The sequence below is a fragment of the Rhizobium sp. P1_C7 genome, from assembly GCF_056406295.1.
The window spans coordinates 113,586-158,246 of the sequence record NZ_JBFUAL010000013.1; the positions used below are offsets into that span (position 1 = coordinate 113,586).

Genomic DNA, 44,661 nt, shown 5'->3' on the forward strand with positions numbered 1-44,661 from the left:
GGACGCGGCTGGCCGAACTTCTCCAGGCACCCGCGTTGGCGCCGAAGCTGTCTGTTCTCATCGACGGCGGCGGAGTTTTCGGTCTGAGCGCGATTAGCGCCGACATCCGTCTTGTGGCCATTGCGCCTTCGATCTGGATGGTAGCGATCGCCGGAGACGGGCACCACTCCCGCCCAATCGCTAAGGGCACAGCGGATCAGGCCGTTGACGCTGTCGGCGACGTTCTGAGATTGCTCATTTCAATGGGACGGCACCGGCGCTGCCGCGATATTGGTGGCGAATGGTGGCCACCCTCCTCTCCAAGCATCGATGTCCTGGCAATGCCAGGCCCGTCGCGTGGAAAAACCGCCCCGACAGGCATTCACGCCGCCCCCGACGGGCAAATCGTTCTCGGACTGAAACCGCGATTTGGACAAATACGCGGAGCGGACATGGTCGGCTTTCTGAACGCGGTCGAGAGCTTCGGCATCCGAGACATCCGGCCCGCTCCGGGGCGCTGTTTCTTTCTGACCGGGCTGACGCCGCAGGGCGCTTCATCGGTTCAGGAGCTCGCTCCGCATCATGGTTTGTCTGCCGACGCCCACGACCCCTCGGATCATATTGCCGCATGCGCCGGATCGGGGGCCTGTGCATCCGGCTCTTATGCCACCAAGACACTGGCGGAAACGATGGCGGCCCGCTGCTGCGAGCTGCTGGACGGAACCTTGACCGTTCATTTGTCGGGCTGTTCCAAGGGGTGCGCGCATCCGCGACAGGCACTCACACTCACTGGTGCAGAGGGCGGGTATAGCCTGATACTCGATGGTCGGGCTTCGGACGCGCCGGATGCACAGATTGCTAGCGGCGACATCGATTCCGCTATAGAGAAGCTCGCTCGCCTCATAAAGAACGAGGGACATGCTGGCGAATCGGCCGCAGCCTGCCTTAGACGGCTCGGCAAAGGCTACGTCACGCGAGCGCTGCGACAGGGATAGGAATGCCAGAATACGATTACATTCACAGCGGTGACGCAATTTACGAACGCTCCTTCGCGATCATCCGCAGCGAGGCTGACCTGTCTCGATTCTCCGTTGAGGAGGCTGATATTGCCGTGCGAATGATCCATGCGTGCGGCCTCGTGGAGGCGGCAGAGCATTTTGTCTTTTCGCCACACTTTGTCAGCGCTGCACGCAACGCGCTGCATGGCGGAGCGCCGATCTTCTGCGATGCGGAAATGGTCGCTCACGGGGTCACACGTACACGATTGCCGGCGAAGAACGAGGTGCTGTGCACGCTGCATGATCCGCGTACAGCCAGTTTGGCAAGGCAGACCGGCAACACGCGCTCGGCGGCCGCGGTTGATCTCTGGCTGGATCGGTTGGCGGGCAGTGTGGTTGCGATCGGCAACGCGCCGACAGCATTGTTTCATCTGTTGGAACTGCTGCGCGATGGTGCGCCCAAACCGGCGGCGATCATCGGCATGCCGGTAGGCTTCGTCGGCGCGGCTGAATCCAAGGATGCGCTGGCGGAAAACTCCTACGGGGTGCCGTTCGCGATTGTGTCTGGCCGCCTCGGCGGCAGCGCGATGACAGCAGCTGCCGTGAACGCCCTTGCGAGGCCGGGCCTATGACCAACACCGGCCGTCTTATCGGGGTCGGCACGGGTCCTGGTGACCCGGAGCTGTTGACCGTCAAGGCCGTCAAGGCAATCGAGACTGCCGATGTCGTTGCCTATTTCGCCAAGCGGGGCAGGGGTGGCAACGGCAAGGCGATCGTCGCGCACCTCCTCACCGGGGATAAGACGCTATTACCCCTCTATTATCCCGTTACGACAGAGATCGAAAAGACCGAAGCCGACTACCGAAGCCAGATTACCGGCTTCTACGACCGGTCGGCCGATGCGGTCGCAACGCATCTGGAGGCTGGCCGGACTGTCGCCGTCCTCAGTGAAGGCGACCCGCTGTTTTACGGCTCCTACATGCATCTGCATGTCCGGCTGGCCCATCGCTACCCGACGCAGGTGATCCCCGGGATCACCGCCATGTCGGGTTGCTGGTCGGTCGCGGGCATCCCGATCGTTCAAGGCGACGACGTCTTGTCCGTGCTTCCCGGCACGATGGCCGAGGCCGAACTGCAACGCCGTCTGGCCGACACGCAGGCAGCCGTCATCATGAAGGTCGGCCGCAATCTGCCGAAAATTCGCCGCGCGCTGGAGGCATCCGGCCGGCTGTTCGAAGCGGTGTATGTCGAACGCGGCACCATGGCGAATGCTGCGATGGTGAAGCTTGCCGACCGCCCCGATGGCGAGGCGCCCTATTTTTCGCTCGTGCTCGTCCCCGGCTGGGAGAGTAGCCGATGACCGGCACGCTGTTCGTGATCGGAACCGGTCCCGGCAATCCGGACCAGATGACGCCGGAAGCCCTGAGCGCTGTCTCGCGGGCCACGGAATTCTATGGCTATGGCCCGTACCTCGACCGACTGAGTTTGAGAAGCGATCAGCAGCGCCAGGCCTCCGACAACAGGGAGGAACTCGACCGGGCCGCCGCCGCCTTGCGGGCTGCATCGGCAGGAGCGGTTGTCTGTGTGGTATCGGGCGGCGATCCGGGTGTGTTTGCCATGGCGGCAGCCGTTTGCGAGGCGATCGACAGCGGCCCCAAGGAATGGCTCGACGTCGATCTGGTCGTCCTGCCTGGCATCACAGCGATGCTGGCGGTGGCCGCGCGCATTGGTGCACCGCTTGGCCACGACTTTTGTGCCATATCCCTATCGGACAATCTAAAACCTTGGGATATAATAGAAAAACGTCTTGAGGCAGCGGCCGACGCCGGATTTGTGATCGCTCTCTACAATCCGATCAGCAAGGCCAGACCATGGCAGCTGGGCAAGGCGTTCGAGTTGCTGCGCGCCCATCTTCCGCAAGCAACGCCCGTCATCTTCGGTCGCGCGGCCGGACGTCCGGACGAGCGCATCACCGTTCAGCCTCTCGCAGAGGCCGACGCAACGATCGCGGACATGGCCACCTGCGTGATCATAGGCTCTACGGAGACAAGGGTCGTGGCGCGCGGTGACAAGGGGGATCTTGTCTACACGCCGCGTTTCATTTCGGGAGGAAACAGGTGATCGATTGCCGCCAGTGCCTCATCGACAGTGGCGACCGTCTGCATGACGGAGGCTGGCGCGCGCGCTATCATCAGCACCTCTATGCCCCGACGCCGCGCCGCTGCGATTTTGGCATAGGTCGCGGCGCCGCCGCTATTCTTCGCAATCACGACGTCGATGCGATGTGCGGCAAGCAGACGGGCCTCACTTTCAATGTCGAAGGGGCCGCGATCGAGGATGAAGCATGCATCAGGCAAAGCGATCGGCAGCTCGACGGGATCGACGCTACGAACAAGATAGAAGTGTTGCGGGGCACCCTGCGCGAAGTGTGCCTCCTGTCGCCCGATCGCCAGAAACACCCGCCGCGAGACGGGGCCGAGCGCCGAGATCGCTTCGGGGACATTGGCAACATGTGTCCATCTGTCACCTTCTTGCTCCGCCCACTTCGCGCGACGCAGGGCCAATACCGGAACGCCGACCCTCGCGGCGGCCTGGCTTGCGTTCTGCGAAATCCTGGCAGCGAAGGGATGCGTCGCGTCGATCAGAAGGTCGAAACCACCGTCACGCAGAAACGTCGCAAGTCCCTCCGCTCCGCCAAAGCCACCTGTCCTCGTTGGAACCGGCTGGGCGGACGGTTTTTCCGTGCGCCCAGCCAACGACATCAAAACGTCGTATCGCTCTCGGCCCGTCAGCGCCTGCGCCATGGCGCGCGCCTCGGTGGTGCCGCCGAGCATCAGAATGCGGATCTTGCCCATGTCTGATATGTCTTGCGCCTCCAACCAACGTTGGCTGACTATTATCGGTATCGGAGAGGATGGTCCAGACGGGCTCGGTGACGAGGCAAAGCGACTGGTCGCCGCCGCGGTGGTGGTGTTTGGTGGCGCCCGCCATCACGCACTGGTCGCCGACCTCATTTCCGGCGAACGTCTCCCTTGGGAAAGCCCTTTTGAAAAGTCGATCGAGGCGATCATGTCTCGCCGAGGCTCGCCCGTTGTCGTGCTCGCGTCGGGCGACCCGTTTCTGTATGGTGTCGGAGCGTCATTGTCCCGACGCGTGAGCCCTGACGAGATGCGTGCCATTCCTGCACCGTCCTCGTTCAGTCTTGCCGCTTCGCGGCTCGGCTGGCCGCTGCAGGACACGACGTGTCTGTCGCTGCACGGGCGACCGCTCGATCTCATCCGTCCGCATCTGCATCATGGCCGCCGCATCATCACTCTGACATCGGATGCCGATACGCCAGGTCAGCTTGCCGCACTCTTGAGCGCCACGGGCTTCGGCCAGTCGCAGTTGTTGGTTCTTGAGGCGCTCGGCGGCGAGCGGGAACGCTTGAGAAAGTGCCGGGCCGATGGCTTTCATCTGACGGGCATCGATCCGCTGAACCTTTGCGCAATAACCGTTGTGGCAGGGCAGGGAGCCAGAACGTTGCCCTTCACCGCCGGTCTGGACGACGCTCTGTTCGAGCACGACGGCCAGATCACCAAGCAGGATATCCGCGCCATTACACTCTCGGCGCTGGAACCCTGCTACGGAGAGCTTCTCTGGGATATTGGCGCGGGATCGGGCTCGGTGGGCATCGAATGGATGTTGCGCGACCCTTCCATGCGCGCCATCGCGATTGAGCAATCGGCTGACAGGGCGCTGCGCATTGCCCGCAACGCAATGGCGTTCGGGGTACCGGGCCTGGCGGTTGTCGAAGGAACGGCGCCCGATGCACTCGATGCACTTCCCGAACCCGACGCGATCTTCATCGGCGGCGGCGGCAGTGAAAAGGGTGTCCTCAGTGCAGCGATCGCACGCCTCAAAGGGGGAGGGCGGCTTGTTGCCAACGCCGTGACCCTGGAGATGGAGGCGAAGCTGATCGCCATTCACGCTGAGCTGGGCGGTTCGCTGAGGCGGATCGAGATAGGGCGGGCGTCCCCTATCGGCGGCATGACCGGCTGGCGGCCGGCGATGCCCGTGACCCAATGGCGCTGGACCAGGAACTGAAGGTGAAGACATGACAGTGCATTTCATAGGAGCCGGCCCGGGCGCTGCCGATCTCATTACGGTGCGCGGCCGCGATCTGATCGGCCGGTGCCGGGTCTGCCTCTATGCCGGCTCGATCGTGTCGCCGGAGCTGTTGAAATATTGCCCGCCAGGTGCCCGCATCGTCGACACGGCGCCGATGTCGCTTGACGAGATAGAGGGGCAATACCTGCAGGCGGAAAAAGCAGGCGAGGATGTCGCACGACTGCATTCGGGGGATCTTTCCGTCTGGAGTGCTGTTGCAGAACAGATCCGCCGCCTGCAAAGGCATGGGATCGACTACACGATGACGCCCGGCGTTCCGGCATTTGCCGCCGCGGCCTCAGCCCTTGGGCGCGAGCTTACGATCCCGGCCATTGCCCAGAGCCTCGTGCTGACACGGGTATCCGGTCGCGCATCGCCGATGCCCAACGGCGAGACGCTGGCAAAGTTCGGCGCGACCGGTTCGACGCTCGCCATCCATCTTGCCATTCATGCCTTGAGACAGGTCGTGGACGAACTCACGCCGCTCTACGGTGCTGACTGCCCTGTCGCGATCGTGGCGAAGGCCTCCTGGCCGGACGAGCGGATCGTGTGGGGAACGCTTGCCGACATCGAGGGGAAGCTTGCCGACGAACCGATCGAGCGCACCGCAATCATCTTCGTCGGACCGTCCCTGGTGACCAGCGACTTCCGCGAAAGCTCGCTCTACGATCCCGCGTATCAGCGACGTTTCAGGGGGAGGGGATAGTCTCCTTCTGTGGGAGGCCATGCCTGGCCTTCCCCACTTGTGGAGGATCGTTCCGAGGATCCTCTCACCCCCGTCAACCGAGTTTCGCGATGGCGCGCAGATTGTCGGCCGTTGTCGTCGGGAATTCGAAGAATTCGAGATAGGCGGGGATCTGTTCGAACAGCATGTCGGTTCCGACCTGAAATGCACAGCCCCGGGCACGGACCGCCTCGAGCAGGGGGGTCATCTCCTTTGTCATCACAACTTCGCCCACGAAGGTCGACGACGAAAGACGGGCTACATCAAACGGTAGCGGGTCATCCCGTCCCATTCCAAGGGGGGTCGCGTTGACGACGATGTCAAAACCTGCGGGATCGGCCGAACCGCTCGCGACTTGCAGGTGCGGATAGTATTTGTTCAGCCGGTCGACCAGCGCCGCCGTTGTCGCCCCGTTGGCGTCGAAGATCGCGAGACGTTCCACACCCGCCTGTGCCAACGAGGCAGCGATCGCCGAGCCGACGCCTCCGGCACCCACGACGAGCGCGTGCGCTCCTGCAACCGGTTTGCCCTTGCGCAGAATGCCGCGAACAAAACCCTCGCCATCAAACATGTCACCGATCAGCCTGCCATCCGGACCGAGGCGAACCGCATTGCATGAGCCCGCGACCTTCGCGTTGGTCGACGCTTCGTCCAGCAGCTCCATGGTCGAGATCTTGTGCGGCATCGTGATAAGAGCGCCGTGGATATTCGACAGCCGGAAGATGAGCTTCAGAAACGCGCGATAGTCTTGCGGCCTGCAGCCCATGGGCACCACAACGGCATCAATCCCGTTCTGCTCGAAATATGGATTGTAAATCAGCGGCGCCTTGAATGCCTCGGTGGGGTAGCCGAGGTGTGCGATGAGTTTGGTGGTCCCGGTGATCATTTTGCTGGACTTTCTGGCGATCGGAAGCGGCGGGATCGGTGACTGCAATCTCCAGCGGCTTCATGGCTGCTCACTTCCGCAGGATTTCTCCGAGGAACTTTCTCGTTCGCTCATGGCGCGGGTTGGTGAAAAACTCGGCCGGTGGCGCTTCCTCGACGATCGCGCCACTCGCCATGAAGATCACGCGATCGGCCACCTGGCGGGCAAACCCCATCTCGTGCGTGACGCAGATCATCGTCATGCCCTCTTCGGCCAGCCCGATCATCGTATCGAGGACCTCCTTGACCATCTCCGGATCGAGCGCCGAGGTCGGCTCGTCGAACAGCATCACCTTCGGCCGCATGCACAGCGCGCGGGCAATCGCCACACGCTGCTGCTGGCCGCCGGAGAGTTGCACCGGGTACTTGTCGGCCTGCTCCAGGATCTTGACCCGCTCAAGAAGCGCGCGCGCCCGCTCCTCGGCTTGCGCCCTGCTGATGCCAAGCGCCCGCATGGGCGCAAGCATGCAGTTCTGCAGCACCGTCAGATGCGGGAACAGATTGAACTGCTGGAAGACCATGCCGACCTCACGCCGGATCGCGTCGATGGTCTTTGCCTGGTTGCCCAAAAGCATGCCGCCGACGTGGATTTCGCCTTTGCTGTAGCTCTCCAGATGATTGATGCATCGTATGAGGGTGGACTTTCCGCTGCCGGACGGCCCGCACAGGACGATCCTTTCGCCCTTGCGGACCGACATGTTGATGTCGCGCAGGGCTTGAAACGCGCCGAACCACTTTTCCACCCGTTCCATGGTGATCATCGTGTCTGCGCCTATCGCAGATGTAAGGTCGGTCATTGGCAGGACTCCAGGTGTCATTGGCAGGCGGTAGAGGTTGGCGCCGTATCAGCGGGCCGACGCGGCAAATCGTCGTTCGAGGCGCGCACCAAGGATGGTCAATGGCAGGCACATCAGGAAATACAGCGCGCCGACGATCCCGAAGACCGTCAGCGGTTCAAAGATCTGATTGGAGATGATGTTGCCGGCCCGCGTCAGTTCGGTAAAACCGACGATCGACGCCAGCGAGGTGCCCTTGATCAGCTGCACGAGGAAACCGACCGTCGCGGGAAGCGAGATGCGCAGCGCCTGCGGCAGGATGACGTCCTTCGTGCGCGAGACATATCTGAGGCTGAGCGCCTTTGCGGCCTCGGTCTGGCCGCGCGGCACCGCCTCGATCGCTCCACGCCAGATCTCGCCGAGATAGGCGCTGGCGTGAAGCGTCAGGCCAATTGCGACGGCAACCCATGCGTCGAGCCTCAGACCCACCAGTGCTAGCCCGTAATAGACGACGAAGAGCTGCATCAGAAGCGGTGTTCCCTGGAAAACCGCAATATAGCCAGCCGTCACACGCTCCAGCAGAGGCACGCCCGAGGTGCGAGCGAGCGCGACGCAAAGGCCGGCGATGCAGCCGCAGACGAAGCCGACCGCAGACAGGACGACGGTCCATTTCAGGCCGATAAGGAGGAAGACGAATTCTTCGCGACCCATGAGACCCTCCTACTTGACGGGATATTTGAAGTAGCGCGCCGAAAAGAGCGCAAAGATGCGCATCATCAGCCAGGAGATCACGAGATAGAACACCGTGACCGTGAAGTAGACTTCGAAGCTCCGGAAGCTTTCGGATTCGATGCGCTGGGAAACGGATGTCAGCTCGTAGGCCGAGATCGCCGAGGCAATGCTTGTGGACAGCGTCAACAGGATGAACTGGCTGGTCAGCGAGGGATAAATCGCGCGCAATGCCGGCTTGAGGATGATCAGTCTGAAGACCTGAGCCTTGTGCAGACCAAGCGCCAGGCCCGCTTCCATCTGTCCTTTCGGGATGGATTGCACGCCGCCGCGAATGATCTCGATTGCGTAGGCGCCGCCATTGATGCCGAGCGCGATAATGGCTGTCGGTGTCGGATCCAGCCGGACGCCGGTGAGGGGAAGCGCAAAGTAGATGAAGAAGATCTGCACCAGAAACGGCGTGTTGCGGATCAGCTCGACGAAGGAGATGACCAGCCATCGCACCGGCTTGAGAGGAGAGTCGCGCAAGGCAACCCCACCGATTCCGATCACGATCGCCAGCAGCATCCCGCAGATCGCCAGCAGGAATGTACCGAGGCAGCCGAGCAGGAGGCTCGGCAGGCCGTCTATCACCGGAGTGAAGTCCAACTTGTAGTTCATCGTGATCTTTCCGGTCGGTCTTCCCTGAAGTTCAGTCCCGCTTGACCATTCCAGCCATTGCCTGGATAGCCAGCTCGTAGCCATCGGCTCCAAAGCCGATCATGATGGCCGTGGCGATGCGCGAAATCAGCGAGTTGTGATAGATGCTCTCGCGCGCATGCACGTTCGAGATGTGCAGTTCGATCTTGGGCGGGTCGAACGTCTTCAGCGCATCGAGAAGAGCGATCGAGGTGAACGTATACGCCGCCGGATTGATGATGATGCCACAAGCATCCGTGCGAGCCTGGTGCACGCTCTCGATCAACTCGCCCTCGAAATTGGTCTGCCGAAAATCGACCTCGAATCCCAGGGCCCTTGCCTTGGCGGTGCATCGTTCGTGAATGTCCGCAAGCGTCGTGGTGCCGTAGATCGCCGGCTCGCGCTGGCCGAGCAGATTGAGGTTCGGCCCGTTGAGCACAAAAATTGGTTTGTTCATGATCGCGCTCCCGGACGCGGATCGAAGCCGCTCTTTCAACATGGTAGTAGCGATGGTGGGCATCGAGGGATGCCCACCATCTGGGTCAAGCTTTCGATCGTTTGAGCCGTCAGTTTGCCGCGAACGGGATGCCGTCGAGGCTTTCCGGGAAATTCGGAACCGGGACCTTCATCCACTTGTCGTAGATTGCCTTCAGCTCGCCGTTTGCCTTGATCTTGTCGATGAAGGTATTGAGCGCCGCGTTTATTTCCTTTTCGCCGAGGCGGGTGCAGGCGCCGTTGTAGAGCTTCTGGAATTCAAGCTTGTTTTCGAATTCGCCCGGACGAGCCTTCTCCACGCGGTCCATGTAGAAGATGTTACCGCCGAGTGTATCGACCTGGCCGGAAACGAGAGCCTGGACGCTCGCCGCATCCCCATCGTAGCGCCGGATGGTGGTGCTTGGCGGTGCATTCTTGGTGACCTGCGTGTCCTGAGCCGCGCCCTTCGCCACACCAACCGTGAACTTCGCCATGTCGGCGTTGGTCTTGATCTCCGCCGATTTCGGCCCGATCAGGACGATGGCATTGGCAACGTAGGGCTTGCTGAACTGCACCGCCTTTGCACGGTCCGGCAGCATGGCCATCGTTGCAAAAAGAACGTCGACGCGGCCGGCGGTCAACGCGGGAATGCGGTTGTTGACTTCAAGCGGCACGAACTCGACCGTAACGCCCAATTCCTTGGCGAACAGCGTTGCGATGTCGGCATCGAGCCCGTCCTGCTTGCCGCCACTGGTCACGAAGCCCCACGGGGGATTGTCGCCCTGAATTCCGACGATGATCTTGCCTTTGGCCTTGATCTCTTCTGGCGTAATTGCGGAAGCCGGCTGCGCCAGAGTTACGGCCGTCACCAGTGCCGCGGCTCCAAGCATGGCATTTCGGCGTGTCAGCATAGACTTGAACATGAAATTTCCTCCTCCTTTGGCGGTCGTTCGACCGGACAGCCACCCTCACCTTTGACTGTGAGAGCAATGATTGCCAGAGACGGCTCGCCAAATCAACCGAGTTTTTCAAAATCATATGAGAATTTATGATATACCAATCTAATTGAAATTCTCACGACATTTGTAATAATAGTAGAGAGCGATTTCGCGGTTGGCGCAATGTCCGTGGCCAACGCCGATTGAATCTCCTCGCACGCACAGCGGAAGGCTTTGAAATGAGGACCTCGATTGCGACAGTCACGATCAGCGGCGAACTCCCGGAGAAGCTCGAGGCGATCGCCCGAGCGGGTTTCGACGGAGTTGAGATCTTCGAGAATGATTTCCTGGCGTTCGACGGAAGTCCGGCCGATGTCGGACGTCTCGTTCGAGACCATGGCCTGGAGATCACCTTGTTTCAGCCGTTTCGCGACTTCGAGGGAATGCCGGAACCGCTCCGAAGCCGCACTTTTGATCGCGCGGAGCGAAAATTCGATGTGATGCAGGAGCTTGGAACGGATCTGGTGCTCGTCTGCTCGAACGTTTCACCGGTATCGATCGGTGGTATCGACCGCGCCGCAGCGGACTTCCGTGAGCTCGGCGAGCGCGCCGCCAGGCGCGGACTGAGAGTGGGTTACGAGGCGCTCGCATGGGGTCGGCATATCAGTGACCACCGCGATGCCTGGGAAATTGTTCGCCGCGCCGATCACCCGAATATCGGTCTCATCCTCGACAGCTTTCACACGCTGTCGCGCAAGATCGACGTCAATTCGATCCGCTCGATTCCCAAGGAGAAGATCTTCATCGTGCAACTCGCCGATGCTCCGTTGATCGACATGGATCTGCTTTACTGGAGCCGCCATTTCCGAAACATGCCGGGTGAGGGCGATCTGCCTGTCACTGCGTTCACCGAGGCCGTCGCTGCAACAGGCTATGATGGCTATTTCTCGCTCGAGATCTTCAACGACCAGTTTCGAGGCGGTTCGTCGCGGGCGATCGCTGCCGATGGCCACCGTTCACTGATCTATCTTGGCGACCAGGTACGCCGCAACCTCGGCGATGGATATCTGACCGGAGCGGCCATGCCCAAAAGGGCGTCCGTCAAAGGTGTCGGCTTCGTGGAGTTTGCCACCGACGAGGAGGACGCCGTCGAGCTGGTTGGATTGTTGCACACTCTCGGATTCCGAAAGACGGCGGTCCACCGCACGAAGAAGGTCTTCCTGTTCGAGCAAGGTGAGATCCGGATCCTCGTCAATGTCGACCAGGCAGGGTTTGCGAACGCGGCCTACGCCGTCCATGGGACCTTTGCATATGCCATCGCACTCGTCGTAGACGATGCCGCAAAGGCGTATGCTCGCGCGCTTGTGCTGGACGCCGAAGCCTTCCTTCAGCCTGTTGCTGAGGGTGAACTGGAGTTGCCCGCCATCCGCGGCGTCGGAGGCGGGGTTGTCTATCTCATTGACGACAAGAGCGCGTTGGGTCGCTTCTCGGAGATTGACTTTAGGCCGGTCGAGGATGAGAGCGACGCGGCGTCAGCCGGCCTTCTGCGTATCGATCACGTCGCCCAGACGGTTGCCTATGATGAAATGCTGACCTGGCTTTTATTTTACACATCGATCTTCGAGACGAGCAAGACACCGATGGTCGATATCATCGATCCGGCCGGGGTGGTGCGCAGTCAGGTTGTCGAAAACGAAACCGGGGAGCTCAGGATTACCATGAACGGCGCCGAGAATCGCCGCACCTTGGCAGGGCATTTCATCGCCGAGAAGTTTGGATCGGGCATACAGCACCTGGCGTTTGCGACAGACGATATCTTTGCCACAGCGCGGGAGTTGCGGGCCTGCGGTTTCAAATCCCTCCACATCTCGCCGAACTACTATGACGACGTCGAAGCGCGCTTCGGCCTTGATCCGGCAATGACGGAACGGTTGAAGACGGAGAACATCCTCTATGATTGCGACGAGCACGGCGAGTATTTCCAGCTCTACAGCGGAACATATGGCGAGGGTTTCTTTTTCGAGATCGTCGAACGCCGCGGTTATCGGGGATACGGCGCGCCGAATGCCATCTTTCGGATCGCGGCACTCAAGAAACAGATGCGTCCGGAAGGAATCCCGAAGGACGCGCTCTGAGATCGCGACTTACAGGATCCGGCCGCTCTTGAGCACATGCTCCACGCCGCTCTGGACGTGCCTTCTGACGACGTCCGTCGCGCCTGCGACGTCACGTCGAATGGAAAGCTCAAAAAGAAGCTTATGGTCATCGACCACAGGTTTTCCGCGAAAGCTTTCGGCCAGCATGTGGTAGCGAAGAAAGCGGTCGAATACGGACGACAATGTCGCCATCAGCGTCGAGGAGTTGCAGGCCGAGACGATCGCCTGATGGAACTCCCAGTCGTATCGCACCCAGTCGACGGTACGCGAGACATCGCCTGCCAGAAGCCTGCGTTCAGCCGCAGCAAGCCTGTGATGCGCGGCGACGATCCTCCCCTCCCATTCGAGATTTCCCGCTGAAAACGCAAGGCCGATCGCATGCGTTTCGAGTACAATCCTGAGGTCGGCAAGTTCGAGGAGTTCCCGCCGAGACGCGGGACTGACTTCGAAGCCGCGCTGCCCCTCGGCGACAACGAGGTTTTCCGTGGTCAGGCGGCTCAGGATTTCGCGCAGCGAGGAAATTCCGATGGAATAGCGCTCCTTGGCCTGCTCCAGCTTGATTTTGGTTCCCGGCGGCAATGTCCCGGAAATGATATCCTGGCGTATCTGCCGAAAAACGACATCGCTTACTGTTTCAGCCGGATCTTGGACTTGCTTGAGCATGGATTTTCCTGGTTTGCCGAAATACCGTCGATGTGCGCCCGCCTAGAGCACGAAGAGAAGTGTGAGGATTATTTCAGCGTTCCTCTCGCCAGCGCATGTTCGACGCCGCCTTGTATGTGCAGGGCAAGCACCCGCTTGGCGGTCTCTCCATCACGCCGCAATGCCGCATCGAGGAGCTGCTGGTGTTCATTGGCTGCGACCTCACCGCGATAGGACAGGGCGATCATCTGATATCTGAGGTATCTGTCGAAGATCACCGAGTGCGCCTCCATGAGCAGCTTCGATCCACAGGCGGCTATCAAGGCCTGGTGGAACTCCCAGTCGTAGCGCTTCCAGTCTTCCGCCCTGCTGGTGTCGCCGGATGCCATCACCTTCTCCATCCGGGCGAGCTTGTAGTGGGCAGAGACCAGGGGAGCCTCCCATTCCACGTCGCCGTACATGAACGACTGCTCCAGTGCATGCGTCTCAAGGAGAAGCCTGAGTGCCGCCGTCTCCTTGAGGTCGGCAACGGACACCGGAGAGACTTCGAAACCCTTTTGCCCCTCGGCAAGAACAAGGCCCTCGGAGGAGAGCCGGTTCAAGACTTCCCGCAATGTGCTGATGCTGGTTTCGTAGGACTCCTTCAAGCTTTCCAGCTTCAATTTCTGTCCGGGAGCCAAGCGCCCAAAAATGATATCGGCCCGGATTCGCCGATAGCTGCTCTCCGCAATGGTCTCGCTCAGGATCTGCTGCGACATTAAAGGGTCTCTGGTATTTCTTATATCATCGGATATATCGCGTTTTGCCAATCTCAATCAAGCAGACATTCCTTGAATGCCACCAACGATTTTCTCATAGGATTGTGTTTGGGCAGAGCCTCGCTTTCGCATGGCGACGACGACTGTCGGATACTGACGTTGGTGAAAGGGCGCGCTGGAGCAGCGTCACGAAATGCAACCACGACTGATACGGTTCTTTTGAGACGATCAGGTTTCTGTCCCGCGTCGGCAATCGCCTTGACCTTCAACGGAGGGGCGAGGACGACATCATCACAATGTCGTCGGCAAGTCGTACATCACCATCCAGTTGCGCGTCGCCTCGACAACCGCATGCGAGTTCTCACGGGCAGCGTTCCAAGGCCCCATCCAGCGACTGTCGATCACTCTTTGCACGGCCAGAGCCGCAGCATCTTCCCGTCCAAATCCTGCACCGATGCCGACATGGCAATCAAAAGGGTCAGTCGGTCATGCTTCGAACTCCCTTGTCGAGATCCTCCAACACTATAAGCCGAAAGGCTGGAAGCGGAGACTGTCCCTCGATCGGCATCTGCATCTCAGTGATCCGTTCTCTCAACGGGCGCGGCCTTTTTCGTGCCACCTCCTTTGATCGAAAACCCGCCCCGATAAAGTGAGTTTCCTTTGCCGTGGCGCAGCGTCGCACCGTGACGGACCGGCGCCCGATCTGTCGTAAAATCCGTCCACCACAATCTCGTAGACCTCGGAGATCGCCTCCATCGTGGCGGCGATCGATGTTTCGTGCGGAATCAGCAGTTTATATGGCTCGATCTCGAGAAACATTCGTTTGACATTCGCTTAATCTTCGTTTTAAGTGTGCTTACTTTCGCAATCGCTCACTATTTTTGCGGTGCGGCATTTTCTGGCTCGGAGGGGGAACGTGGGCCGTCAGATTCACGATCTTTTTGTTATCGGCGGTGGCATCAACGGCTGCGGAATCGCGCGTGACGCTGCTGGTCGCGGTTATTCGGTGGCGCTGGCCGAGATGAACGACTTTGCCTCCGGTACGTCTTCCGGCGCGACGAAGCTCATTCATGGCGGCTTGCGTTATCTCGAGCATTACGAGTTTCGTTTGGTGCGCGAATCATTGATGGAGCGCGAAATCCTCTGGGCGATGGCGCCGCATATCATCTGGCCGATGCGGTTCGTCCTGCCCTATCACAAGGGAGGCATCCGCCCGGCCTGGCTCATCCGCCTCGGGCTTTTCCTCTACGATCATCTTGGCGGTCGCAAGCTGCTGCCGCCGACTGCCGTGCTCGACATGCGCAGGGACGCGGCTGGAAAGCCGTTGAAGGCGCTGTTTAAGAAGGCCTTCGAATACTCGGACGGCTGGGTGGACGACGCTCGCATGGTCGTGCTCAATGCACGCGACGCGGCCGATCGCGGTGCGCAGATCATGCCGCGGACCAAAGTGGTTTCGGCTCATCGCGAGAACGGTCTCTGGTCGATCGATACGGTTGACGCAGGAACAGGGCAGGCTCAGACCTTTCAGGCTCGTATGCTGGTCAATGCGGCGGGACCCTGGGTTGATCATGTCATTCGCGCAGCGTTCGGACAGAACGAGGCGCATCATGTCCGGCTCGTCCAGGGCAGCCATATCGTCGTGAAGAAGAAGTTCGACGATCCCCGGGCCTACTTTTTCCAGAACCCGGACAACCGCATCATTTTCGCCATCCCCTACGAGCAGGACTTCACGCTCATCGGCACGACCGATCGCGACTACACCGCCGATCCGAAGGACGTGAAGATCTCCGAGGAGGAGACGACGTATCTGTGCAATGCCGCAAGCGAATACTTCAAGGAACCGGTACGGCCGGATGACATCGTCTGGACCTACTCGGCCGTGCGGCCGCTCTTCGACGACGGCGCGTCGAAGGCGCAGGAAGCGACCCGCGACTATGTGCTGAAGGTGGAAGGCGAGGGCGGCAGTGCGCCGCTTCTCAACGTCTTCGGCGGCAAATTGACAACCTACCGGCGGCTTTCCGAGCATGCGCTGGAAAAGATCGGCGCAGCAATCGGTACAAAAGGGGCGCCGTGGACGGCAAAGAGCCACCTGCCGGGCGGCGATTTTGCCGCAAGGGGATACGAAGCCGAGGTAGGCAAGCTGAAGGGCCGCTATCCCTTCCTTGCAGACGCGCATGCGCGCCGGCTGGTCCGCCGCTACGGCACAAAGGCTGCGGTTCTTTTGGGGCAGGCGAGCAGCACGGAAAATCTCGGGCGCTGTTTCGGCAGCGACCTCTATGAGGCAGAAATTCGCTATCTGATTGATCACGAATGGGCCAGGCGCGCGGAAGACGTGCTCTGGCGGAGAACTAAGGACGGCCTGCGTCTGACGACGGAACAGGCTGCACTATTGGAGGAGTACATGGCTGCGCTACCGGCTCAGATGGCCGGGTAGGGTGCGCCATGTCGTCCCCGCTGTTGAGGAGGCACGGGAACAGGAATGCTTGAATTGCGGAACGCCGCAAAGATGGTGGGCGGGGACCATCACATCCACGCGACCAATCTTGCGTTTGAACGGGGCACGCTGAACGTGCTGCTGGGGCCGACGCTCTCCGGCAAGACGTCGCTGATGCGACTGATGGCCGGGCTTGACCGTCCGACAAGCGGTTCCGTCCATTTTGACGGCGCCGATGTCACGGGCGTGCCGGTACAGAAGCGCAATGTCGCGATGGTCTACCAGCAGTTCATCAATTATCCGGCCTTTTCGGTCTACGAAAACATTGCTTCGCCGATGCGGATCGCCGGAAAGGATGCCGCGACAATCGATCGCGAGGTGCGAAAGGCCGCAGAGCTGATGCGGCTGACACCCTATCTCGACCGTACGCCTCTCAGTCTTTCAGGCGGCCAGCAGCAGCGCACCGCGCTGGCCCGCGCGCTGGTCAAGAACGCAAGCCTGGTGCTCATGGATGAGCCGCTGGCGAACCTCGACTACAAACTGCGCGAGGAACTCCGCGCGGAACTGCCGAAGATATTTGCGCAATCGGGCGCCATCTTCGTCTATGCGACCACCGAGCCATCCGAGGCGCTGTTGCTTGGCGGCAATACGGCGACGCTGTCGGAAGGTCGCGTGACGCAGTTCGGTTCGACGATCAGCGTCTATCGCAACCCTCTAGATCTCATCACGGCGAAAACCTTCGCCGATCCGCCCCTCAACTTCATTGACGTGGTGAAGACCGGCGGAACGTTCCAGCGGCAGGCAGCCGATATCCTTTCGGTACCCGCCCATCTCGCCACCATGGCCGACGGTCCCGTGACCGTGGCGTTCCACCCGCATCACCTTGCGCTTGCGGCACAGACGCCGAACGCGGCACCGATGCGGGCGAGGACGCAGATCTCGGAGATCACCGGTTCGGAGAGCTTCGTGCACCTGGACTACGACGGGGTGCGCTGGGTCATGCTCGCTCACGGTATTCACGACATCGATCCGGATACGGACGTCGAGGTGTTTCTGGACACCCGCCATCTGATGGCATTCGACACCGACGGCCGCGCGATCGCGACCGGTAAACAGGCGTAAGGGGCAGGGACATGGCACGCATCACGCTCGACCACATCCGCCACGCCTACGGGCCGAACCCGACGTCGGAGAAGGACTACGCGCTTCGCGAAGTCGATCACGAATGGCGGGACGGCGGCGCCTATGCGCTGCTCGGACCGTCCGGCTGCGGCAAGACGACCTTGCTCAACATCATCTCCGGCCTGCTGCAGCCGTCGCATGGCCGCATTCTGTTCGACGGCAACGATGTGACGAACCTTTCGACGCAGGCGCGCAATATCGCGCAGGTTTTCCAGTTCCCCGTGATCTACGACACGATGACGGTCTACGACAATCTCGCCTTTCCACTTCGCAACCGCGGCGTGGCCGAGCCTGAGGTCGATCGTCGCGTCCGCGATATCCTTGAGATGATCGATCTCGCTGCGATGGCGAAGCGCAAGGCCCAGGGCCTGACCGCCGACCAGAAACAGAAAATCTCGCTGGGGCGAGGGCTGGTGCGCAATGACGTCAACGCCATCCTGTTCGATGAGCCATTGACCGTCATCGACCCGCACATGAAGTGGGTGCTGCGCTCGCAGCTGAAGCGCCTGCACAAGCAGTTCGGCTTCACCATGGTCTACGTCACGCACGACCAGACCGAGGCCCTGACGTTTGCCGACAAGGTTGTGGTCATGTACGAGGGCGAGATCGTGCAGATCGGCACACCGGCCGAGCTCTTCGAGCGGCCGAGCCACACCTTCGTCGGCTACTTCATCGGTTCTCCGGGCATGAATGTCATTCCCGCGACGCTGGCAGGACATGTCGTGACGATCGGCAGCGAAACGCTATCGCTCGATTATGCGCCGAAGGTCGCTGCCGGTGCGAAGATGGAGCTCGGCATCCGCCCGGAATTCATCCGGATCGGGCGCGAAGGCATGCCGGTGGCGATCAACAGGGTTGAGGACATCGGCCGCCAGAAGATCGTTCGTGCAAGCTTTGCCGGACAGCCGCTCGCCATCGTCGTGACGGAGGACTGGGACATTCCCGCTGACGCGCGCGTCACCTTCGATCCCGCAGCCATCAATATCTACGCCAATTCCTGGCGCGTCGGCAGGGAGGCTTGAGCCATGCAAAAGACCTGGAACAACAAAGCCTGGTTTTTGGTTCTGCCGGTGCTGCTGCTCGTCGCGTTCTCGGCGGTCATTCCGCTGATGACGGTCGTCAACTATTCGGTGCAGGATACGTTTGGAAACAACGAATTCTTCTGGGCCGGTACAGACTGGTTCGTTCAGACGCTGCATTCCGACCGATTTTGGGCGGCACTTCAGCGCAATCTCGCTTTCTCGCTGATCATCCTGGCGCTGGAGATTCCGCTCGGCATATTCATCGCACTCAACATGCCGAAGAAGGGGCTCGGCGTGCCGGTCTGCCTCGTGCTGATGGCGCTGCCGCTGCTCATTCCATGGAACGTGGTCGGTACGATCTGGCAGGTCTTCGGCCGCGTCGACATCGGCCTGCTCGGCCATACGCTCGAGGCGATCGGGCTCGACTACAACTACGTCCGCGACCCCATTGATGCCTGGATTACCGTCATCGTCATGGATGTCTGGCACTGGACAAGCCTCGTCGTGCTGCTTTGCTATGCCGGCCTGGTCTCGATCCCGGATGCCTACTACCAGGCAGCCAAGATCGATGGCGCCTCGCGCTGGTCGGTCTTCCGCTACATCCAGTTGCCGAAGATGAAGCGCGTGCTGCTCATCGCCGTGCTGTTGCGCTTCATGGACAGCTTCATGATCTACACCGAACCCTTCGTCGTCACCGGCGGCGGCCCCGGCAACTCCACGACGTTCCTTTCGATCGATCTCGTGAAGATGGCGGTCGGCCAATTCGACCTTGGCCCGGCGGCCGCGATGTCGATCATCTACTTCCTGATCGTCCTGCTGCTCTCATGGGTCTTCTACACCGTGATGACCATCGGCGACGAGAACGCGTGAGAAAGGAGAAAACCATGGCTCAGACTATGAAATACAAGCCTGCGGGCAGCTTCTCCTGGCTCGTTTCGACGATCTACATCATCTTCCTGCTGCTGCCGATCTACTGGCTGGTCAACATGAGCTTCAAGGAGAATGCCGAGATCACCGGCACCTTCTCGCTCTGGCCGCTCAACCCGACGCTTCGCAACTATACCGTCATCTTCACCGATCCGTCCTGGTACAACGGCTACATCAACTCGATCACCTATGTCGTCATGAACACGGTGATCTCGGTGCTTGCGGCGCTGCCTGCGGCCTATGCCTTTTCGCGCTACCGTTTCCTCGGCGACAAGCATCTGTTCTTCTGGCTGCTGACGAACCGAATGGCGCCGCCGGCCGTCTTCGCGCTGCCGTTCTTCCAGCTCTACTCGGCATTCGGCCTGATCGATACCCATATTGCCGTCGCGCTCGCCCATTGCCTGTTCAACGTGCCGCTGGCGGTCTGGATCCTGGAAGGCTTCATGTCCGGCGTTCCGAAGGAAATCGACGAGACGGCCTATATCGACGGCTACTCGTTCCCACGCTTCTTCGTGAGGATCTTCATACCGCTGGTCGCTTCCGGCGTCGGTGTGGCTGCCTTTTTCTGCTTCATGTTTTCGTGGGTCGAACTGCTGCTCGCCAGAACACTGACAACGACTGCGGCAAAGCCGATCTCGGCGATCATGACGCGAACGGTCTCCGCCTCGGGCATGGACTGGGGTGTGCTGGCGGCAGCCGGCGTGCTGACCATCATTCCCGGCGCGCTCGTCATCTATTTCGTCCGAAATTACATCGCCAAAGGCTTCGCGCTCGGTCGCGTCTGACAAGGGAGGACCAATCATGAACTTTTCCTGGATGGCGTGGACGTTGCCGACCGCATTGTTTTTTCTGACGATTCTCATGCTGCTGATCGGCATGAGCGTCTGGGAATATTTGGCGCCGGGCGGCTCTCCACGTGTGGGTATCCTCAGGTTCGAGACCACGCGGGGAGACCGGCTTTTCATATCGCTGCTCGGTGCAGCGTACATTCATCTCGCATGGCTGGGCCTTGTCGGGCCCAACCTGTGGTGGGCTCTTGCCCTTGCCGTAGTCTACGCCGTTGGCGTTTTCCGCTACGTCTAAGGGCAGGGAGATACAGATGGCCGGGGGTACTGGCCGCCTGACGTGAAGACTGCAATCGCAAACCCTGGGAGGATATTATGCGAAGGCATTTACTAGCGACAACAGCAGGCATCTTGCTCGCAATGGCGGGCTCCGCTTATGCCGGCATGGACGAAGCGAAGACATTTCTGGACAAGGAAGTAGGCGATCTCTCGACGCTCTCCCGTGCCGACCAGGAAAAGGAAATGCAGTGGTTCGTCGATGCGGCCAAGCCTTTTGCCGGCATGGATATCAAGGTCGTCTCAGAAACGCTGACCACTCATGAATATGAATCGAAGGTGCTGGCACCCGCGTTCACGGCGATCACCGGCATCAAGATCAGCCATGACCTTATCGGCGAAGGCGACGTCGTCGAAAAGCTGCAGACGCAGATGCAGTCCGGTGAGAACATCTACGACGCCTACGTCAACGATAGCGACCTCATCGGCACCCATTGGCGTTACCAGCAGGCCCGCTCGCTGACCGACTGGATGGCGAATGAGGGCAAGGACGTCACCAATCCGGGCCTGGACATCAACGACTTCATCGGCACGAAGTTCACGACTGCGCCTGACAAGAAGCTTTACCAGCTTCCCGACCAGCAGTTCGCGAACCTCTACTGGTTCCGCTACGACTGGTTCAACGACGAAAAGAACAAGGCCGACTTCAAGGCAAAATACGGCTACGATCTTGGCGTTCCGGTCAACTGGTCCGCTTACGAGGACATCGCTGAATTCTTCACCGGTCGCGAAATCGACGGCAAGAAGGTGTACGGCCACATGGACTATGGCAAGAAGGACCCGTCGCTCGGCTGGCGCTTCACCGATGCCTGGCTTTCGATGGCCGGCAACGGCGACAAGGGGCTTCCGAATGGCCTTCCGGTCGACGAGTGGGGCATCAAGGTCGATGAGAACTCCCGTCCGGTCGGCTCGTGCGTCGCGCGCGGCGGCGACACAAACGGCCCGGCGTCTGTCTACTCGATCCAGAAGTATCTCGACTGGCTCAAGGCCTACGCTCCGCCGGAAGCAGGCGGCATGACCTTCTCGGAATCCGGTCCGGTTCCGGCGCAGGGCAACATCGCCCAGCAGATCTTCTGGTACACGGCCTTTACGGCCGATGCAGTCAAGAAGGGCCTGCCGGTCGTCAACGAGGACGGTACGCCGAAGTGGCGCATGGCACCGAGCCCGCACGGCGTCTACTGGAAGGACGGCATGAAGCTCGGGTACCAGGACGTCGGCTCCTGGACGCTGATGAAGTCGACGCCTGATGATCGCGCCAAGGCTGCGTGGCTCTATGCGCAGTTCGTGACGTCGAAGACGGTGGATGTGAAGAAGAGCCATGTCGGCCTCACCTTCATCCGCGAGTCCACCATTCGCGACAAGAGCTTTACCGAGCGTGCTCCGAACCTCGGCGGCCTGATCGAGTTCTATCGATCGCCCGCCCGCGTCCAGTGGTCGCCGACCGGTACCAATGTTCCTGACTATCCGAAGCTCGCTCAGCTTTGGTGGCAGGCAATTGGCGATGCTTCGTCCGGCGCGAAGACGCCGCAGGAAGCAATGGACTCGCTTTGCTCGGAACAGGAAAAGGTCCTGCAGCGCCTGGAGCGCGCCAAGGTTCAGGGCGATATCGGGCCGAAGCTCGCCGAGGAGCATGATCTCGAATACTGGAACAAGGACGCGGTCGCAAAGGGCAACCTTGCTCCCCAGCTGAAGATCGAGAACGAGAAAGAAAAGCCGGTGACCGTCAACTACGACGAACTGGTAAAGAGCTGGCAGTCGAACTGATCGACTGCTTTGGCCGGGGCAAAGTCCCGGCCAATCGCTACGCCGGCGGCGCACAACGCTGCCGCCGGTATCACAACCATTTTCCAGATGCGCATCGCACGACCTGCCGGTTCACCGGCCGGCGGGGGGTACTTTTTCAGTCGAGGCAGGTAATGAGCGGCTATATTCTCGCAATCGATCAGGGTACGACATCGTCGCGCGCGATCATCTTCGATGTCGGAATGGGCATGATTGCTTCGGCGCAGGAGGAGATCAGACAGTCCTATCCTCAGCCGGGTTGGGTCGAGCACGATCCTGGCGAGATATGGGTGAGCGTCGTCAGCACGGCGAGGCAGGCAATCGCGCGTGCCGGCATTTCCCCGGCCGCAATCGCTGCGATCGGTATCACCAATCAGCGCGAAACCACAGTTGTCTGGGATCGCAAGTCGGGTCAACCGTTGCACAAGGCGATCGTCTGGCAGGACAGGCGCACAGCGGAAATCTGCGACAGCCTCAAGGCCGACGGCTATGAAAAGCTGGTTCGAGAAAAGACCGGGCTTTTGCTCGACCCGTATTTCTCGGGAACGAAACTGCGCTGGCTGCTCGACAATGTCGATGGCTTGCGCCAGCGCGCGGAAGCCGGAGACGTATGCTTCGGTACGGTAGACAGCTGGCTGATCTTCAACCTTACCGGCGGCCGGGTTCATGCGACTGATGCGACCAATGCATCCAGAACCATGCTTTACAACATCGCGGAAGGCGACTGGGACGAGGAGCTTCTCGGCGTCTTGCGGATACCACCGTCAGTCCTCCCCCGGATCAAGGACTGTTCCCACGATTTCGGAACGACAGACGCCGGAATATTTGGAGTGGCAATCCCGATCCTCGGCGTTGCCGGCGACCAGCAGGCCGCCGCCATCGGCAACGCCTGCTTTGATCCGGGCATGATAAAATCGACATATGGAACTGGCTGTTTCGCCCTGCTGAATACCGGTCGGGACCGGGTCATGTCATCGAACCGCATGCTGACGACAATCGCCTACCGGCTGGCGGGCGAGACTACCTACGCGCTGGAAGGATCGATTTTCATAGCGGGTGCAGCCGTGCAATGGCTGCGCGACGGGCTCGGCATCATTTCGCATGCGTCCGAAAGCGGCGCGCTGGCGCTGCGGGCCGATCCCGGTCAGCAGGTCTATGTCGTGCCCGCTTTCACCGGCCTCGGCGCGCCATACTGGGATCCCGAAGCGCGAGGCGCGATTTTTGGTCTGACAAGGAACAGCGGCCCGGCCGAATTGGCGCATGCCGTCCTCGAGTCCGTTGCATATCAGACGCTGGACCTTCTCGTTGCAATGAGGAAGGACTGGGGTGACCATCATATTGAAACGGTGTTGCGCGTAGACGGTGGCATGGCGGCTTCCGATTGGACCATGCAACGCCTTGCCGATGTCGTCGCTAATCCGGTCGACCGCTCCGCCGTCCCCGAGACAACGGCGCTGGGTGCTGCCTGGCTGGCAGGATCGAAGGCGGGCGTGTGGCCCGGGCGGCAGCAATTTGCGCAGGCATGGAATTGCAGCCGACGGTTTCTTCCGTCCATGCCCGACGGGGTGCGCCAGAGCAAGATTGCCGGGTGGCGCAACGCGGTGTCGCGCACATTGTCCGGAGCCCAATTCGGCACCCAGACTTTTTGACGCCGTGTCGCCCGCTCACAACTGACTGTTATGCGCCGACAACCGGGGGATTTGCGATCGCCTGTGGTTGGGTCCGCCGGCGTTTACCCGAGAGAACTGCCATTCGTGGCAGTGTACACCGCGTACAATGACCTGGTTGCCGTGATGAAAAGGCGGTTTCCTCTTGGGCCGCCGAAGGTGAGATTGGCAACCGTCTGCGGCACCATTATCTTGCCGAGCAAAGCACCTTGCGGCGAAAAGCAGTGCACGCCGTCTCCAGCGCTTGTCCAGAGATTGCCGCCGACATCCAAGCGAAATCCATCCGGCAGGCCAATGTCGAGAGTGCAGAACACCCGATCGTTTACGAGTCGCCGGCCGTCCACCACGTCGAAGGCGCGGATGTGGCGCGGCGCGGTGACATCATGGCTGGATGACGAATCGGCGACATAGAGGATATTTTCGTCGGGCGAAAAGGCGAGGCCGTTGGGCTGCCCGAAATCCGTGACGAGGGCGTTGAGTTCGCCGGTCGCGGGATCGAGCCTGTAGACATTGCGCGTCGGCTGTTCGGGATCGGCGCGATAGCCTTCATAATTGGACTTGATGCCGTAGGTCGGGTCGGTGAACCAGATGCTGCCGTCGGATTTTACCACGACGTCGTTGGGTGAATTCAGGCGCTTGCCCTGAAAGCTGTCGGCCAGCACGGTGATCGAGCCGTCGATCTCGGTTCTCGTGACACGCCGGCCACCGTGCTCGCAGGAGATCAGCCGGCCCTGGCGGTCGCGGGTATTGCCGTTGGCGAAATTCGACGGCGTGCGAAATGTCGAGACGCCGCCACCGTCGACCCAGCGAAGCATGCGTTGGTTGGGAATGTCACTGAAGACGAGGCAGCCGAGATCGCCGAACCAGACCGGGCCTTCGGCCCAGCGGCAATCGGAATAGAGTTCCTCCAGACCGGAGCTGGGAACGATCAGGTGCCGGAAACGGTCGTCGTGGATCTCGTAGTCGGATGAAGTCTGCGGCATGGTGTTGTGTCCGATTGGCTTGTTTGAAACTGGCGTCTAGCGGCTCGATCGCCGTCCGCCGGCAAGCAGGATGACGGCGATGATGATGACGCCAGTCAGGATGAGGCGGAAACCGGCGCCGAAACCGTAGGTGTTGAGCATCGACACGACCAGGAACATAAAGAGCGAAGCGCCCCAGATGCCCGGGACGTTGGAGTTGCCACCGGCCACCGCGGTTCCGCCGATCACCACGACCGCGATCGACATCAGCAGGTATTCCGATCCCATGTTGAGCGCCGCACCACCGGAAAAGCTGGCGAGAAGGTAACCGCAGACAGAAGCGAGCACGGCACAAAGCATGTAGGTGACGAGCCGTGTTCCATCGACGGGAATGCCCGCCATGCGGGCTGCGAACCGGCTTTGTCCGATCGCCGAGATCCAGCGGCCGTAGATGGATTTTTCCAAAAGCAGCCAGGCGAGGGCGGAAAGAACAAGGGCCACCAGTGCGATGTTGGGAAAACCGAAAAGTCCCGAGGTCGCGAAACTCGCCAGCGTTTCCGGCGGCTTGATGCGCAGGCCGCGATTGCTCCAGATGGCCACAGATTGGACGATGAAGCTCATCGACAGCGTGGCGATGATCGGCGGAATGCGCAGGAGCTTGATCAGGGCGTAGTTGCCGAGCCCGATGACGAGGCCGATGCCGATCGAGGCGAGGAGTCCGACAAGGACCATGCCGTCCTGTACGTCCATCAGCTTCAGCGCCAGCGTGCCAGACAGCGTCATGGTGGCGGGTACGGACAGGTCGATATTGCCGGGACCCAGCGTGATGACGAACATCTGGCCGATACCCACGATGACGGAGAAGGCGGCGAAAGTGAGCGCCGCCTGGGACAGGCCGAACGAACTTGCGCCACCGGTGAAGAGCACGGTGATGATCCAGACGGTGATCGTCGCGGCAAACGACCAGATCCAGGGTTTTGCGACGAGGAACCTTTGCAGGATCATTGTTGTTTCTCCCGCTTCTCCAGCCGGTTCAGGACGAGGCGCAGCGCCAACACAGCAACCAGGATGGCGCCCTGCGCACCGATCTGCCAGTCCGGCGAAATGCGCATGAACGAAAGGAAGGAGCCGGCGAGGGTCAGCGTCAGGGCGCCGATGACAGCGCCGATCGGGGAGACCTTGCCGCCGACGAATTCGCCGCCACCGAGAATGACGCCGGCGATCGACAGAAGCGTATAGCGTAACGCGATGTTGGCGTCGGCCGATGTGGTGAGTCCGACCAGCGCGATGCCGGACAGGATGGCGAAGCAACCCGCCAGCGCATAGGTCGCGGCTCTGATGCCGATCACCGACCAGCCGGCTCGATCGACCGAGCGATCATTGCCGCCGGTACCGCGCATCAGCACGCCGAAGGACGAGCGCATGACGATGTAATGGGTGACGGCGGCGATCAGGATGCTGGCGACGATCGCCATCGGCACGATCGGCGGCTTTGCCGTCATGACCGAGCGCGCCCAGGAAGGTGCGGTGCCGCCGGGGGAGGGGAGCAGGAGCACAGCGAGCCCGCCCCAGACGAAACTCATCCCGAGCGTGACCACGATCGATGGCAGTTCGCGCACATGAACGAGCACGCCGATGCCGGCGTAAGTGGCAATCGCACCGATGAATATCAGTACGCCGAAAAAAGGCGAGGTCTGCAACAGGGTGGCGGCCACGCAGGCGGAAAAGCTGACAAACGTGCCCATCGACAGGTCGAGGTCGTTGACGGACATGATCAGCATCTGGGCGATGGTCGCAAGCGCGATCGGCACGGCCAGGTTGAAGAGGAGGTTCAAGCCCGTATAGCTCATGGCCCGCGGCTGCATGTAAAAGACGGCGGCGAGCAGGAGTCCCAACGAGGCAGCAGGAATGATTAAGCGGATGGTGCCCGATGAGAGCTTCATGCCGCTTCTCCTTCGCTGAAGGAGGCCGATAGCACGTTCTTTTCGCTGATATCGTCGCCCATAAGCTCGGCTACGATCGCGCCTTCGCGGAAGACATAGACCCGGTCGCAGAGACGGATCTCGTCCATTTCCGTTGAATACCAGACGAAGGTGCGGCCCGTGGCCGCTTCCGAGCGGAGGATCTCGTATACTTCCTGCTTGGTGCCGATATCGACGCCGCGCATCGGGTCGTCCATCAGGACGATGCCGGCGGTCGTCGCCAGCGCGCGGGCAAAAAGGACTTTCTGCTGGTTGCCGCCCGAAAGTGACAGGATGCGGTTGTGCATATCCGGCGTTCGGATCTCGATCCGCTTTTTCCAGCTCGCCCCGAGCATATCCTCTTTGCTGTCGTCGACCATCCTGTTGCGAGACAGCTGGCCGAGCGAGGCGATCGATAGGTTCTTCAGGATGCTCCACAATGGAAATGTGCCGTTGAGGCTGCGGTCGCCCGCGACGAAGGCGATATCGCGCTCTTGCCGCGGCCACCAGTTGCCGTTGCGGGCAAGATAGAGGTCGAGAAGTGCGTCGGTCTGGCCGTGGCCGCCCAGACCAGCAAGCCCGATCATCTCGCCGCGATAAGCTTCGAAGGGAAGGCCATGACCGCGCCGCGGCGGCATGGACAGGAGCGGCGCGCCGGCTCTCGCGGTGGCGGCACGCGTCCATTCCCGCTCGCGAACCACGCTGCCCATCGCCTCGACGAGGCTGCGGGTGTTGAATTCCTTCGCAGCGCGATCGGCCACCACCCGACCGTCCTTCATCACCAGGATCCGATCGGAGGTGGACAGGATTTCGCCGAGAATATGCGAGATCAGCAGGACCGAGCCGCCTTGTGCGACGAACGTGCGGATATAGGCCATCAGTTGTGCCGCAAGCCCGGCATCGAGCGAGGAGGTCGGTTCGTCGAGAATGACCAGTTTTGGCCTGTTGCCCAGGCCGCCGAAGCTGATGGCGATTTCCACCATCTGCCGCTCCGCAATCGACAGGTCATCGACTGCGCTCTCGCAGTCGATCGCATGGCCCGGAAAGATCCTTTCCAGCTGGTCCTTTACCAAAGCGGAAGCGCGCCTACGCCAATTCCAGCCCTTGAGTTCCGCGTGCATAATCCTGACGTTCTCATGGACCGTCAGATTGGGGCAGAGCGACAATTCCTGAAAGACGCAGCGTACGCCGCTGGCGCGAGCGGCTGATATGCCGTGGGTTTCGCGGCCGCCGTAGGTCAGCGAGCCTTCATGCGGGGAAAGCCCGCCATTGATGACGTTGACAATGGTCGACTTACCGGCACCATTGTGGCCGACGAGCCCGACACATTCGCCGGCGTGGATGACGAGGTCGGCACCGTCCAGCGCCTTGACGGCGCCAAACTTCACCTTGATGGCCCGGGCGGCCACCACCTCTTCTCGCTTCAGGGTTTCGGTCATGCGATCGCTATCGGTTCGTCTGTCTGGTCGTCATGCCGGGACGGGGCCAGGAGAGCCCGTTTTCGTCCCGGCACTCGGGAGGCGCCGTTACTTGGTGGCGATCGCCTTCTGGGCATCCTCGAGCGAATATTCAACATTCGCCACGCCACCCTTCTGGGTGTTCTTGAGGTTGTCTTCGAGATTGCCCTGATCAATCCTCAGGAACGGTACCACGAGGTCCTTCTTGACCTCCTTGCCGTCGAGGATTTGCTGGGCGACCCAGAAAGCAAGCGTCGAGACGCCCGGCGCGATGGAGACCGACATGGTCTCGTAGCCGCCCTGGTCCTTCTGCTGCTTCCACCAGACGAGTTCGTCCTCACGGTTGCCCATGACGATCGTCGGCGTGGGGCGCTTGGCGGCGGCGAAAGCCTGGGCCGCGCCATATCCGTCGCCGCCCTGGGTCACCACGGCTGCAACCTCCGGCAGGCTCGGCAGGATGCCGGCGACGGCACGCTGGGCAACGTCCTGCGCCCAGTCACCGTTCACCGAACCGACCACCTTGAACTGCGGGTTCTTCTTGACGCCGGCCTCGATGCCGGCATGGATCTCGTCGTCGACGGATACGCCTGCAAGGCCGCGGATTTCCAGCAGATTGCCGCCATTGGGCAGCTTCTTGGCGAGGTAGTCGATCTGGCTTTCGCCCATGGCCTTGAAGTCGACGGCAATGCGCCAGGCGCAGGGCTCGGTGACGATGCCGTCGAAAGAGACGACCGTGATGCCCGCATTGCAGGCTTCCTTGATCGCACCATTCAGCGCCGTCGGCGAGGCTGCGTTGACGACGATTGCATCATAGCCCTGCAGGATCATGTTCTGAATCTGGGCAGCCTGTTCGGTGGCCTGGTTCTCGGCCGTCGTGAACGGATCGGCAGCAGCGACCAAGCCCTTTGCGACGGCTTCCTTGGTGATCTTGTCCCAACTGGTCAGCATCGCCTGACGCCAGGAATTGCCGGCATAGTTGTTGGAAAGTGCGATTTTCTTGGACGACGTGTCGGCCAGTGCCGTGCCGCCAAGGCAAGCGACGGCAACGGATGCCGCAAGCATCATTCTGATGGTCATGTTTTCCTCCCAAAAAGCTCCCTGCTTACCTCCGGGCCGCTCCTCAACGGTTTTCCGGAGATAAATATTGCCCTGAGCCTTCTTGCTCAGTAAATCGAGAATGGAGGAGAATTTTCACCTTGTATAGGCGCATACAAGCACGCCCTTTGCGGGTGCCCGTCAACGATCTGCGGGTTCCCGCAGGACAAGCTTCAAAAGCTGGCGCTAAATGATGACAAGGAACCGGGAGGAGGTCCAAGCATGATCGATCTGGCGCGCAATTCGCTGTTCGAACGCTATCTCGGCATCTCCAGGCTTCTGGCGGGTCAACTCGATTTCAACGCGATCATCAAGGCGGTGGCCGAGGAGGTCAGCCATGTCATTCCGCACGACCATCTCGATGTCTGCATCAAGATGGTCCACGGGAAATATCATATCGCCTATGAAAGCGGTCTCGAAACCGCGTGGAGCAAGCACCCTCCGGCCCTGCTGAGCAGCAGCCCGATCAGGACGCTATTGGCCGGCGAGGTCGATTTCCTGCTGGCCGCGGATGCCTGCAGCGATCCGCGGTTCCATTTTGAGGGTGCCTTCTCCAGCCCGATTATCGCGCTTTCCCTGCATAGCCGTGTCCATGTTCCGCTCAAGGCGCAAGGCGATGTGATCGGGGCGTTGAGCTGCTCGTCGCGGCAGCGCGACCGGTACACGATGGAAGATGTGGAGAAGGCCCGAGCGGTTGCCGATCTTCTGGCTCCCTATTTCTTTGCGCTGAGAGCCGCCGAGCAGGCGAAGCGGTCGGCGGTTATCGAAACGGAGGCGCGTGCCCGCGAGGAAGGATTGCGGCTGGGGGCGCTGAAGCTGACTGAAGCGCTGGAGGGCGAACGCCAGCGGATCGGCATGGACCTGCATGACCAAACCTTGGCCGACCTTACGAGGCTGACCCGCCGCATGGAACGGTTGACTGGTCTTTCCACGGTACAGGGCGATGCGCTGGAACCGTTCTGCCGGGCCTTGCAGCAATGCATGCACGACCTGCGTCAAATCATCGAGGAAGCAAAACCGACGGTCCTCCAGCTTTTTGGGGTCGCCGAAGCGATCGAAAACCATCTCGAACGGTCGGTGCGGGAAAGTGGCCTTCCTGTTCGTTGGCAGGTAATCGACGATGCCGGCGATGATCTCGCCCACCTGGACAGAACGGTGGCAACAGCGCTGTTCCGGATCGTGCAGGAGGCCGTCAACAATGCGATCCGCCACGGACAGCCGGAAAACGTGGTCGTGACACTGCTGTCTGATCACCAGGCATTTTCCATCGAAGTCCGCGATGACGGCGAGGGGCTGGAGTGCGGTCGCGACCTTTCTGGTCACGGCATAGACAACATGAAGACGCGTGCGCGCCTCATCTCTGCAAAGTTTGAAATCGCGAGCAGTGCCGGTGGGCGCGGAACGGCCGTGAAAGTGACGCTGCCGCTGAGGCGGACGCCAAGAGCGGAGGCGGCGGAATGAAGGTTCTGATCGTCGAGGACGATGCACTGCATCGTTCCTACCTCAGCGAGGCGGTGCGGTCGGCGCTTCCCGAATGCGAAGCCGTCATGGAGACGGAAAACGGCAGGCTGGGAGAAATCCAAGCGCGCAACGTGCGCGCCGAATTCGTCGTGATGGACCTGCAGATGAGCGAGCGCAACGGCATCGAGGCCGCCCGCACGATCTGGAGAGAACGGCCGGACACCAAGATCCTGTTCTGGTCGAACTACTCGGACGAGGCATATGTTCGCGGCGTGTCGCGGATCGTTCCCGAGGGAGCGACCTACGGCTACGTGCTGAAATCCACTTCTGACGAGCGCCTGAAGCTTGCGTTGCGCAGCGTCTTTCTGGAATCGCAATGCGTGATCGACCGCGAGGTTCGCGGCATTCAGCAAAAGGGGCTCACCTCCGGCCACGGGCTGACCGATGCCGAATACGAGATCCTGGTGGATGTCGCGCTTGGACTCACAGACAAGACGATCGCAAGCCGGAAAAAGCTGTCGCTGCGCACCGTTCAGAACCGGTTGCAGCAGCTCTATGAAAAGCTCGACGTGTATCAGGAGGTCGGCGACGTCGAGAGCCGCTACAATCTTCGCACGCGCGCCGTGGCCGTGGCGCTTCTGCGCCGTGTCCTGAACGCGAGCGCCGTTGAGCGGGCCGAACGGGATCTTCAGGACGAGCTGAAATGACAGCGACCATCCGAGTTACACGATCGGTAGCTGTGGGTCATGCGGCCCTTATGCCCGCCGCTTCCTGATGGTCGTGCCGACCAATTGTTCCGAACCGTCAAGGCGTCGACAACGTGACATCTCCGTATCCGCAACCCTTGCGGTCCTTGGGTGCCGCAAGACCGAACCGGTGCGGGGTCAATCATGTCCTGCTTTGCAGGACATCTCAGGCAAACTCGGCACTCATGCGCGCCAGATCGTCCCATAGGCTTTCGGCGAAGCCGCGCAAAACGATGATCTCAAACGCGTCTTGACCAACGCGGGTGAGATGGGCGGCAATGTGGCCGATCAACGTGCTTGCCGAGTGTCCGATCGCAAACTCATTCAGCGACAAATCGACGGCGGTTCCCTTGGACAGGACACGTTCAGCCTTCGTGCCCTGGACAAGAATACGAACGCGTCCATGGCTTTGATCTACCCCCGTTGCCCTAGGCTGGAGACCTTCAAGCAAGGCGGCCATTTTCTCATGCGGCGTCGGTTCGTCGCTCACTAGAAGCCATTGGTTAGGTCCCAAGGAGCGAACCGCATTCAGCTTGTCGCCGGCTAGCGTGGACAGAAGCGGCTGCATGTCACCTTCGACCCTACTTGCCAAAACATGAATGACGGTACCCTCGGAAAGGGCCGACAGAGTGACGGATGAGCCGATGATCGCTTGCCTGGCTCCAAGGGCGGAACGGTGAATGGCGCGGAGCTTAGACATGAAGCCTCTCGTTTTCAGGATCGAAGAAAACCGGATTGCATAGACGAGCTGCGGTGAATTCCTTTCGAAGGCCGTTCCAGACGACCACCTCCTCGCCGTGTCGTTCCAGGCCCCGGGTTACGAGAGCCAGGCCGATGGTCGACCCCAGATGCGGAGAAAACGCACTCGATGTTATATAGCCCTGGTCGTTCTCAAGGGTCGCCGCTGCATCCTTACCGAGGATATGCGAGCCTGAACGGAAGCTGTCTCTGGGATCGAGTGGCACGACGCCGACGAGCGCTGGCCGCGCGGACGACATGAGGCCTTCGCGCCCGACCATGGCTCTGCCGATAAAGTCGGGTTTGGACATCGAAACCATCCTGCCAAAGCCAAGGTCAGCCGGGACGACCGTGCCGTTGATTTCGTTGTGGGTGACATGACCTTTCTCGATACGCAGAACACTCAACGCTTCGACGCCGTAGGCTTGAAGTCCGTGTTGCTGCCCAATGTCCATCAATGCGTCAGCAACGCTTTCGGCATAGCCAGCCGGCACCGCTAGCTCGTAAGCGAGTTCGCCGGAGAACGAGATACGGAAGAGTCGTCCGCGGAGTGCTCCTGCAAAGAGCGAGATCTCCCTGGCTGCGAGGAAGGGGAATGCCGCATCGGAAATATCGTCATCGATCGCCTGCTGCAGGATGAGCCGCGCCTTTGGACCGGCAACGGCCATCTGAGCCCATTGATCGGTGACGGAGGCCAGACGAACGTCGAGTTCCGGCCAGAGCGCCTGCGAGCAGAATTCGAGATGGTTCATGACGCCAGCAGCGTAGGCTGTCGTGGTGGTCATGAAGTAACGCTCCTCTTCGAGCCGGCTCGTCGTACCGTCATCGTAGATCATGCCGTCTTCGCGAAGCATCAGCCCGTAACGCGCTTTTCCGACAGGCAGCTTCAGAAACGCGTTGCAATACACCCGATTGAGGAATTCGGCGGCATCCTTGCCGCAGATCTCGATTTTTCCGAGCATCGACACATCGCAAATGCCAGCGTTCGTCCGGACATTGATGACTTCTCGATCAACGCTCTGGCGCCATGTTGTCTCGCCCGCGCGCGGGAACCAGGAGGACCGATACCAGAGTCCTGTCTCGACAAAAATGGCACCGTTCTTGTTGGCCCAGTCATGCAGCGGCGATTTGCGAACGGGCTGGAAATGGTGGCCGCTGTGCATTCCGGTCAGCGCGCCGAACGATACCGGTGTGTAGAAAGGTCGAAAGGTCGTCGTGCCCACCTCGGCGGGTGAGACCCCCCGTGCTTCTGCAAGAAGCCCGATGGCATTGACATTGGAGAGCTTGCCCTGGTCCGTGGCCATGCCGGTTGTCGTGTAGCGCTTTGCAAGCTCAACGTGGTCGTAGCCTTCCTGTACCGCAAGACCCAGATCCTTACGGTGGACGTCGTTCTGAAAGTCGACAAACGCCTTGCTCGTGACGCCAGGTATGCGCCAAACCGGTTTGGCTGCAGGCGAGACAATATCACCCTCGACAGCCCCGAGTTCGGCGGCATGCGCCGAAAAGCCCAGTTCGACAGCAAGTGCTGCGCCGAGGCGCGCACCATCGGCGAGGCAGTTGGCGAGGCCACACGTTGCTGCCGCGGCTCCGGCAATGGCAAGGCCGTGCAGGTTCGCCGGTGCCAGGAACGCGCCGTGTTGCTCGGACCAGGCAGGTTTTCCGCTGCGATGGCATGCGAGATGGATGATGGGATTGAAGCCTCCGGCCATGGCAAGGGCATCGACGCTCAGCTTTTCGATGCGACCGTCCTGCCAGATCTCGATTGCAGACAGTTGCTGACGGCCGCGTGCGTTCGACACCGTCGCTCCCTTGATCAGCCGGGCGCGGCCGGAGTAGGCAACCGATATCTCTGTTCTGCTGTCGATAATTGCAGCAACCTCGGTGCCGGCGGTCTCCAGATCACGGGCAAGCGCGTAGCCGCTGTCGTCGGTGGTAAAGACGGCAGTCGCCTTTCCGGGCGCGACAGCGTAACAATTGAGGTAGGTGCGCATGGCCGTTGCCATCATGACGCCAGGAATGTCGTTGCCGCCAAACACAAGCGGGCGTTCTTCCGCCCCTGTTGCCAGCAACGCACGTTTTGCGACGATACGCCAGAGCCGCTCCAGCGGCACGTTGTCGGCCGGATGCAGGATATGCTTCTGCACTCTCTCGACGGCTCCAAACACGTTGCCGTCGTACCAGCCAAATGCGGTCGTCCTGGTCAGCACCTGGACGTTCGGGAGGGACTGGAGCTCGGAAAGGATGCGATTTGCGAGCTCTGCAGCCGGCCTCCCATCGATCGAAGCGGTCTCCGAGCGAAGTGAACCGCCGACGGAAGAATGCTCGTCGAGGAGGATTACGCGTGCTTTGGAACGCGCGGCCGAAAGTGCTGCTGTCAGACCCGCCGGACCGGCACCGATCACCAGAAGGTCGCAGTGCGCCCAGGTCTTTTCATAGGTGTCCGGGTCAGTCTCGTAACTCGCCTTGCCAAGGCCCGCAGCGCGGCGGATGAAAGGCTCGTATAGCTTCTCCCACAAAGCAGCGGGCCACATGAAGGTCTTGTAGTAGAAGCCGGCGCTGAGGAATGGCGACAGCAGGCTGTTGACCGCGCCAATGTCGAAGGTGAGCGAGGGCCACCGGTTCTGGCTTGTCGCTTCAAGTCCGTCATAGAGCTCCTGCATCGTTGCTCGGGTGTTGGCCTCCCTGCGGCCGCCACGCCCGATAGTCATGAGTGCGTTGGGTTCGGCTGAACCGGCGGTGAGGATGCCGCGTGGCCGGTGATACTTGAAACTCCTCCCGACAAGCTGCCTTCCGTTGGCCAACAGCGCGGATGCCAGACTGTCGCCTTGGAAACCGTGCAAGGCTTTGCCATCGATGGTGAAGGAAAGCGGCGCAATTCTGTCGATCAGGCCGCCTCTGGGCAAACGGTAGGATGTCATGACTGAACGCCCGCCTCTTGTCCGTGCGCCGCATCGCGGCTGGCTTCAATTTCATGGCTGGACGTGTCGCGCGTCACCACCAGCCAGCGCCGGCAGCCGGAGGTATGGTGCCAGTATTCCGCATAGGATCCGCGTGGATTGTCGCGCAGATAGACGTAGTCAATCCAGTTTCCTGGCTCGGCATCCGCGCTCGGGCGCTTCAAGACGGCGCCCTTGATCGTGAACTCTTCTTTCGGTCTTCTTCCGCAGTGCGGGCAGGGGACGAGACTTGCCATCTTCTCTTTTTCCTTGGTCGTGCCTTCAGTGAAGATTGGGCTGCGCGCCCATACCTTTTTCGTCGAGCAGATAGCCGCGTTCGAAGCGATCGAGCCGGAATGCCCTGGCGGTTTCGTGTGGCGCGCCGCGCGCCAAAAGATGTGCGAAGCAATAGCCTGACGCAGGCGTCGCTTTGAACCCGCCGTAACACCAGCCCGCGTTGAGATAGAGATTATCAATCGGTGTCCTGTCGATGATGGGGGAGCCATCCATGGACATGTCCATGATGCCACCCCAGGATCGCAATACCCTCACGCGTGAAAGGCCTGGTATCATCGCCTTGCCCGCTTCGGCGACATGCTCCACGGTCGCGAGATTTCCACGCTGGGCGTAGGAATTGTATCCGTCGATGTCGCCACCGAACACCAGACCGCCCTTGTCTGACTGCGACACGTAAAAGTGGCCAGCACCGAATGTCACAACACCGTCAATGAATGGCTTCAGCCCTTCGGAGACAAAGGCCTGAAGCACGTGGCTTTCCAGCGGGAGTTTCATGTCGGCCATCTCCGCGACACGGGACGAGTTGCCGGCTGCAGCCAGTGCCAGCTTCCCGCAGCCGATAAATCCTTTCGTCGTGTCGACCCCGACCACCCGGCCATTCTCACGCCGGATCCCCGTAACCTCACAGCCCTGAATGATATCGACGCCGCGCATATCTGCCCCGCGCGCATAACCCCAGGCGACTGCGTCATGGCGCACGGTGCCACCACGGCGCTGCAGAAGGCCTCCCTGTATGGGAAAGCGCGCGTTTTCATAGTCGAGGAATGGGAGCATCTTGCGCACGGCAGCGCGATCGAGCAGATCGGCATCGACACCATGCAGGCGCATGGCGTTGCCGCGACGCGTATAGGCGTCACGCTGCGCGTCAGAATGGAAGAGGTTGAGAACCCCGCGCTGCGAGACCATGGCATTGAAGTTGAAGTCCTGCTCCAGTCCCTCCCACAGCTTCATCGAGAGTTCATAGAATGGATTGTTGCCGGCAAGCAGGTAGTTGGAGCGAATGATGGTGGTGTTCCGGCCGACATTGCCCGAGCCGATATAGCTCTTTTCGAGGACGGCTACGTTGGTAACGCCGAATTCCTTCGCGAGATAGTAGGCGGTCGCCAGACCGTGTCCGCCGCCACCGACTATAATGACGTCATAGTGGGGTTTCGGCTGTGGCTGGCGCCAAACAGGCTGCCAACCCTTGTTGGCGCGCAGGCCATTGAGGAATACCGATAGAGCTGAGTAGCGCATGGCTGCTGCGTCCTTGAAAAATGCAGACAACACCTATCATGAGCGTCGCTCTCGTCATTGCGCAAATGAGCCATTTTCAGATAACAGTGAGACATGACCATCTCGGACACCAGAACCCTCCAGCGCATCGGCTTCATCCTGGTCAGGAACTTTGCGCTGATGAGCTACGCATCGGCAATCGAACCGTTGCGCGCTGCAAATCTGCTCGCCGGTCGGCCATTGTACGAGATCTTGCCACTGTCGCCTGGCGCGTCGTCGGTTGCGAGTTCCTCGGGTGTCGAGGTTGCCTGCGACGATTTCGCTGCGCACGGGGACGGCTGCCACACGGTGTTTGTCTGTGCAGGCGGCGGACCGGCCGACTGGACAGGTACCTCGGCCCTTCATCCGGGGCTTCGAAGGCTCGCGCGGCAGGGCGTCAGGATTGGAGGGATCTCCAGCGGGTCATATGTCCTGGCGGAGGCGGGTCTCCTGAACAATCACGACTTCACCATCCACTGGGAACATGCTCCCGTCCTGAAGGAGGCGTTTTCGCATCTCGCTCCGCGCCAGGCGCGCTTCGTGATCGACGGAGGCCGCATAACCTGCGGTGGTGGCGTGGCCCCACTGGATATGATGCACGCCATGATCGCGGAGCGGATGGGGGGTGACTTTGCCAGGAGGGTAAGCGACTGGTATCTGCACACAGCCGTTGCCGAGCCCTCGGCTCCTCAGCGTGGCTCGGCTGCGGAACGTTTCGGCACGAACCACGCCGCGCTGCTCAGCATTCTCGAGGCGATGGAAACCACAATCGAGAAGCCGCTCGACCGGTCCTCGTTGGCGAGACTTGCCGGTATCAGTTCCAGGCATCTCGACCGGCTGTTCAGGGAGCATCGGCAGTCGACATTTTCGGACACATATCGCGATATTCGATTGAGCCATGCCCGTCGCCTGCTGGAGCAGAGCCCGCTATCGATATCCGAAATCGCCTATGCCACGGGCTTCTCGAGTGCGGCCCATTTTTCCAACTGTTTCAAGAAGGTCTTCGGTCAGACGCCCAAAAGCGTCAGGCAATAACACTTTCCTTTGAATTGCGAAATATTTACTGAGAAGATAGAGCGCTGCTTTTACAGGAGATAAAATGCCACCGCAGAAAAACAAGGCCGCCGAGAAAGCCGCCATGAAAACTGCTTTCGAACAGAACCCCCATGCTGTTCGCGAGCCTCGGCAGAACAATCTCGAGATGGCGATCGGTCATGAAGTACGCGAATGCCGTCGCAAGCTTGGCATCACCATTACAGATCTCGCGGCGGCGACCGGCATGTCGATGGGCATGCTTTCCAAGATCGAGAACGGTAACATTTCTCCTTCATTGACAACGCTGCAGGCCGTATCAAAAGCGCTGGGCGTGCCGATAACGGCCTTCTTCAGGGGCTACGAAGAGCCACGGACCGCGACCTTTGTAAAATCGGGGCAGGGTGTCAACATCGAGAGGCGGGGGACGCGTGCCGGCCATCAGTACAGTCTGCTTGGACATATCGAAAACAACAGCAGCGGCGTCGCGGTCGAGCCGTACCTCATCACGCTGACGGCTGAATCGGACGTGTTTCCGACATTTCAACACGACGGAATGGAATTTCTCTACATGCTGGAGGGTGAGGTGGTCTATCGGCACGGCGATCAGCTCTACCATATGCAGCCTGGCGACAGCCTGTTTTTTGACGCCGACGCGCCCCATGGTCCCGAGCAATTGGTGAAACTTCCCTCCCGCTACCTTTCCATAATTTCCTACCCCCACAAGCGCACAAATCGCGATTGATGCAGATTGCCTCACAAGAAAAAAATATTCTTGTAGGTTGATTGCTCAAAATTCATCTGGTAGCACTTTGTTCAGTCACGAACGGAGATGCCCTGCCATGTGCGGTATAGTTGGACTATTTCTCAAAGACCGAAGCCTTGAGCCGAAGCTCGGTGAACTGCTTTCAGACATGTTGATCACGATGACCGACCGTGGACCCGACTCCGCGGGCATCGCGATCTATGGCGCTTCGGCTGCCGGCAGGACGAAGATTACCGTGCAGTCGCCTGAGGGCGAACGCGGGTTTGCCACCCTTGAAAGCGAGTTGCGAAAGGCCGGGATCGAGGCAGACGTGACGATCAAGAGCACCCATGCGGTGATCGATACGAATGCCACCGCCGACGACGTGCGCAGCCTCATTGCGCAAAGCTTTCCAAGCTTGCGAATCATGGGTTCGGGCGACAGCGTGGAGATCTACAAGGAGACGGGTCTCCCCAGGGACGTGGTGGCCCGTTTTGGCGTTCGGGCAATGACCGGTACCCATGGCATTGGCCACACACGCATGGCCACGGAATCCGCAGTCACCACCCTCGGTGCGCACCCGTTTTCCACGGGCGCGGATCAGTGCCTGGTTCACAATGGCTCGCTCTCAAATCACAACAATCTTCGCCGCGAACTCGTTGCCGAAGGCATGACGTTCGAAACCCAGAACGATTCCGAAGTCGCTGCAGCCTATCTCACGTCGCAGATGGCAAAGGGCAAGGACCTCGGTGAGGCACTGACGGGCGCTCTTAACGACCTGGACGGCTTCTTCACGTTTGTGGTCGGTACCAAATCGGGCTTCGGCGTCGTTCGCGATCCCATCGCCTGCAAGCCTGCTGTCATGGCCGAAACCGACCAGTATGTCGCCTTCGGTTCGGAATACCGTGCGCTCGTCAATCTTCCCGGCATCGAGAACGCACGCGTCTGGGAGCCGGAGCCGGCTACTGTCTACTTCTGGGATCACGAAAAGGCGGCCTAACCGTGGATATCAGTTCAAAGCAAGAAAGTATCCGAACTATGCCAGTCTTCGATCTGTCGATCACACCGCTGCGTGAGCTGAACAGCGCTCTGCACAGGATTCCGGCGGGAACCAACGACACCAACTTCGAGGTCGTCAATCCGCGCGGGAGCCATTCCGTGGCTGTCGGAATCGATGCACCGGTGACGGTGGATGTCCGTGGCTCCGTTGGCTACTATTGTGCCGGGATGAACGACGGCGGTACGATCACCGTGCACGGCTCTGCGGGCCCGGGGGTTGCCGAAAACATGATGTCGGGCAAGGTCGTCATCGAAGGTGACGCAAGCCAGTACGCCGGCGCCACCGGGCGCGGCGGTCTGCTTGTCATCAAGGGAAATGCGTCGTCGCGCTGCGGCATTTCGATGAAGGGCATCGACATCGTCGTTCATGGCAACATCGGTCACATGTCTGCCTTCATGGGTCAGTCAGGCCACCTCGTCGTCCTCGGCGATGCCGGCGAAGCGCTGGGTGATTCGCTCTATGAAGCAAAGCTCTTCGTACGCGGAACGGTGAAGAGCCTGGGGTCCGACTGCATCGAAAAGGAGATGCGGCCCGAGCATTTCGCCAAGCTTGCCGAATTGCTGGAAAAGGCTGGTGTCACCGGCGTCAAGCCCGAGGAATTCAAGCGTTACGGCTCGGCACGCAAGCTCTACAACTTCAATATCGACAACGCCGACGCCTACTGAGCGGCGAAAGGGTAAGATATGTCATACCACAATCCTCCGACCCCGCCGCGCAAGTCCGCAACCTTTGACGATTATACGCTGGCCGAGATCAGGCGCGCGGCCGCCACCGGTATCTACGATATTCGCGGCGCCGGCACGAAGCGCAAGGTCCCCCATTTCGACGATCTGCTGTTTCTCGGGGCGTCGATTTCACGCTATCCGCTCGAAGGCTACCGGGAGAAATGCGACACCTCCGTGGTGCTCGGCACGCGGTTCGCAAAGAAGCCAATCCATCTGAAGACTCCCATCACGATCGCGGGCATGAGCTTCGGTGCTCTTTCCGGCAATGCCAAGGAAGCGCTCGGGCGAGGCGCAACCATTGCCGGCACGTCAACGACCACCGGCGACGGCGGCATGACGGACGAAGAGCGCGGCCATTCTCAGACACTTGTCTATCAGTATCTTCCATCGCGCTATGGCATGAATCCAAGGGACCTGCGCCGGGCGGACGCGATCGAGATCGTCGTCGGTCAAGGCGCCAAGCCGGGCGGTGGCGGTATGCTGCTCGGTCAGAAGATTTCCGATCGCGTCGCCGAGATGCGGAATCTTCCAAAGGGGATCGATCAGCGATCGGCATGCCGTCATCCCGATTGGACGGGTCCGGACGACCTCGAGATCAAAATTCTCGAGCTGCGCGAAATAACCGACTGGGAAAAGCCGATCTATGTCAAGGTCGGTGGCGCGCGCCCCTACTATGACACCGCGCTCGCCGTCAAGGCAGGGGCTGATGTCGTGGTGCTTGACGGCATGCAGGGTGGTACCGCTGCAACGCAGGATGTCTTTATCGAAAATGTCGGCATGCCAACACTTGCCTGCATACGCCCAGCCGTTCAGGCGCTGCAGGATCTCGGCATGCATCGGAAGGTTCAGCTGATTATCTCAGGCGGCATCCGATCCGGTGCCGACGTCGCCAAGGCACTTGCCCTTGGTGCGGACGCGGTGGCGATCGGCACCGCCGCCCTTGTCGCGCTCGGCGACAATGATCCCCGCTGGGAGGATGAGTATCAGAAGCTCAACTCGACCGCCGGTGCCTATGACGATTGGCATGAAGGCAAGGACCCGGCCGGGATCACCACCCAGGATCCGCAGTTGGCAATGCGTCTTGACCCCGTGGCTGCCGGCCGCCGGCTCGCCAACTATCTGAAGGTCATGACCCTTGAGGCGCAGACGGTGGCGCGTGCCTGCGGCAAAAACCACCTGCACAATCTCGAGCCGGAAGACCTTTGCGCCCTGACCATGGAAGCAGCGGCAATGGCACAGATCCCTCTGGCAGGGACGAACTGGTACCCAGGCAAGGCAGGTTTCTGATCAATCGCCAAACCGGTGGCCTGTGTTTGGGAGAGCACGGACCACCCTCTTTAAAAGTGTCTGGTATTCATAAAAAGGGGAATAAAGTGACACTGGAACTGTCAAAGTTCGCTGCCGAAAAAGGCATTAAATATTTCATGATCAGCTACACGGATCTGTTTGGTGCACAACGCGCCAAACTGGTTCCGGCTGAAGCGATCGCAGGCATGCAGGAAGACGGGGCAGGGTTTGCCGGATTTGCGACATGGCTCGATCTTTCGCCTGCCCATCCCGACCTGTTTGCCATTCCCGATGCCTCTTCTGTCATCCAGCTTCCCTGGAAGAAAGATGTCGCCTGGGTCGCCGCCGACTGTGTCATGGAAGAGAAACCCGTTGGTCAGGCTCCTCGTGTCGTCTTGAAGCGTCTGGTGGCGGAGGCGGAGAAATTGGGTCTTCGCGTCAAGACCGGTGTAGAACCGGAGTTTTTCCTAATCTCGCCGGACGGCTCCAGGATTTCCGACGAGTTCGATACCGCAGAAAAGCCCTGCTACGACCAGCAAGCGGTCATGCGTCGCTACGATGTCATCGCGGAAATATGCGACTATATGCTCGAGCTCGGCTGGAAGCCCTATCAGAACGATCATGAAGACGCCAATGGTCAGTTCGAGATGAACTGGGAGTACGACGACGCACTGCAGACCGCGGACAAGCACTCCTTCTTCAAGTTCATGGTCAAGTCTGTTGCCGAAAAGCACGGACTGCGTGCCACCTTCATGCCCAAGCCTTTCAAGGGTTTAACCGGAAACGGATGCCACTGCCACATCTCCGTCTGGGATAACGAAGGCAGGACAAACGCCTTTGCCGACAAGACAGCACCGTTCGGTCTATCGGCCAAAGGCAAGACCTTCCTCGGGGGCATCATGAAGCACGCTTCGGCGCTGGCGGCTGTTACAAATCCAACGGTCAATTCCTATAAGCGCATCAACGCGCCCCGAACGATCTCGGGAGCGACATGGGCGCCGAATACCGTCACCTGGACCGGGAATAACCGCACTCACATGGTACGCGTGCCCGGACCTGGGCGGTTTGAGCTTCGTCTTCCCGACGGCGCGGTCAATCCCTACCTTCTACAGGCCATCATCATTGCCGCTGGGTTAAGCGGATTGCGTACCAACGCCGATCCGGGCCCGCACTACGATATCGACATGTACAGGGAAGGTCACACGGTAACGGATGCGCCGAAGCTTCCCCTCAATCTGCTAGATGCACTGCGCGCCTATGAGAAGGACACCGAGCTCCAGCAGGCACTTGGAACCGAGTTCTCTGCGGCGTATCTCAAAATGAAGCACGGCGAGTGGAATACCTATTGCTCCCAGTTCACGCCGTGGGAGCACCAGACAACACTCGATATCTGAGGCCGTTAGAAGCAATCGGATTTCGGAGCGCGGCTTATTCGCGCTCCGATGGACGTCTGCGCTTGTAAACTTGGACCGCTGAACTGCGACCTACGCGCGCCCAACAAGGATCTTCACCGTGAAAAATATCGTTTTGACAGTCACCTGCAAATCAACACGAGGGGTCGTTGCAGCAATCTCGGGCTATCTCGCTGGGAAAGATTGCAACATCGTCGACAGTTCGCAGTTTGACGATTTGGACACCGGCAGGTTCTTCATGAGGATCAGCTTCATCTCCGAGGCTGGCGTGTCCGAAGAAGAGATTGTCAGGGACTTCGGGCCCGTCGCTGCTCCCTTCGCCATGGATTTCGAGTTCCATAACAACGAGAAGCGGATGAAGGTCCTCCTCATGGTCTCTCGCTTCGGCCATTGCCTCAACGATTTGCTCTACCGGTGGAAGATCGGCGCCTTGCCGATCGACATCGTCGGCGTGGTCTCCAATCACTTCGATTATCAGAAGGTTGTCGTGAACCATGACATCCCCTTCCACCACATCAAGGTCACCAAGGAAAACAAGCCGCAGGCTGAAGCCCAGCTGCTCGATCTCGTCAGGCAGAGCAGCACGGAGCTGATCGTGCTGGCGCGGTATATGCAGGTTCTCTCCGACAAGCTCTGCAAAGAGATGTCTGGGAAGATCATCAATATCCACCATTCCTTTTTGCCAAGCTTCAAGGGTGCGAACCCCTACAAGCAAGCCTATGAGCGCGGGGTCAAGCTGATCGGCGCGACCGCGCACTATGTGACGGCAGACCTCGACGAGGGGCCGATCATCGAGCAGGACACAGCGCGGATTACGCATGCACAAAGCGGAGATGATTACGTTTCGATCGGCCGGGATGTTGAAAGCCAAGTGCTTGCGCGGGCAATCCATGCTCATATCCATCATCGCACCTTTATCAACGGCAATCGTACGGTTGTGTTTCCGGCGAGCCCAGGCGGCTACGCGTCGGAGCGGATGGGCTGAACGATGGCCCGGATCATCGACGGCAAACAGGTGGCAGCTTCCGTAATCGAAACGGTCAAGGCCGCAGCATCCGCACTGGATAAGCAAAGCGGCGTCAAGACCGGACTTGCCGTCATCATCGTTGGCGACGATCCTGCGAGCCATGCCTATGTGAATTCCAAGAGCAGGATGGCGAAGGAATGCGGCTTCAAGTCGGTCCAGCGGACGTTGCCGGTGGAAACGAAGCAGGAAGAGCTGGCGGCACTGGTCGCGTCCTTCAACGCCGACCCGTCGATCCACGGCATTCTCGTTCAGCTGCCACTGCCGAAGCACTTGAACCCCGAGCCGATCATCCAATCGATCCTGCCCGAGAAGGATGTGGACGGCCTTCATGTGGTCAACGCCGGCAAACTGGCGACGGGCGATCTGGAGACCGGGCTGGTCTCCTGCACGCCGGCGGGCGCAATGG

44 protein-coding genes (1 of these 44 cut by a window edge) are annotated in these 44,661 nt (G+C 60.3%); 25 read left to right on the top strand and 19 right to left on the bottom strand.

Annotation, left to right across the window (positions count from 1 at the left end; genetic code table 11):
- The 4 genes in view from cobG to AC1D2R_RS20700 are tightly spaced (at most 2 nt apart) and all read left to right on the top strand, a layout consistent with a single transcriptional unit that may run on beyond the window.
- Window positions 1-974, top strand: partial view of a precorrin-3B synthase gene (gene cobG / locus AC1D2R_RS20685; protein ID WP_477969946.1) — the 3' portion only. The gene continues 391 nt to the left of window position 1, outside the view; only the last 974 of its 1,365 coding nucleotides appear in the window; the start codon falls outside the window, past its left edge; the stop codon is at window positions 972-974.
- A 2-nt stretch (window positions 975-976) separates the two neighbouring features.
- Entirely contained in the window at window positions 977-1,609 is a 633-nt protein-coding gene (locus tag AC1D2R_RS20690) for a precorrin-8X methylmutase (protein ID WP_477969948.1), read from the top strand.
- Entirely contained in the window at window positions 1,606-2,337 is a 732-nt protein-coding gene (locus tag AC1D2R_RS20695; RefSeq protein WP_477969950.1) for a precorrin-2 C(20)-methyltransferase, read from the top strand. Before AC1D2R_RS20690 ends, AC1D2R_RS20695 begins: the two co-directional genes overlap by 4 nt.
- Window positions 2,334-3,098, top strand: a complete 765-nt coding sequence (locus AC1D2R_RS20700) for a precorrin-3B C(17)-methyltransferase (protein ID WP_477969952.1) — start codon at window positions 2,334-2,336, stop codon at window positions 3,096-3,098. The genes AC1D2R_RS20695 and AC1D2R_RS20700 overlap by 4 nt, the downstream gene beginning before the upstream one ends.
- On the opposite strand, the gene AC1D2R_RS20705 is transcribed toward AC1D2R_RS20700, so the two are convergent.
- Window positions 3,062-3,832, bottom strand: a complete 771-nt coding sequence (locus AC1D2R_RS20705) for a cobalt-precorrin-6A reductase (protein WP_477969953.1) — start codon at window positions 3,830-3,832, stop codon at window positions 3,062-3,064. The two genes, AC1D2R_RS20700 and AC1D2R_RS20705, sit on opposite strands and share 37 nt — an antisense overlap.
- Here AC1D2R_RS20705 and cbiE point away from each other — a divergent pair.
- The gene (cbiE, locus tag AC1D2R_RS20710; protein WP_477969955.1) at window positions 3,831-5,063 is read left to right on the top strand and encodes a precorrin-6y C5,15-methyltransferase (decarboxylating) subunit CbiE; all 1,233 of its coding nucleotides are present in this window, start codon (window positions 3,831-3,833) and stop codon (window positions 5,061-5,063) included. The two genes, AC1D2R_RS20705 and cbiE, sit on opposite strands and share 2 nt — an antisense overlap.
- 10 nt (window positions 5,064-5,073) lie before the next feature.
- Window positions 5,074-5,832: a precorrin-4 C(11)-methyltransferase gene (gene cobM, locus AC1D2R_RS20715; RefSeq protein ID WP_477969957.1), complete on the top strand. Its 759-nt coding sequence runs from the start codon at window positions 5,074-5,076 to the stop codon at window positions 5,830-5,832.
- Between the two features lie 73 nt (window positions 5,833-5,905).
- Here the strand turns inward: cobM and AC1D2R_RS20720 are convergent, their stop codons facing one another.
- From AC1D2R_RS20720 to AC1D2R_RS20745, 6 genes are all read right to left on the bottom strand, one after another.
- On the bottom strand, window positions 5,906-6,736 hold the full coding sequence (locus AC1D2R_RS20720) for a shikimate dehydrogenase family protein (RefSeq protein ID WP_477970036.1): 831 nt from the start codon (window positions 6,734-6,736) through the stop codon (window positions 5,906-5,908).
- A 70-nt stretch (window positions 6,737-6,806) separates the two neighbouring features.
- Window positions 6,807-7,535 carry an amino acid ABC transporter ATP-binding protein gene (locus tag AC1D2R_RS20725; protein ID WP_477970038.1) on the bottom strand — a complete coding sequence of 243 codons (729 nt, stop codon included), beginning with the start codon at window positions 7,533-7,535 and terminating at the stop codon, window positions 6,807-6,809.
- 84 nt (window positions 7,536-7,619) lie between these two features.
- Complete coding sequence (locus AC1D2R_RS20730) at window positions 7,620-8,261, bottom strand: amino acid ABC transporter permease (protein ID WP_477969959.1); 642 nt, start codon at window positions 8,259-8,261, stop codon at window positions 7,620-7,622.
- A gap of 9 nt (window positions 8,262-8,270) precedes the next feature.
- Window positions 8,271-8,939: an amino acid ABC transporter permease gene (locus tag AC1D2R_RS20735; RefSeq protein WP_477969961.1), complete on the bottom strand. Its 669-nt coding sequence runs from the start codon at window positions 8,937-8,939 to the stop codon at window positions 8,271-8,273.
- Window positions 8,940-8,970: 31 nt separating this feature from the next.
- Complete coding sequence (aroQ, locus tag AC1D2R_RS20740) at window positions 8,971-9,414, bottom strand: type II 3-dehydroquinate dehydratase (RefSeq protein WP_477969963.1); 444 nt, start codon at window positions 9,412-9,414, stop codon at window positions 8,971-8,973.
- Between the two features lie 109 nt (window positions 9,415-9,523).
- Window positions 9,524-10,354, bottom strand: a complete 831-nt coding sequence (locus AC1D2R_RS20745; RefSeq protein ID WP_477969965.1) for a transporter substrate-binding domain-containing protein — start codon at window positions 10,352-10,354, stop codon at window positions 9,524-9,526.
- A 254-nt stretch (window positions 10,355-10,608) separates the two neighbouring features.
- Here AC1D2R_RS20745 and AC1D2R_RS20750 point away from each other — a divergent pair, with 254 nt between their 5' ends.
- On the top strand, window positions 10,609-12,504 hold the full coding sequence (locus AC1D2R_RS20750) for a bifunctional sugar phosphate isomerase/epimerase/4-hydroxyphenylpyruvate dioxygenase family protein (protein WP_477969967.1): 1,896 nt from the start codon (window positions 10,609-10,611) through the stop codon (window positions 12,502-12,504).
- A 9-nt stretch (window positions 12,505-12,513) separates the two neighbouring features.
- On the opposite strand, the gene AC1D2R_RS20755 is transcribed toward AC1D2R_RS20750, so the two are convergent.
- From AC1D2R_RS20755 to AC1D2R_RS20765, 3 genes are all read right to left on the bottom strand, one after another.
- Entirely contained in the window at window positions 12,514-13,188 is a 675-nt protein-coding gene (locus AC1D2R_RS20755) for a GntR family transcriptional regulator (RefSeq protein ID WP_477969969.1), read from the bottom strand.
- 68 nt (window positions 13,189-13,256) lie between these two features.
- On the bottom strand, window positions 13,257-13,925 hold the full coding sequence (locus AC1D2R_RS20760; protein WP_477969971.1) for a GntR family transcriptional regulator: 669 nt from the start codon (window positions 13,923-13,925) through the stop codon (window positions 13,257-13,259).
- A gap of 291 nt (window positions 13,926-14,216) precedes the next feature.
- On the bottom strand, window positions 14,217-14,339 hold the full coding sequence (locus AC1D2R_RS20765) for a hypothetical protein (protein ID WP_477969973.1): 123 nt from the start codon (window positions 14,337-14,339) through the stop codon (window positions 14,217-14,219).
- 502 nt (window positions 14,340-14,841) lie between these two features.
- Here AC1D2R_RS20765 and glpD point away from each other — a divergent pair.
- From glpD to glpK, 8 genes are all read left to right on the top strand, one after another.
- The gene (gene glpD / locus AC1D2R_RS20770) at window positions 14,842-16,359 is read left to right on the top strand and encodes a glycerol-3-phosphate dehydrogenase (protein WP_477969975.1); all 1,518 of its coding nucleotides are present in this window, start codon (window positions 14,842-14,844) and stop codon (window positions 16,357-16,359) included.
- 45 nt (window positions 16,360-16,404) lie between these two features.
- Window positions 16,405-17,481 carry an ABC transporter ATP-binding protein gene (locus tag AC1D2R_RS20775; RefSeq protein WP_477969977.1) on the top strand — a complete coding sequence of 359 codons (1,077 nt, stop codon included), beginning with the start codon at window positions 16,405-16,407 and terminating at the stop codon, window positions 17,479-17,481.
- A gap of 11 nt (window positions 17,482-17,492) precedes the next feature.
- Window positions 17,493-18,563 carry an ABC transporter ATP-binding protein gene (locus AC1D2R_RS20780; protein WP_477969979.1) on the top strand — a complete coding sequence of 357 codons (1,071 nt, stop codon included), beginning with the start codon at window positions 17,493-17,495 and terminating at the stop codon, window positions 18,561-18,563.
- Window positions 18,564-18,566: 3 nt separating this feature from the next.
- Entirely contained in the window at window positions 18,567-19,433 is an 867-nt protein-coding gene (locus AC1D2R_RS20785; protein ID WP_477969981.1) for a carbohydrate ABC transporter permease, read from the top strand.
- 14 nt (window positions 19,434-19,447) lie between these two features.
- On the top strand, window positions 19,448-20,275 hold the full coding sequence (locus AC1D2R_RS20790) for a carbohydrate ABC transporter permease (RefSeq protein WP_477969983.1): 828 nt from the start codon (window positions 19,448-19,450) through the stop codon (window positions 20,273-20,275).
- A 16-nt stretch (window positions 20,276-20,291) separates the two neighbouring features.
- Window positions 20,292-20,573, top strand: coding sequence for a DUF2160 domain-containing protein (locus AC1D2R_RS20795; RefSeq protein ID WP_477969985.1), 282 nt, complete (start codon window positions 20,292-20,294; stop codon window positions 20,571-20,573).
- 77 nt (window positions 20,574-20,650) lie between these two features.
- Complete coding sequence (locus tag AC1D2R_RS20800; RefSeq protein ID WP_477969987.1) at window positions 20,651-22,375, top strand: ABC transporter substrate-binding protein; 1,725 nt, start codon at window positions 20,651-20,653, stop codon at window positions 22,373-22,375.
- A 152-nt stretch (window positions 22,376-22,527) separates the two neighbouring features.
- On the top strand, window positions 22,528-24,042 hold the full coding sequence (glpK, locus tag AC1D2R_RS20805; RefSeq protein ID WP_477969989.1) for a glycerol kinase GlpK: 1,515 nt from the start codon (window positions 22,528-22,530) through the stop codon (window positions 24,040-24,042).
- Window positions 24,043-24,125: 83 nt separating this feature from the next.
- On the opposite strand, the gene AC1D2R_RS20810 is transcribed toward glpK, so the two are convergent.
- From AC1D2R_RS20810 to AC1D2R_RS20830, 5 genes are all read right to left on the bottom strand, one after another.
- Window positions 24,126-25,043 carry an SMP-30/gluconolactonase/LRE family protein gene (locus tag AC1D2R_RS20810; protein ID WP_477969991.1) on the bottom strand — a complete coding sequence of 306 codons (918 nt, stop codon included), beginning with the start codon at window positions 25,041-25,043 and terminating at the stop codon, window positions 24,126-24,128.
- 36 nt (window positions 25,044-25,079) lie between these two features.
- Complete coding sequence (locus AC1D2R_RS20815) at window positions 25,080-26,027, bottom strand: ABC transporter permease (protein WP_477969993.1); 948 nt, start codon at window positions 26,025-26,027, stop codon at window positions 25,080-25,082.
- Window positions 26,024-26,965, bottom strand: a complete 942-nt coding sequence (locus tag AC1D2R_RS20820) for an ABC transporter permease (RefSeq protein ID WP_477969995.1) — start codon at window positions 26,963-26,965, stop codon at window positions 26,024-26,026. Before AC1D2R_RS20820 ends, AC1D2R_RS20815 begins: the two co-directional genes overlap by 4 nt.
- The gene (locus AC1D2R_RS20825) at window positions 26,962-28,422 is read right to left on the bottom strand and encodes an ATP-binding cassette domain-containing protein (RefSeq protein ID WP_477969997.1); all 1,461 of its coding nucleotides are present in this window, start codon (window positions 28,420-28,422) and stop codon (window positions 26,962-26,964) included. Before AC1D2R_RS20825 ends, AC1D2R_RS20820 begins: the two co-directional genes overlap by 4 nt.
- A gap of 87 nt (window positions 28,423-28,509) precedes the next feature.
- Complete coding sequence (locus tag AC1D2R_RS20830; protein WP_477969999.1) at window positions 28,510-29,517, bottom strand: substrate-binding domain-containing protein; 1,008 nt, start codon at window positions 29,515-29,517, stop codon at window positions 28,510-28,512.
- A gap of 240 nt (window positions 29,518-29,757) precedes the next feature.
- On the opposite strand from AC1D2R_RS20830, the gene AC1D2R_RS20835 reads away from it, so the two are divergent.
- Both AC1D2R_RS20835 and AC1D2R_RS20840 read left to right on the top strand, forming a co-directional pair.
- Window positions 29,758-30,996 carry a GAF domain-containing sensor histidine kinase gene (locus AC1D2R_RS20835; protein ID WP_477970001.1) on the top strand — a complete coding sequence of 413 codons (1,239 nt, stop codon included), beginning with the start codon at window positions 29,758-29,760 and terminating at the stop codon, window positions 30,994-30,996.
- The gene (locus AC1D2R_RS20840) at window positions 30,993-31,703 is read left to right on the top strand and encodes a response regulator (RefSeq protein WP_477970003.1); all 711 of its coding nucleotides are present in this window, start codon (window positions 30,993-30,995) and stop codon (window positions 31,701-31,703) included. Before AC1D2R_RS20835 ends, AC1D2R_RS20840 begins: the two co-directional genes overlap by 4 nt.
- Window positions 31,704-31,908: 205 nt before the next feature.
- Here AC1D2R_RS20840 and soxG read toward each other — a convergent pair whose 3' ends face one another.
- From soxG to AC1D2R_RS20860, 4 genes are read right to left on the bottom strand one after another with little or no spacing between them, the layout of a single operon-like run.
- The gene (gene soxG, locus AC1D2R_RS20845) at window positions 31,909-32,442 is read right to left on the bottom strand and encodes a sarcosine oxidase subunit gamma family protein (protein WP_477970005.1); all 534 of its coding nucleotides are present in this window, start codon (window positions 32,440-32,442) and stop codon (window positions 31,909-31,911) included.
- The gene (locus AC1D2R_RS20850; RefSeq protein ID WP_477970007.1) at window positions 32,435-35,398 is read right to left on the bottom strand and encodes a sarcosine oxidase subunit alpha; all 2,964 of its coding nucleotides are present in this window, start codon (window positions 35,396-35,398) and stop codon (window positions 32,435-32,437) included. The genes soxG and AC1D2R_RS20850 overlap by 8 nt, the downstream gene beginning before the upstream one ends.
- Window positions 35,395-35,673: a sarcosine oxidase subunit delta gene (locus AC1D2R_RS20855; RefSeq protein WP_477970009.1), complete on the bottom strand. Its 279-nt coding sequence runs from the start codon at window positions 35,671-35,673 to the stop codon at window positions 35,395-35,397. Before AC1D2R_RS20855 ends, AC1D2R_RS20850 begins: the two co-directional genes overlap by 4 nt.
- Before the next feature lie 25 nt (window positions 35,674-35,698).
- On the bottom strand, window positions 35,699-36,949 hold the full coding sequence (locus AC1D2R_RS20860; protein WP_477970011.1) for a sarcosine oxidase subunit beta family protein: 1,251 nt from the start codon (window positions 36,947-36,949) through the stop codon (window positions 35,699-35,701).
- A gap of 93 nt (window positions 36,950-37,042) precedes the next feature.
- Between AC1D2R_RS20860 and AC1D2R_RS20865 the strand changes: the two genes are divergently transcribed.
- The 8 genes from AC1D2R_RS20865 to AC1D2R_RS20900 all read left to right on the top strand — a co-directional run.
- Entirely contained in the window at window positions 37,043-38,002 is a 960-nt protein-coding gene (locus tag AC1D2R_RS20865; RefSeq protein WP_477970013.1) for a GlxA family transcriptional regulator, read from the top strand.
- Between the two features lie 64 nt (window positions 38,003-38,066).
- Window positions 38,067-38,744, top strand: coding sequence for a helix-turn-helix domain-containing protein (locus AC1D2R_RS20870; protein WP_477970015.1), 678 nt, complete (start codon window positions 38,067-38,069; stop codon window positions 38,742-38,744).
- A gap of 97 nt (window positions 38,745-38,841) precedes the next feature.
- The gene (locus AC1D2R_RS20875) at window positions 38,842-39,744 is read left to right on the top strand and encodes a class II glutamine amidotransferase (RefSeq protein WP_477970017.1); all 903 of its coding nucleotides are present in this window, start codon (window positions 38,842-38,844) and stop codon (window positions 39,742-39,744) included.
- Between the two features lie 38 nt (window positions 39,745-39,782).
- Window positions 39,783-40,469: a GltB/FmdC/FwdC-like GXGXG domain-containing protein gene (locus AC1D2R_RS20880; RefSeq protein ID WP_477970019.1), complete on the top strand. Its 687-nt coding sequence runs from the start codon at window positions 39,783-39,785 to the stop codon at window positions 40,467-40,469.
- 18 nt (window positions 40,470-40,487) lie between these two features.
- Window positions 40,488-41,816 carry an FMN-binding glutamate synthase family protein gene (locus AC1D2R_RS20885; RefSeq protein WP_477970021.1) on the top strand — a complete coding sequence of 443 codons (1,329 nt, stop codon included), beginning with the start codon at window positions 40,488-40,490 and terminating at the stop codon, window positions 41,814-41,816.
- An 86-nt stretch (window positions 41,817-41,902) separates the two neighbouring features.
- The gene (gene glnT / locus AC1D2R_RS20890; RefSeq protein WP_477970023.1) at window positions 41,903-43,210 is read left to right on the top strand and encodes a type III glutamate--ammonia ligase; all 1,308 of its coding nucleotides are present in this window, start codon (window positions 41,903-41,905) and stop codon (window positions 43,208-43,210) included.
- A 118-nt stretch (window positions 43,211-43,328) separates the two neighbouring features.
- A complete protein-coding gene (purU, locus tag AC1D2R_RS20895) occupies window positions 43,329-44,213 on the top strand; it encodes a formyltetrahydrofolate deformylase (RefSeq protein ID WP_477970025.1) in 885 nt (294 codons plus the stop codon).
- 3 nt (window positions 44,214-44,216) lie between these two features.
- On the top strand, window positions 44,217-44,661 hold a 445-nt coding region (locus tag AC1D2R_RS20900), incomplete at its 3' end, for a tetrahydrofolate dehydrogenase/cyclohydrolase catalytic domain-containing protein (protein WP_477970026.1).

What these genes read in the sequence shown, in the direction of transcription:
- AC1D2R_RS20690 (WP_477969948.1), top strand. Translation starts at nt 977, where the DNA reads ATGCCAGAATACGATTACATTCACAGCGGTGACGCAATTTACGAACGC.
- AC1D2R_RS20695 (WP_477969950.1), top strand. Translation starts at nt 1,606, where the DNA reads ATGACCAACACCGGCCGTCTTATCGGGGTCGGCACGGGTCCTGGTGAC.
- AC1D2R_RS20700 (WP_477969952.1), top strand. Translation starts at nt 2,334, where the DNA reads ATGACCGGCACGCTGTTCGTGATCGGAACCGGTCCCGGCAATCCGGAC.
- cbiE (WP_477969955.1), top strand. Translation starts at nt 3,831, where the DNA reads ATGTCTGATATGTCTTGCGCCTCCAACCAACGTTGGCTGACTATTATC.
- AC1D2R_RS20705 (WP_477969953.1), bottom strand. Translation starts at nt 3,832, where the DNA reads ATGGGCAAGATCCGCATTCTGATGCTCGGCGGCACCACCGAGGCGCGC.
- cobM (WP_477969957.1), top strand. Translation starts at nt 5,074, where the DNA reads ATGACAGTGCATTTCATAGGAGCCGGCCCGGGCGCTGCCGATCTCATT.
- AC1D2R_RS20720 (WP_477970036.1), bottom strand. Translation starts at nt 6,736, where the DNA reads ATGATCACCGGGACCACCAAACTCATCGCACACCTCGGCTACCCCACC.
- AC1D2R_RS20725 (WP_477970038.1), bottom strand. Translation starts at nt 7,535, where the DNA reads ATGATCACCATGGAACGGGTGGAAAAGTGGTTCGGCGCGTTTCAAGCC.
- AC1D2R_RS20730 (WP_477969959.1), bottom strand. Translation starts at nt 8,261, where the DNA reads ATGGGTCGCGAAGAATTCGTCTTCCTCCTTATCGGCCTGAAATGGACC.
- AC1D2R_RS20735 (WP_477969961.1), bottom strand. Translation starts at nt 8,939, where the DNA reads ATGAACTACAAGTTGGACTTCACTCCGGTGATAGACGGCCTGCCGAGC.
- aroQ (WP_477969963.1), bottom strand. Translation starts at nt 9,414, where the DNA reads ATGAACAAACCAATTTTTGTGCTCAACGGGCCGAACCTCAATCTGCTC.
- AC1D2R_RS20745 (WP_477969965.1), bottom strand. Translation starts at nt 10,354, where the DNA reads ATGTTCAAGTCTATGCTGACACGCCGAAATGCCATGCTTGGAGCCGCG.
- AC1D2R_RS20750 (WP_477969967.1), top strand. Translation starts at nt 10,609, where the DNA reads ATGAGGACCTCGATTGCGACAGTCACGATCAGCGGCGAACTCCCGGAG.
- AC1D2R_RS20755 (WP_477969969.1), bottom strand. Translation starts at nt 13,188, where the DNA reads ATGCTCAAGCAAGTCCAAGATCCGGCTGAAACAGTAAGCGATGTCGTT.
- AC1D2R_RS20760 (WP_477969971.1), bottom strand. Translation starts at nt 13,925, where the DNA reads ATGTCGCAGCAGATCCTGAGCGAGACCATTGCGGAGAGCAGCTATCGG.
- AC1D2R_RS20775 (WP_477969977.1), top strand. Translation starts at nt 16,405, where the DNA reads ATGCTTGAATTGCGGAACGCCGCAAAGATGGTGGGCGGGGACCATCAC.
- AC1D2R_RS20780 (WP_477969979.1), top strand. Translation starts at nt 17,493, where the DNA reads ATGGCACGCATCACGCTCGACCACATCCGCCACGCCTACGGGCCGAAC.
- AC1D2R_RS20785 (WP_477969981.1), top strand. Translation starts at nt 18,567, where the DNA reads ATGCAAAAGACCTGGAACAACAAAGCCTGGTTTTTGGTTCTGCCGGTG.
- AC1D2R_RS20790 (WP_477969983.1), top strand. Translation starts at nt 19,448, where the DNA reads ATGGCTCAGACTATGAAATACAAGCCTGCGGGCAGCTTCTCCTGGCTC.
- AC1D2R_RS20795 (WP_477969985.1), top strand. Translation starts at nt 20,292, where the DNA reads ATGAACTTTTCCTGGATGGCGTGGACGTTGCCGACCGCATTGTTTTTT.
- AC1D2R_RS20800 (WP_477969987.1), top strand. Translation starts at nt 20,651, where the DNA reads ATGCGAAGGCATTTACTAGCGACAACAGCAGGCATCTTGCTCGCAATG.
- glpK (WP_477969989.1), top strand. Translation starts at nt 22,528, where the DNA reads ATGAGCGGCTATATTCTCGCAATCGATCAGGGTACGACATCGTCGCGC.
- AC1D2R_RS20810 (WP_477969991.1), bottom strand. Translation starts at nt 25,043, where the DNA reads ATGCCGCAGACTTCATCCGACTACGAGATCCACGACGACCGTTTCCGG.
- AC1D2R_RS20815 (WP_477969993.1), bottom strand. Translation starts at nt 26,027, where the DNA reads ATGATCCTGCAAAGGTTCCTCGTCGCAAAACCCTGGATCTGGTCGTTT.
- AC1D2R_RS20820 (WP_477969995.1), bottom strand. Translation starts at nt 26,965, where the DNA reads ATGAAGCTCTCATCGGGCACCATCCGCTTAATCATTCCTGCTGCCTCG.
- AC1D2R_RS20825 (WP_477969997.1), bottom strand. Translation starts at nt 28,422, where the DNA reads ATGACCGAAACCCTGAAGCGAGAAGAGGTGGTGGCCGCCCGGGCCATC.
- AC1D2R_RS20830 (WP_477969999.1), bottom strand. Translation starts at nt 29,517, where the DNA reads ATGACCATCAGAATGATGCTTGCGGCATCCGTTGCCGTCGCTTGCCTT.
- AC1D2R_RS20835 (WP_477970001.1), top strand. Translation starts at nt 29,758, where the DNA reads ATGATCGATCTGGCGCGCAATTCGCTGTTCGAACGCTATCTCGGCATC.
- AC1D2R_RS20840 (WP_477970003.1), top strand. Translation starts at nt 30,993, where the DNA reads ATGAAGGTTCTGATCGTCGAGGACGATGCACTGCATCGTTCCTACCTC.
- soxG (WP_477970005.1), bottom strand. Translation starts at nt 32,442, where the DNA reads ATGTCTAAGCTCCGCGCCATTCACCGTTCCGCCCTTGGAGCCAGGCAA.
- AC1D2R_RS20850 (WP_477970007.1), bottom strand. Translation starts at nt 35,398, where the DNA reads ATGACATCCTACCGTTTGCCCAGAGGCGGCCTGATCGACAGAATTGCG.
- AC1D2R_RS20855 (WP_477970009.1), bottom strand. Translation starts at nt 35,673, where the DNA reads ATGGCAAGTCTCGTCCCCTGCCCGCACTGCGGAAGAAGACCGAAAGAA.
- AC1D2R_RS20860 (WP_477970011.1), bottom strand. Translation starts at nt 36,949, where the DNA reads ATGCGCTACTCAGCTCTATCGGTATTCCTCAATGGCCTGCGCGCCAAC.
- AC1D2R_RS20865 (WP_477970013.1), top strand. Translation starts at nt 37,043, where the DNA reads ATGACCATCTCGGACACCAGAACCCTCCAGCGCATCGGCTTCATCCTG.
- AC1D2R_RS20870 (WP_477970015.1), top strand. Translation starts at nt 38,067, where the DNA reads ATGCCACCGCAGAAAAACAAGGCCGCCGAGAAAGCCGCCATGAAAACT.
- AC1D2R_RS20875 (WP_477970017.1), top strand. Translation starts at nt 38,842, where the DNA reads ATGTGCGGTATAGTTGGACTATTTCTCAAAGACCGAAGCCTTGAGCCG.
- AC1D2R_RS20880 (WP_477970019.1), top strand. Translation starts at nt 39,783, where the DNA reads ATGCCAGTCTTCGATCTGTCGATCACACCGCTGCGTGAGCTGAACAGC.
- AC1D2R_RS20885 (WP_477970021.1), top strand. Translation starts at nt 40,488, where the DNA reads ATGTCATACCACAATCCTCCGACCCCGCCGCGCAAGTCCGCAACCTTT.